This is a genomic window from Stenotrophomonas sp. PS02301, assembly GCF_029959485.1.
In the GTDB taxonomy this organism is placed as follows: domain Bacteria; phylum Pseudomonadota; class Gammaproteobacteria; order Xanthomonadales; family Xanthomonadaceae; genus Stenotrophomonas; species Stenotrophomonas maltophilia_Z.
The window spans coordinates 1-45833 of sequence record NZ_JASCOO010000026.1 but is presented as its reverse complement, the minus strand read 5'-3'; the positions used below and the strand labels follow the sequence as shown (position 1 = coordinate 45833).

General features: G+C 66.7%; 37 protein-coding genes, 1 pseudogene and 1 riboswitch. Of the genes and pseudogenes, 16 read left to right on the top strand and 22 right to left on the bottom strand.

Translation table 11 applies throughout. The features are described 5' to 3' along the window. Positions 1-90: 90 nt before the first annotated feature. Complete coding sequence (locus tag QMX81_RS09050; protein WP_121041188.1) at positions 91-309, bottom strand: glutaredoxin family protein; 219 nt, start codon at positions 307-309, stop codon at positions 91-93. A 97-nt stretch (positions 310-406) separates the two neighbouring features. On the opposite strand from QMX81_RS09050, the gene QMX81_RS09045 reads away from it, so the two are divergent. Next, positions 407-1789: an L-serine ammonia-lyase gene (locus tag QMX81_RS09045; protein WP_121038948.1), complete on the top strand. Its 1383-nt coding sequence runs from the start codon at positions 407-409 to the stop codon at positions 1787-1789. A 119-nt stretch (positions 1790-1908) separates the two neighbouring features. After that, a complete protein-coding gene (locus tag QMX81_RS09040) occupies positions 1909-2910 on the top strand; it encodes an alpha/beta hydrolase (protein ID WP_282260759.1) in 1002 nt (333 codons plus the stop codon). Between the two features lie 116 nt (positions 2911-3026). On the opposite strand, the gene QMX81_RS09035 is transcribed toward QMX81_RS09040, so the two are convergent. From QMX81_RS09035 to QMX81_RS09025, 3 genes are read right to left on the bottom strand one after another with little or no spacing between them, the layout of a single operon-like run. Further along, entirely contained in the window at positions 3027-4094 is a 1068-nt protein-coding gene (locus tag QMX81_RS09035; RefSeq protein WP_152151959.1) for a homoserine dehydrogenase, read from the bottom strand. Further along, positions 4091-5335: an O-succinylhomoserine (thiol)-lyase gene (locus QMX81_RS09030; protein ID WP_282260755.1), complete on the bottom strand. Its 1245-nt coding sequence runs from the start codon at positions 5333-5335 to the stop codon at positions 4091-4093. Before QMX81_RS09030 ends, QMX81_RS09035 begins: the two co-directional genes overlap by 4 nt. Beyond that, complete coding sequence (locus tag QMX81_RS09025; protein ID WP_282260753.1) at positions 5332-6363, bottom strand: homoserine O-succinyltransferase; 1032 nt, start codon at positions 6361-6363, stop codon at positions 5332-5334. The genes QMX81_RS09030 and QMX81_RS09025 overlap by 4 nt, the downstream gene beginning before the upstream one ends. A 78-nt stretch (positions 6364-6441) precedes the next feature. After that, positions 6442-6562, bottom strand: a riboswitch (SAM riboswitch). A gap of 150 nt (positions 6563-6712) precedes the next feature. On the opposite strand from QMX81_RS09025, the gene QMX81_RS09020 reads away from it, so the two are divergent. From QMX81_RS09020 to QMX81_RS09005, 4 genes are all read left to right on the top strand, one after another. Beyond that, positions 6713-7582 (top strand): M23 family metallopeptidase, encoded by an 870-nt coding sequence (locus tag QMX81_RS09020; RefSeq protein WP_282260768.1) that lies wholly within the window; start codon positions 6713-6715, stop codon positions 7580-7582. A 75-nt stretch (positions 7583-7657) separates the two neighbouring features. Further along, positions 7658-9262 (top strand): peptide chain release factor 3, encoded by a 1605-nt coding sequence (locus tag QMX81_RS09015; RefSeq protein ID WP_121038966.1) that lies wholly within the window; start codon positions 7658-7660, stop codon positions 9260-9262. Between the two features lie 100 nt (positions 9263-9362). After that, a complete protein-coding gene (locus tag QMX81_RS09010; RefSeq protein WP_172407499.1) occupies positions 9363-10004 on the top strand; it encodes a hemolysin III family protein in 642 nt (213 codons plus the stop codon). 400 nt (positions 10005-10404) lie between these two features. Then, a complete protein-coding gene (locus QMX81_RS09005; RefSeq protein ID WP_282260752.1) occupies positions 10405-12387 on the top strand; it encodes an AsmA family protein in 1983 nt (660 codons plus the stop codon). 78 nt (positions 12388-12465) lie between these two features. Here the strand turns inward: QMX81_RS09005 and QMX81_RS09000 are convergent, their stop codons facing one another. Genes QMX81_RS09000 through mtgA form a run of 3 tightly spaced genes read right to left on the bottom strand, consistent with a single transcriptional unit; the run spans position 12466 to position 14665 of the window. Further along, positions 12466-12897, bottom strand: coding sequence for a CBS domain-containing protein (locus QMX81_RS09000; protein WP_088432945.1), 432 nt, complete (start codon positions 12895-12897; stop codon positions 12466-12468). Next, the gene (locus tag QMX81_RS08995) at positions 12857-13876 is read right to left on the bottom strand and encodes a glycosyltransferase family 2 protein (protein WP_282260751.1); all 1020 of its coding nucleotides are present in this window, start codon (positions 13874-13876) and stop codon (positions 12857-12859) included. The genes QMX81_RS09000 and QMX81_RS08995 overlap by 41 nt, the downstream gene beginning before the upstream one ends. Before the next feature lie 39 nt (positions 13877-13915). After that, a complete protein-coding gene (gene mtgA / locus QMX81_RS08990; protein WP_282260749.1) occupies positions 13916-14665 on the bottom strand; it encodes a monofunctional biosynthetic peptidoglycan transglycosylase in 750 nt (249 codons plus the stop codon). Positions 14666-14744: 79 nt separating this feature from the next. Between mtgA and QMX81_RS08985 the strand changes: the two genes are divergently transcribed. From QMX81_RS08985 to QMX81_RS08975, 3 genes are all read left to right on the top strand, one after another. Further along, positions 14745-15641: an Hsp33 family molecular chaperone HslO gene (locus QMX81_RS08985; RefSeq protein WP_121038977.1), complete on the top strand. Its 897-nt coding sequence runs from the start codon at positions 14745-14747 to the stop codon at positions 15639-15641. Between the two features lie 152 nt (positions 15642-15793). Continuing rightward, positions 15794-16618, top strand: a complete 825-nt coding sequence (locus QMX81_RS08980) for a hypothetical protein (protein WP_183073752.1) — start codon at positions 15794-15796, stop codon at positions 16616-16618. 351 nt (positions 16619-16969) lie between these two features. Then, on the top strand, positions 16970-19819 hold the full coding sequence (locus tag QMX81_RS08975; RefSeq protein WP_121038983.1) for a TonB-dependent receptor: 2850 nt from the start codon (positions 16970-16972) through the stop codon (positions 19817-19819). Positions 19820-19959: 140 nt separating this feature from the next. Here QMX81_RS08975 and QMX81_RS08970 read toward each other — a convergent pair whose 3' ends face one another. Then, positions 19960-20562, bottom strand: a complete 603-nt coding sequence (locus QMX81_RS08970; protein WP_019185113.1) for a TetR/AcrR family transcriptional regulator — start codon at positions 20560-20562, stop codon at positions 19960-19962. Positions 20563-20701: 139 nt separating this feature from the next. Here QMX81_RS08970 and QMX81_RS08965 point away from each other — a divergent pair, with 139 nt between their 5' ends. The 3 genes from QMX81_RS08965 (at position 20702) to QMX81_RS08955 (ending at position 24631) form a co-directional block, all read left to right on the top strand. Beyond that, positions 20702-21622, top strand: a complete 921-nt coding sequence (locus QMX81_RS08965; RefSeq protein WP_121038986.1) for an alpha/beta hydrolase — start codon at positions 20702-20704, stop codon at positions 21620-21622. Beyond that, the gene (locus QMX81_RS08960; RefSeq protein ID WP_121038989.1) at positions 21619-24096 is read left to right on the top strand and encodes an acyl-CoA dehydrogenase; all 2478 of its coding nucleotides are present in this window, start codon (positions 21619-21621) and stop codon (positions 24094-24096) included. Before QMX81_RS08965 ends, QMX81_RS08960 begins: the two co-directional genes overlap by 4 nt. A 64-nt stretch (positions 24097-24160) precedes the next feature. Then, a complete protein-coding gene (locus tag QMX81_RS08955; RefSeq protein ID WP_121038992.1) occupies positions 24161-24631 on the top strand; it encodes a hotdog fold domain-containing protein in 471 nt (156 codons plus the stop codon). An 84-nt stretch (positions 24632-24715) separates the two neighbouring features. Here QMX81_RS08955 and QMX81_RS08950 read toward each other — a convergent pair whose 3' ends face one another. Together QMX81_RS08950 and QMX81_RS08945 are read right to left on the bottom strand one after the other, a co-directional pair. Further along, entirely contained in the window at positions 24716-25072 is a 357-nt protein-coding gene (locus QMX81_RS08950; protein WP_121038995.1) for a DUF1304 domain-containing protein, read from the bottom strand. A gap of 31 nt (positions 25073-25103) precedes the next feature. After that, the gene (locus QMX81_RS08945) at positions 25104-26441 is read right to left on the bottom strand and encodes an MFS transporter (protein ID WP_121038998.1); all 1338 of its coding nucleotides are present in this window, start codon (positions 26439-26441) and stop codon (positions 25104-25106) included. 199 nt (positions 26442-26640) lie between these two features. On the opposite strand from QMX81_RS08945, the gene QMX81_RS08940 reads away from it, so the two are divergent. Continuing rightward, positions 26641-28233: a choline dehydrogenase gene (locus QMX81_RS08940; RefSeq protein ID WP_121039001.1), complete on the top strand. Its 1593-nt coding sequence runs from the start codon at positions 26641-26643 to the stop codon at positions 28231-28233. A 166-nt stretch (positions 28234-28399) separates the two neighbouring features. Then, positions 28400-29794, top strand: coding sequence for a serine hydrolase domain-containing protein (locus tag QMX81_RS08935; RefSeq protein ID WP_121039003.1), 1395 nt, complete (start codon positions 28400-28402; stop codon positions 29792-29794). 135 nt (positions 29795-29929) lie between these two features. Here the strand turns inward: QMX81_RS08935 and QMX81_RS08930 are convergent, their stop codons facing one another. From QMX81_RS08930 to nudE, 9 genes are all read right to left on the bottom strand, one after another. Beyond that, positions 29930-30520 carry a histone gene (locus QMX81_RS08930; protein ID WP_121039006.1) on the bottom strand — a complete coding sequence of 197 codons (591 nt, stop codon included), beginning with the start codon at positions 30518-30520 and terminating at the stop codon, positions 29930-29932. Positions 30521-31445: 925 nt separating this feature from the next. Further along, positions 31446-31841: a glycine cleavage system protein GcvH gene (gcvH, locus tag QMX81_RS08925; protein ID WP_121039009.1), complete on the bottom strand. Its 396-nt coding sequence runs from the start codon at positions 31839-31841 to the stop codon at positions 31446-31448. A gap of 97 nt (positions 31842-31938) precedes the next feature. Beyond that, positions 31939-33051, bottom strand: a complete 1113-nt coding sequence (gcvT, locus tag QMX81_RS08920; protein WP_121039012.1) for a glycine cleavage system aminomethyltransferase GcvT — start codon at positions 33049-33051, stop codon at positions 31939-31941. 86 nt (positions 33052-33137) lie between these two features. Next, positions 33138-33569: an NfeD family protein gene (locus QMX81_RS08915; protein WP_121039015.1), complete on the bottom strand. Its 432-nt coding sequence runs from the start codon at positions 33567-33569 to the stop codon at positions 33138-33140. A 1-nt stretch (position 33570) separates the two neighbouring features. After that, the gene (locus tag QMX81_RS08910) at positions 33571-34533 is read right to left on the bottom strand and encodes an SPFH domain-containing protein (RefSeq protein ID WP_046272684.1); all 963 of its coding nucleotides are present in this window, start codon (positions 34531-34533) and stop codon (positions 33571-33573) included. 96 nt (positions 34534-34629) lie between these two features. Further along, positions 34630-34953 (bottom strand): YnfA family protein, encoded by a 324-nt coding sequence (locus QMX81_RS08905; protein ID WP_121039018.1) that lies wholly within the window; start codon positions 34951-34953, stop codon positions 34630-34632. Further along, positions 34950-35762, bottom strand: a complete 813-nt coding sequence (mazG, locus tag QMX81_RS08900) for a nucleoside triphosphate pyrophosphohydrolase (protein ID WP_121039021.1) — start codon at positions 35760-35762, stop codon at positions 34950-34952. Before mazG ends, QMX81_RS08905 begins: the two co-directional genes overlap by 4 nt. A gap of 16 nt (positions 35763-35778) precedes the next feature. Further along, complete coding sequence (cysQ, locus tag QMX81_RS08895; protein WP_121039024.1) at positions 35779-36582, bottom strand: 3'(2'),5'-bisphosphate nucleotidase CysQ; 804 nt, start codon at positions 36580-36582, stop codon at positions 35779-35781. After that, positions 36579-37127, bottom strand: coding sequence for an ADP compounds hydrolase NudE (gene nudE, locus QMX81_RS08890; protein ID WP_282260714.1), 549 nt, complete (start codon positions 37125-37127; stop codon positions 36579-36581). The genes cysQ and nudE overlap by 4 nt, the downstream gene beginning before the upstream one ends. A gap of 50 nt (positions 37128-37177) precedes the next feature. On the opposite strand from nudE, the gene bioA reads away from it, so the two are divergent. Continuing rightward, complete coding sequence (bioA, locus tag QMX81_RS08885; RefSeq protein WP_121039030.1) at positions 37178-38569, top strand: adenosylmethionine--8-amino-7-oxononanoate transaminase; 1392 nt, start codon at positions 37178-37180, stop codon at positions 38567-38569. Then, a complete protein-coding gene (locus QMX81_RS08880) occupies positions 38560-39294 on the top strand; it encodes a 16S rRNA (uracil(1498)-N(3))-methyltransferase (RefSeq protein ID WP_121039033.1) in 735 nt (244 codons plus the stop codon). The genes bioA and QMX81_RS08880 overlap by 10 nt, the downstream gene beginning before the upstream one ends. Positions 39295-39373: 79 nt before the next feature. Here the strand turns inward: QMX81_RS08880 and QMX81_RS08875 are convergent, their stop codons facing one another. The 3 genes and pseudogenes from QMX81_RS08875 to QMX81_RS08865 form a co-directional block, all read right to left on the bottom strand. After that, positions 39374-39847, bottom strand: coding sequence for a chemotaxis protein CheW (locus QMX81_RS08875; RefSeq protein WP_121039036.1), 474 nt, complete (start codon positions 39845-39847; stop codon positions 39374-39376). Positions 39848-39878: 31 nt separating this feature from the next. Continuing rightward, complete coding sequence (locus tag QMX81_RS08870) at positions 39879-41216, bottom strand: chemotaxis protein CheB (RefSeq protein ID WP_121039039.1); 1338 nt, start codon at positions 41214-41216, stop codon at positions 39879-39881. Further along, positions 41182-45744, bottom strand: a pseudogene (locus QMX81_RS08865) (Hpt domain-containing protein); the annotation flags it as partial. The gene QMX81_RS08870 and the pseudogene QMX81_RS08865, both read right to left, overlap by 35 nt. Between the last annotated feature and the right edge of the window lie 89 nt (positions 45745-45833).

Genomic DNA, 45833 nt, shown 5'->3' with positions numbered 1-45833 from the left:
CTGGCCGGCTCCTCGCGCGATGATCGACTCCCGGGAGCCGGCCAGCGGCCGGCACTACCGCATACAGCACCGCCAAGCGACGCTTGCGTGTCAGCCGATCCAGGCCTCTACCGCTGCCACATCGAACGGCCAGTCCAGCTCGCGGCCCTGCGCATCGCGCAACACCGGCACCCGCAGCCCGTAGCGGGCCTCCAGCGCGGTGTCGTCATCGATGAACACACTGTCCAGATCGGCCACCCGGGCCTGCGCCAGCACCGTCAAGGCCTGGTCGCACAAATGGCAGTCATCACGCTGGTACAAGGTAAACACCGGCCCACCCACCTTGGAAAATGTTGCGCCGCACTCAAGGCTGGCGCCTGCGACAGCATAGAATAGTGCTCCATCCGATACCCGCAGTTTGGCAATCATGGCTGTCAGCACGTTCGACGTTTTCAAGATCGGCATTGGCCCGAGTTCTTCGCACACCGTGGGACCGATGAAGGCTGCCGAACGTTTCGTGCACCGCTGGCTGCTCGATCCGGGCCATCTGCAGGACGTGGTGCGCATCCGCGCCGATGTCTACGGCTCGCTGGCCCTGACCGGCCGTGGCCATGGCACCGACAAGGCCGTGCTGCTCGGACTGGAGGGCCAGCGCCCGAACCTGATCGATCCGGACATCATCCCCGAGACGCTCGAGCGCATCCGCAGCAGCAAGCGCATCCGCCTGATGGGGCAGCATGAGATCGCCTTCGACGAGAAGCGCGACCTGGGCCTGAACAAACGCCAGAAGCTGCCGTACCACACCAACGGCATGCGCTTCACCGCGTACGGCGCGGATGAGCAGGTGATCGCCACGCGCGATTACTACTCCGTCGGCGGCGGCTTCGTGGTCAACCAGGACGACGCGGCCGATGACCGCATCGTGCCCGATGAAACTCCGCTCCCCTACCCGTTCAAGAGCGGCGATGAGCTGCTCGCGCAGACCGCACGCAGTGGCCTGAGCATCGCCCAGATGATGTTCGAGAACGAGAAGTGCTGGCGCACCGAAGAGGAGATCCGCGACAGCCTGCGCGAGATCTGGAGTGCCATGCAGGCCTGCGTGGAGCGCGGCATCCGCCAGGAAGGTACCCTGCCCGGCGGCCTGCATGTCTCCCGCCGCGCGCCGGCGTTGTACCGCGAACTGTCCTCCAAACCGGAAGCGGCGATGCGCGACCCGTTGACCACGCTGGACTGGGTCAACCTGTACGCGCTGGCGGTGAACGAAGAAAACGCCGCCGGTGGCCGCGTGGTCACCGCCCCGACCAACGGCGCTGCCGGCGTACTGCCGGCCGTGCTGCATTATTTCGATCGCTTCTGCCCCGGCGCCAACGAACAGCGCGTGTTCGATTTCCTGCTGACCTCGGCGGCGATCGGCATTCTGTACAAGGAAAACGCCTCGATCTCCGGCGCCGAAGTCGGCTGCCAGGGCGAAGTGGGCGTGGCCTGCTCGATGGCGGCCGGCGGGCTGGTCGCTGCACTCGGCGGCAACCCGAGCCAGATCGAGAACGCCGCTGAAATCGGCATGGAACACAACCTCGGCCTGACCTGTGACCCGATCGGCGGGCTGGTGCAGATCCCCTGCATCGAGCGCAATGCAATGGGCGCGGTCAAGGCGATCAACGCCTCGCGCATGGCGATGCGTGGCGATGGCAAGCACAAGGTCTCGCTGGACAAGGTCATCAAGACCATGCGCGATACCGGCCGCGACATGCAGGACAAGTACAAGGAAACCAGCCGCGGCGGGCTGGCGGTCAACGTCATCGAGTGCTGATCGACCGTCCCCGGGGGTAGCGCCGGCCGTCGGTCGGCTGCCCCCCCCCCGGTCGCATCATCGGCACGCCTCCACGGCCGCTCCGGTACAGTCAGGGCTCCCCCGTTCCGGAGACCGCCATGCGCATCCTGGCTGCCGCCCTGCTTGCCTGCCTGCCGCTGACCACTTTGGCCGCCGACACCTACGGCCCGCGGCTGGAAGGCTTCGACTATCCGTATCCCGTGAAGATCTTCCGGTTCGCGTCCCAGCGCCAGCCGCTGGAGATGGCCTACATCGACGTCCCCGCCGGTGGCAAAGGCTTTGCCGGGACGGTCGTGCTGCTGCACGGCAAGAATTTCTGCGCAGCCACCTGGAAGTACACCATCGCGGCACTGAGCGCGGCCAGCTACCGGGTGATCGCGCCGGACCAGATCGGTTTCTGCAAATCGAGCAAGCCCGAGCGCTATCAATACTCGTTCGGTCAGTTGGCTGCCAATACCGAAGCGCTGCTGGAGCATCTGGGCTATGGCGAGGGCAAGCTGCACATCGTCGGCCATTCGATGGGCGGCATGCTGGCGGCACGTTTCGCACTGATGTATCCGCAGCGCACGATCAGCCTGTCGCTGGTCAACCCGATCGGACTGGAAGACTGGAAGGCCAAAGGCGTGCCATGGCGCAGCGTCGATGCCTGGTATGCAGGTGAGCTGAAAACTACCTTCGAGAGCATCAAGAAGTACCAGCTCGATGTGTACTACAACGGCCAGTGGAAGCCCGAGTACGAGCAGTGGGTGCGCATGCAGTCGCGCATGTACGACGGCCCTGGCAAACAGGCGGTGGCGTGGAGCCAGGCATTGACCTCGGACATGGTGTTCAACCAGCCGGTCGTCCATGAGCTGCCCAAGCTGACGGTGCCGACCACGTTGTTCATCGGCCAGACCGACCGCACTGCGATCGGTCGTGATCTGGCACCGCCGGCGCTGAAAGCGACGCTGGGCAACTACCCCGCCTTGGGCAAGGCAGCCGCCGCGGCGATCCCGGGCGCCACCCTGGTGAGTTTCGAAGACCTGGGCCACTCGCCGCAGGTGCAGGACCCCACCCGGTTCAACGCGGCACTGCTGAAGGCAATCTCACAACACGACTGACCTGCCCACCCGGTAGTGCCACGCCATGGCTGGCAGCGGCCGTCCTCAGCGTTCTCCGCCGACGCAGCCAGCCCACTCCTGGCGCTAGCGTGTGTCTTGATGGGATCGCGCGGCAATCAGCGCCGCACGATCGCCAGCACGTCGTCCAGCAACGCGGCGGCAGTGACCTCCGCCCCGGCACCCGGCCCCTGGATCAGCAGCGGCTGGGCGTGATACCGGTCGCTGTGGATCGCGACCCGATTGTCGGTCTGTGCCCCACCGGCCAGCGGATGGTCGCGCGGCAGGACGCGCAGGCCCACCGAAGCACCGTCGTGATCGAAGCCACCGACGAAGCGCAGGCAATCGCCTTGTTCGTTGGCCTGCTGCCAATACTGCTGCAGCGGTGCATCCAGCAGTGACAGTTGCGCCAACGCATCGGCCGGCGGCAACGCGGCGAGTACCTCCGGCACCAGCGAGGCGACCTGTACCTGCTCGGCACGCAACGCGATGCCGCTGGCCCGCGCCAGGATCAGCAGTTTGCGCCGGACATCTTCGCCGGACAGATCCACCCGCGGGTCCGGCTCGGTGTAGCCGGCCTCGGCCGCCTCCCGCACCCACGCAGAGAACGGACGCTGGCCATCGTAGTGATGGAACAACCACGCCAGCGAACCGGACAGCACGCCCTCCACGCGATGGATGCGGTCGCCGCCAGCGACCAGCGCGCGCAGGCTGCTCAGCAGCGGCAGGCCTGCGCCCACGGTGGCACTGTCGCCATAGCGCGCGTCACCCTGCTGGCCGCTGTCGGCGATGGCCTGCGCACGGGCCAACTGTGCGCCTTGGCCGAGCTTGTTGGCGGTCACCACGTGCACGCCCCGCGCCAGCCACTGTTCGTGCCAATTGGCGACCGCGTCACTGGCGGTTGCATCGACCACCACATCACCGCGCCGCAGGCCCTCGGCTTCCGCCCACGGCTGCAATGCGACCGCACCGCGCGCGGCCAGGTTGGCCTGCACGAGCTCATCGGCGGGGGTCTGTTCGCAGGCGCGCGCCGTGCGCGAGTTGGCCAGCCACGAGAACGAGGGCAGCGTGACGCCGCGATCCTGCAGGGCGGCGTACCGCTGCACGAAGGCGGTGCCGACCGTGCCGGTGCCGAGCAGGGCCAGCTTGCGGTGGGCCGCCAGCGGCAGGTTCAGCACGGCGCTCATGCATCCACCTGTTTACGGCGCTGCACGTCCCGGTGCTGGTCGATCACGACCTGCGCGCGCTCCAGCCCGGCCTGCAGATCGGCCACCAGGTCTTCCGGTGACTCGATACCGATCGACAGGCGCAGCAGCCCTTCGCTGATCCCGGCGTGCGCACGCGCTTCCGGGGTCATGGCCGCGTGGGTCATGGTCGCCGGATGCGCGACCAGGCTTTCCACGCCGCCCAGCGATTCGGCCAGGGTGAAGCAGCGCAGGCCATCCACGAAGGCGCGCACCGCCGCATGCGGATCCTCGCCCGGGCACGAGGCCAGTTCGAAGGACAGCATCGCGCCAAAGCCGCTCTGCTGACGGGCTGCGATGGCGTGGCCGGGGTGATCGGCCAGGCCCGGGTAGTACACGCTGGCGACTGCATCGCTGGCGGCCAGCAGCTCGACCACGGCCGCCGTGTTTTCCTGGTGTGCGCGCAAGCGTGCACCCAGCGTACGCAGGCCACGCAGGGTCAGGAAGGCATCGAACGGCGAACCGGTCAGGCCCAGCGCGTTGGCCCACCACACCAGCTGCTCGTGCACCGCCGGATCCCGCGCGATCACCGCCCCGCCGACCACATCGCTGTGACCGTTGATGTACTTGGTGGTGGAGTGCAGCACCACATCGGCACCGAAGCTGATCGGCTGCTGCAGCGCCGGGGACAGGAAGGTGTTGTCGACGACGACCTTGGCACCGGCCTTGTGCGCGGCATCGATGACGAAGCGCAGGTCGGTGATGCGCAGCAGCGGGTTGGACGGGGTTTCGATCAGCACCAGCGTCGGCGACTGCGCCAGCGCGTCGGCCAACGAGCGCGGGTCGGTCAGGTCGGCGGTGATCAGGCCGAAGTGGCCCTTCTTCGCCAATGCGTTGAACAGGCGCCAGCTGCCGCCGTACGCATCGTGCGGCACAACCAGCGTATCGCCGGGCTGCAGCAGCGCATTGAGCACCAGATTGATCGCGCCCATGCCGGTGGAGGTGATCACCCCGCCCGCGCCGCCTTCCAGTTCGGCCAGCGCTTCACCGAGCAGATCGCGGGTCGGGTTGCCGCTGCGCGTGTAGTCGTACTGGCGCTTGTTGCCGAAGCCATCGAAGCTGAAGTTGGAGGACAGCACGATCGGCGGGGTCACCGCGCCGTGGGCGGTGTCACGGTCGATGCCGGCACGCACGGCGGCGGTGACGCGGCTACAGGACGGCTCGGTACCAGCGGAACGGCTCATGCGGTTTCTCCGGGGGATCGAAAAGCGGTGGCGAGGATCGCGTCGATGCGATCGGTTTCTTTCAGGAAGGCGTCATGGCCATACGGCGAGCGCAGCACGCGCAGGCTGCCGCGCGGGCCCAGCCCCTCGACCAGGCCGACGCAGTCGGCCAGCGGGACCAGGCGATCGCCTTCCACAGCGACCACGACGGTCGGCACCTGGATGGCGGCCGGGTCGATGCGGTGCAGGTCGATCGATTCGGACAGGCGCAGATAAGCATCGACCGGGGTGCGGGCTACGTACTGCGCACCGGCCGCGTCCAGATAGTCCTCGGCGGCAACGCGCACGCGGCCATTGACCACTTCCGGCGCGGCATCGAAGCGCTCGCCGAATTCTTCCGGCGTGCGGTAGCTGAGCATGGCGAACTGGCGTGCCAGCGACAGCCCGTGGCTCTCGGCGCACTGCAGTTGACCCAGCGCGACCGCACGGCGCTGCAGCGCGCGCCAGGCTGCGGCATACGGGTGCGGGCGATGCGCACCGCTCACCGCGATCAGCTTCTGCACGCGCTGGCGGTGACGGATCGCGAACTGCTGGCCGACCAGCGCGCCGTAGGAGTAGCCAACGAAGCACTGCAGGCGGGCGATGCCGAGATGGTCGAGCAGCAACGCCAGCGCATCGGCCTGGTCGGCGGTATCGATCGGCAGATCGAGCGCGCCGTCGGCGCCGATGAAATCGAACGCCAGGATGCGCAGCGAGGCCGGATCCAGCGCGCGACCCGCGGCCACCAGGCCCTCGGCCCAGCCCTTTTCCGGGAACTCGGCATTGGCCGCCACATGGCGGTGCGCGGAGATACCGCCGGCCAGCACCACCACCGGCGCATCGGCACGGCCGACGCATTCGTAGCGCAGGCGTACCGGCCGCGGCCCGCCGTGACGCATCGACAGCACCGCCGCGATATCGCCGCGCACGGCGTTCAGCCCGGCGTCGACGGGGACGCTGAGCGGGGCGAGGGAGTCGGTGGCGGCAGGGGCGGCGGTGGCGAAGCTCATGGCGGTATCCAAAGTAGGAAAACGGCCATCGAGCTTTCGCGGAGCTCGCGTTCGAAGCGCACGCACGGTGCACGGTTCGAACCATCTTTCGGAAGACACCAACGGTCTCCGCAGGATTTGGCACCTACGCAGGTCGCTTTCGCGTCTGCGGGCTGCCCCGGCTTCAAAGGGCCTGTCCCTCTGCCGGTCTCGATGGTGGAGCCACGATGCCAGCGCTTCCGGCCCATGTCAATCCCTTCATCGGCATGAAGCGATATATATTCCAGATGATCATCAGTCGCGCATACTCCGGGATCCTCCCTGCCCGGCCGACGCCTTGCGCTGCCTACGTTTCACTGCCCTGACGCTGATGATGATCCCGGTGCTGAGCGCCTCGGCCGGCCCGGGTGCGAACTGGCGGGAGGGCTGGCAGGTCGATCGACCTGCCGCGTCCACCCCAGCGCAGCGGGCCGCTGGCGTGGACGCGCCCGCCCTGGCCGTGGTGGCCCTGGAAGGGGCTGGCGACCGCTGGCAGGCCCGGGTCGACAACCGCGTGGCCGGGCCGGTCCAGGTCGAACTGCGCCCCGCCGCCGGCGCCCCCGCGCTACCGGGGCTCCCCCTTCAGACGGTGGTCGCCGCAGGCGCCAGCATCGTGGTGACCCGCCTGCAGCCGCCGGCCGGCAGTACCACGATCCGCCTGGATCTGACGGCCGTTCCGGGCGACCCGGGCGCGCGCCCGCAGGACGTGACCTACCAGCTGCCGTTCGATGCCGCGCGCATCCAGGTCAGCCAGGCACCGTGGGGGCAGTTCAGTCACAGCGATACAGAGAACCGCGAGGCCATCGACTTCGCCCTGCCCGAGGGCACGCCGGTACTCGCCGCGCGCGCAGGAACCGTCATGCAGATCCAGGCCGGGTATGAGGGCCATGGGCAGGACCGGGACCACGATCTGGGCCGGGCCAACCTGGTGCGGGTGCTGCATGAGGACGGCAGCATGGCCCTGTATGCCCACCTGCAGCACCACGGCGTGCTGGTCCGCCCGGGCGAGCAGGTCCAGGCGGGGCAGCGCATCGGCCTATCGGGCAACACCGGCTACAGCGCCGCGCCCCATCTGCACTTCGCGGTCCAGGTCAATGCCGGGATGCGGCTGCGCTCGATCCCGGCACGGATCATGAGCCCGCAGGGCGAGCTGCGCTTCGCCCGCACCACGGGCGCGACCGGGGCCACCGCCCTGCCCTGACCCCGGCCACGCCCGCCCCCGCTATACTGGGCGGCTTATCTCCATGAAAAGCGCCCCGGGCGGGCGCGTCACGCCATGTCCGAAGTCGCTACCGAAGCTGCGCGCCGCCGCACCTTCGCCATCATTTCCCATCCTGACGCCGGCAAGACCACGTTGACCGAAAAGCTGCTGCTGTTCGGCGGTGCGATCCAGATGGCCGGTTCGGTCAAGGGCCGCAAGGCCGCGCGCCATGCGACCTCCGACTGGATGGCGCTGGAAAAGGAGCGCGGGATCTCGGTCACCTCCTCGGTGATGCAGTTCCCCTACGAAGGCAAGATCGTCAACCTGCTCGATACCCCCGGCCATGCCGACTTCGGCGAGGACACCTACCGCGTGCTTACCGCGGTGGACTCGGCGCTGATGGTGATCGACGTGGCCAAGGGCGTGGAAGAGCGCACCATCAAGCTGATGGAAGTCTGCCGGCTGCGCGACACGCCGATCATGACCTTCATCAACAAGCTCGACCGCGAGGGCAAGGAGCCGATCGATCTGCTGGATGAAGTGGAAAGCGTGCTCGGCATCCAGTGCGCGCCCGTCACCTGGCCAATCGGCATGGGCCAGCGCCTGAAGGGCGTGGTCCACCTGATCAGCGGTGAGGTGCACCTGTACGAACAGGGCCGCAACTTCACCCGCCAGGATTCGACCATCTTCCCCTCGATCGATTCGCCGGGGCTGGCCGAGAAGATCGGCGAGCGCATGCTGGCCGACCTGCGCGACGAACTGGAACTGGTGCAGGGCGCCAGCCATCCGTTCGACGTGGAGGCCTACCTGGCCGGCAAGCAGACGCCGGTGTTCTTCGGCTCGGGTGTGAACAACTTCGGCGTGCAGCCGCTGCTGGACTTCTTCGTCGAGCACGCGCCCTCGCCGCAGCCGCGCGCCACCACCGGCCGCGTCATCGCGCCGCAGGAAAACAAGCTGACCGGCTTCGTGTTCAAGATCCAGGCGAACATGGACCCGCAGCACCGCGACCGCGTGGCGTTCATGCGCGTGTGCTCGGGCCGTTTCGTGGCCGGCATGAAGACCTTCCATGTGCGCACCGGCAAGGAAATGAAGCTGGCCAATGCACTGACCTTCATGGCCAGCGACCGCGAGATCGCCGCCGAAGCGTGGCCGGGCGACGTGATCGGCATCCACAACCACGGCACGATCTCCATCGGTGACACCTTCACCGAAGGCGAAGCGGTCAGCTTCACCGGCATCCCGAACTTCGCCCCGGAACTGTTCCGTCGCGCACGCCTGCGCGATCCGCTCAAGCTCAAGCAGTTGCAGAAGGGATTGGCGCAGCTCTCCGAAGAGGGCGCGACGCAGTTCTTCCGCCCCCTGATGAGCAACGACCTGATCCTGGGCGCGGTGGGTGTGCTGCAGTTCGATGTGGCGGCGTATCGCCTGAAGGACGAGTACGGCGTGGAAGCGACCTTCGAGCCGGTCAGCGTGACCACGGCGCGCTGGGTCACCTGCAGCAACGAGAAGAAGCTGGAAGAGTTCCGCGAGAAGAACGCGGGCAACCTGAGCATCGATGCGGCCGGCCAGCTGGTGTACCTGGCACCGACGCGGGTCAACCTGCAGCTGGCGCAGGAGCGCGCGCCGGAGGTTCGCTTCGCGGCCACGCGCGAAGCCGCGCACAGCATCTCGGTCAGCTGATCGCTCGGCCGGTCTACCGGCTGAACAGGCGCGCGTGCATGCGCGCGCCATCGCGGCGATGATAGGGGGGAGCGGGCTCCCCCTCCCCGCACATCCGATCATCGCCATGACCTCTGTCGTTTCCGTTCGAGAAGAAATCGCCAGCGCCCTGACCCACGGGCTTGGCGCCGTCGCTGCACTGGCTGGCAGTGCGGTACTGATCACCTTGGCCGCCATCTATGGCGACGGCTGGCAGCTGGCCAGCGCGATCGTGTTCGGGGTGGCATTGCTGCTGTTGTATACGGCGTCCACGCTCTATCACGCGATCCAGCACCCGGTCGCCAAGGGCCGGTTGAAGGTGTTCGATCACTGTGCGATCTATCTGTTGATCGCCGGTACGTACACGCCGTTCACGCTGATCGGTCTGCGCGGGGGGCCGTGGGGCTGGGGCATGTTCACCGCGATCTGGGCGCTGGCGCTGTTCGGGGTGGTGTTCAAGCTGTTCTATACCGGCCGGTTCAAGCTGCTGTCGACGATCATCTATATCGCGATGGGCTGGATGGTGATGGTGGCGATCAAGCCGATGTGGCATTCGCTGGATGCGTGGACGCTGGGGTGGCTGTTGGCGGGCGGTGTGTTCTATACGTTGGGGACGGTGTTCTATCACCGGGAGTCGGTGCCGTATTCGCATGCGATCTGGCATCTGTTCGTGATCGGCGGGAGTGTGTGCCACTTCGTTGCGGTGACTGCGCAGATTCTCTGACTGCCCTGTTCCTGCCAGGTAAGAGCAACGGCAACGGCACCCGCAGTAGCAAGAACAACTGCAAGAGCGACTCGGGCGTCAGGAATGCGCCAGGCGGGGTCGGCACGGGTGGGTTGGCGGGACACGCCGTGAATCCATCCATGGAGGCTCATGTCGCGCCATCCATGGCGCTCATGGTCCCGCCAACCCACCCGCACCGCCCTGCTCACGGCTGGCTGGTGGCCTGGGAAGGTCAAGATCCTGGCTGGATCGGATGCCGAGACTTGCCTCACACGGGGACCGCGCCGCGCCTCCCGAAGGCGTCTACAACGGCGACCCCGATGGTCGACACGCCTCACCCTGACACTACCCTTACCAATGCTTCGCGTTGCCTGCACGATGCAAGGGCAACCATGGGGATGTGAATACTGTGCCCTCCCCTGTTCCGTCCGAGGCTCCTTCCCGTTCCCGCTGGCGCTGGCGTCGTCCTGGCAAGCGGGGGCAGCGGTGGTTGGCGATCCTGGTGTTTCTGTTCGCTGCGCTGCTGATCCTGATCGCGTTGTGGGATTGGAATTGGTTCAAGGGGCCGGTGGAACGGGCGGTGCAGGCCAAGACGGGGCGGGAGTTCCATATCAACGGGGATCTGGATGTCGATCTGGGCCGGGTGACGACGGTGCGGGGCGATGGGCTGACCTTTGCGAATGCGACGTGGGCCAAGCAGCCGCAGATGGCGACGGCGGATCGGGTGGAGATCGATGTGCGGGTGTGGCCGCTGCTGCGTGGGCAGGTACGGATTCCGGAGATCCGGTTGACGCGGCCGGATCTGTTGCTGGAAACGGCCCCGGAGAAGAATCAGCCGGGCAATTGGGATTTCCTGGGGCCGAGCGACGGTGATCCGCCGGTGCTGCAGCGGTTGTTGGTCGATGATGGGCGGCTGCAGTTCCGGGATGCGGCGGGCCGGACCGATGTGCTGGTGTCGCTCGACAGTGGCAAGCCACGCGACAAGGACAGTGGTCCGCCGCTGCTGGTGAAGGGCAAAGGGCGCTGGCAGGGTAATCCGTTCTCGCTGGCGGGCAATACCGAGTCGCCGCTGGAGCTGACCAATACCGGGCATCCGTTCCGCATCCATCTGGATGGGCGCGCCGGCAATACGCACGCGATCGCCAGTGGGACGTTGACCAATCCGTTCCAGTTGCGCGTGTTCGATCTGGAGTTGATGCTGAGCGGGCAGGACATGGAGGATCTGTTCCCGCTGATCGGCGTGGCGATTCCCTCCACCCCGCCCTACCGGCTCAAGGGTCGGTTGAAGCGCGACAATGCGATCTGGCGCTATGAGAATTTCACCGGTACCGCCGGTGACAGCGATCTGGGCGGGACCGCGCAGATCGATGTGAGCGGTGACCGGCCGTTCCTGACGGCCGATCTGGTCTCCAAACGGTTGGACTTCGACGATCTGGCCGGCTTCATCGGGGCACCGCCGAAGACCGGCGCGGGGGAGTCTGCCAACGCCGAGCAGAAGGCGAAGGCGGCCGCGCTGGCATCCAGTGCCAAGGTGCTGCCGGATACGCCGTACAACCTGTCCAAGCTGCGCGCGATGGATGCCGATGTGCGCTGGAAAGCGCAGCGGATCAATTCACCGGCACTGCCGCTGGATGACATGGATGCGCACCTCAAACTCAATGACGGGCTGCTGCGCCTGGAACCGCTGAACTTCGGTGTGGCCGGCGGTGATATCCGCAGCACGATCCGGATGGATGCCCGCAAGCAGGCTATTTCCACGCAGTTGCAGGCCACCATCCGCAACGTGCAGCTGGGCAAGCTGTTCCCCGATGCGACACTGGCCGAGCAGGCCTCCGGCGGCATCAGTGGTGAGGTCAAGCTGACCGGCCAGGGCAATTCCATCGCCGCCATGCTGGGCAGTTCCGATGGCACGGTGGCGGTCGGGATCGGCCGCGGCCATGTCGGGAACCTGATCATGGAACTGGCCGGGCTGGATGTGGCCGAATCGCTGAAATTTCTGTTCACCGGCGACAAGCAGATTCCGTTGCGCTGCGCATGGGGCGACTTCGGGGTCGACAACGGCGTGATGCAGTCGCGCTCGCTGGCCTTCGATACCACCGATACGCTCATCCTCGGCGAAGGCAAGGTGGACCTGAAGCAGGAGCAGCTGGACCTGCTGCTGCGCCCGCGCCCGAAGGACATGAGCATCCTGGCGCTGCGATCGCCGCTGCGCATCGGCGGTACCTTCAAGGATCCCTCGTTCCGGCCGGACTTCAAGGCGCTGGGCATCCGCGGGGCGATTGCGCTGGCATTGGGCAGCATCGCACCGCCTGCCGCCCTGTTGGCAACGATCGAAACCGGCCCGGGCGAAGACAGCAACTGCGGTGGCCGCTATGCCAAATAAGCGCAGGGCCTCGTCAGCGCGACGCCTCGCGCGCCGGGCCGACGCAGCGTCGGCCCGCCCGCCGGGACCCAGCGCTGCTCAGCCGGCGACGATGTACTGCTGCAGCTGATCCAGTTTCTGCGCCTGTTCGTCGATCACCGACTTGACCAGGTCGCCGATGGAAATGACGCCGAGGACCCCGTTCGCATCGACCACCGGAAGATGGCGGATGCGGTAATCGGTGACCAGCTGCAGGCAGTGCTCCACCTGCTCGCCAGGCGCGACGGTCACCACCTTCGGGGTCATGATCTCGCGGACTTCGGTCGTTCGCGAGGAGCGCTCGTGCAGCACGATCTTCCGCGCGTAATCGCGCTCGGAAAGGATGCCGACCAGTTGCCGGCCTTCCATCACCAACACCGCGCCGATGCCTTTTTCGGCCATCAACCGGATCGCATCGATCACCGCCGAGGACGGGGTGACGGCGAATACCTCAGGGGACTTGCCTTCCAACAGCTGTCGTACCGTGGTCATCTCGCTGCTCTCCACCGATGGGATGCACGGCCGAGTCTGCCACGAACGGGACCTGCCAGGTGTCAATCAGGTACAGCGGGCGCTGTTTGGATTCCTCGTACAGCCGCCCCAGGTATTCACCGATCAGGCCCAGCGCGATCAGCTGTATGCCGCCCAGGAACAGGATCACGGCCATCATCGTCGGCCAGCCGGCGACGCGGTCACCGTACAGCGCCGCCTTGAGCACCACCACCATCGCGAACAGGAACGCGAAGCTCGCCGCGGCCAGGCCCAGGTAGGTGGTCACCCGCAGCGGTGCGGTCGAGAATCCGGTGATGCCTTCGAGGGCGAAATTCCATAGCCGCCAGAAGCCGAATTTGCTCTCGCCGATCAGCCGTGCATGGCGGTGGTAAGGCAGCGCTTTGCGGCGGAAGCCCACCCAGCCGAACAGCCCCTTCATGAACCGGTGGCGCTCACGCAACTGGCCCAGCGCCTGCAGCGCGCGGGGCGACAGCAACCGGAAATCGCCGGTATCGGCCGGGATCGGGGTCTTGGACAGGCGTCCGATCACCCGGTAGAACGCCTTGGCGGTGGAGCGCTTGAGCCAGCTTTCCCCATCGCGCACCAGGCGCGTGCCGTACACGTTGTCATAGCCCTGCTGCCACAACGCGACGAACTCGGGAATCAGCTCCGGCGGATCCTGGCCATCGGCATCGAGGATCATCACCGCGCCGTCGTCGACGACATCGAGTCCAGCCGTAAGCGCGGCTTCCTTGCCGAAATTCCGCGACAGGCGCAGCGCGCCGACGCAGGGATCGGCCTCGGCCAATCCCTGCATGACGGCCCAGGTGGTGTCGGTACTGCCGTCGTCCACATACACCACGCGGCCATCGATGCCCTCCAGCGTATCGAGCACCGCCCGCAACCGCGGGTGCAGCATCGGGAGCGCGAGCGCTTCATTGTGGGCGGCGACGACGACCGTCAGGCGTGGGCTGTTCATGCGGCGATTGTAGCGTCAGCCAATCACGTACATGAACGCTCACTCGTCGCTGAGGTACGCCCCACCGCCGAGCTGCCGCGCCTGCCGCTGGATCCACGCCGCGCGGCGCTGCACATACGGGCCAGGCTTGGCGGCACTGTAACGGCGGGGCGATGGCAGCACCGCAGCAAGCCGTGCGCTTTCAGCCGGGCTCAGGCGTGAGGCGTCCTTGTTCCAATACTGCCGCGACGCCGCCTGCGCGCCATAGATGCCGTCGCCGAACTCGGCGATGTTGGCGTACATCTCCAGGATCCGCGACTTCGGCCACAGCGCTTCGATCAGGACCGTGTACCAGACCTCCAGCCCCTTCCGGATCCAGCTGCGGCCCTGCCACAGGAACAGGTTCTTGGCGACCTGCTGGCTGATTGTGCTGGCCCCGCGCAGGCGGCCCCCGCGCGCATTGTGATCCCGGGCCTTCTCGATCGCCTGCAGGTCGAAGCCGTTGTGTTCCGGGAAGCGCTGGTCCTCGGCGGCCACCAGCGAGATCGGCAGGCTCGGCGCCATCTGGTCCAGGTCGCGCCACTGGTAGTGCAGCCGGTAGCTCCAATCGCCCTCCCCCAACGCTTCGCCGTAGCGCCACAGCATCACGCTGGATACGGGGGGGTCGATGAAACGCAGGGCCAGCACCTGCAGCACGCTGAAGCCGACAAACAGTACCGGCAGCCACAGCAGCCGCTTCCAGTGCCGGCGGCGGGGACGTGACGGTTCCAGGTCCGGCTCGACCTTGAGGTTGCTGCGCTCTGCCCCCATTACTGGTGCATCCTTTACTTGCACGGTTGTCGGCGCATTATCCGGCAACCGGCACTCCTTTCGCGCAGCCACCGAACCGATGACCGCCCAATCCGACTCCCTTGTCCGTTTCCTGCTCCCCGATGCCGGCGTCCGCGGCGTGCACGTGCACCTTGATGACACCTGGCGGGAGATCCTGTCGCACGCGGTCTATCCGCCCGGCGCCGCTGAACTGCTCGGCGAGGCCAGCGTGGCCTCGGCGCTGTTCACCGGCCACACCAAGGTCGATGGCCGCCTGTCGATCCAGCTGCGCAGCAACACCGCGATGCGCACCCTGTTCGCCGAGTGCACCGCGGCCGGCACGCTGCGCGGCATCGTCCAGCTGGCCGACGGCGGCGGCGACGCGCCGCGCGACCTGACCGCGCTGGGCGAGGATGCGCTGCTGGCGATCACCATCGAAAACCCGGGCCTGGACCCGCGCGAACCGCAGCGCTACCAGAGCCTGGTCGGTCTGACCGCAGCCGGTCTGGACGAAGCCTTCGAAGATTATTTCCGCCAGTCCGAACAGCTGCCCACCCGCCTGCTGCTGGCCGCCGACGGCACCCGCGCCGCAGGCCTGCTGCTGCAGAAGCTGCCGGGCGATGAAGGCGATCAGGACGGCTGGTCGCGTGCCAGCGCGCTGTTCGAGACCCTGGGCAAGCAGGAACTGCTGGAGGTGCCGGGCCATGACCTGCTGCACCGCCTGTTCCATGAAGAGACGCCGGAACTGCTCGGCGACAAGGCCCTGCGCTTTGCCTGTTCGTGCTCGCGCGAGCGGGTCGAAGGCATGCTGCAGTCCATTGGCGAAGAGGAGGCCCGGGCCGCCGCCGAGCCTACGGGCGCGGTCGAAGTGCGTTGCGAATTCTGCGGGCAGGAGTATCACTTTCCCTTGACGGAATTCGACATACTGTTCCGCGAGATGGACGTATCTTCGCCGGCACCTGAACGGCTTCAGTAATTTTGCTACGAGTTTTGTTCTGGGGAGAACCAAGACTTGTTAAGAAATCATAAACGCCCTAGGATCAATCTCCCGCTTCGGCGGGAACTTGTGTTCACCGCGCTTGTCTGAGAGTTCCCATGCATTCCCTTCTGCGTCTACCGCTGGCCCTGATGATCGCCCTAGGCGCGATCTCGGGCGCGCATGCGCAGGCCAAGGGCAAGCAGGACGGCACCGTGCTGCCGGTCTGGAACAAGGGCAGCGGCAAGGTCGAGGCGCTGCTCTACCTGGAGCCGACCGGCGAACAGGCCGTTGGTGCCCGTTGGCACTTCGGGCGCAGCTCGCTGGATGCGGCCTTCGGCCTGTCCTCGGGTGACTCTCTGGGGCTGCTGTGCAACAGCAGCCGCGGCACCAGCATCAGCGGATTGGCCAGTCACTGCATGCTGGCGACGCTGGGCGATGAGGAGGACAACACGCTCAGCCGCCGCGTCAGTGGCACCGCCGCGTTCAACCGCCCCGGTGGCCGCGTGGGCATCACCGCCGGCAGCGGCCGCGACACTTTACCCGCCTGGCTGGCTGGCCCCAACAAATCCCCATCGCTGCGCGCCGAACAGAACGATCTGACTGTTTTCGGGCAGAAGAACATCGGCCGTGAGGGCTTCGTCTCGATCGGTGGCACCTACGCCAAAGCGCGACTGGTCCCCATCGCGGATGCCTCACCGGCGATCGTCGACCGCTGGGACAGCAAAAGCCTCACCATCGGCGCCGGCTATGGCAACTTCAGCGGCAACATCATTGGCCGTGTGGTCGATGTACCCGGCCAGCCCGGGAAGTGGGAAGGCCTGGGCGTCGGCCTGACCTGGCGCACCCCGTGGAGCGGCCAGCTCACCGTCGGTGCCGAAAACGTGGTCACCCGTGGCAAGAATCCGTTCGCCCCGCGCAACGAGAGCACCGACGAAGGCACCGTGCCCTACGTGCGGTACGAGCAGGATCTCTGACCTGTCTTTGCGACGACCCGTCAATACACGTGATCCAAAGGGCGCCTCCATGAGGCGCCCTTTTTCATTTGGGCTGCCTGTCAAGGGCGCGCACGGCCCATTCAGGGTGAATTTTTTTTAACAAAAATCTTAACAAATGAGACTGTTTAGGCTGTAGATATCGCTTAAAGCCTTACACCGCAAAGGCTTTGCCGAATTTCACCTAAATCACATGGAACATTAACGGCTCTTTAATTTTTAGTTGCACGTGGTTACTATCGAGTCAGCTTCACGGATTGGGAACGCCTTTCGTCCCCGCGCTGAAGCCCATCCCAACACGTTGCACCCAAGTCAACTTGGAGAGAGAGCCCAATGAACCGCAACAGCAACAAACTGCGCGACGCCGTCGTCCTCGCGCTGATCGCCAGCGCTGCCGGCACCGGCAGCGCCGTCGCTCAGGAAACCACTGGCACCACCAACCTGGACCGTATCTCGGTCACCGGTTCGCGCATCCGCCAGGTTGACGTGGAAACCGCCCAGCCGGTCCTGACCATCACCCGCGCAGACATCCAGAACCAGGGCTTCAGCTCGGTCGCGGACATCCTGCAGAACATCTCTGCCGCGGGCAGCCCGTCGTTCAGCCGCGCCTCGCCGCTGACCTCCAACCAGGAAGCCGGTGGTTCGTACATCGATCTGCGCAACCTGGGCCCGCAGCGTACGCTGGTGCTGGTCAACGGCAAGCGTCTGGGCATTTCGCCGGACGGCTTCCAGGACGTCTCGACCATCCCGACCGTCATCGTTGAGCGCATCGACGTCCTGAAGGACGGCGCCTCGTCGATCTACGGCTCCGATGCCATGGCCGGCGTGATCAACATCATCACCCGCAAGAACTTCGACGGTGCTGAAGCCAACTTCTACACCGGCCAGTACAGCCAGGGCGACGGCAAGAAGGAAACCGCTGATTTCATGGTCGGCTTCTCCGGCGATCGCGGTTCGGTCACCGTCGGTGCCGAGTACCACAAGGAAGAGGGCGTCTGGGCGAAGGATCGTCCGTTCAGCCTGGACACCTACCCGGGCGTCGGTGACGGTGGCGCTTACTCCGTCGTCGGCCAGTGGGGTAACTGGCGTCGCGGCACCACCGGCGCTTGGCAGGCACCGAACCGTGGCGGCACCGCCCTGGGCGCGAGCCAGTTCCATGACCAGAACGCCGATGACCGCAGCCGTTCGACGGAGCAGATGCACCTGCTGACGCCGCTGGAGCGCCGTTCGCTGTACGTCAACACCAACTACGACATCACCGACAACGTCCGCTTCACCAGCGACCTGTCCTACACCAAGCGTGAGTCGAACCGTCAGATCGCAGGCTACCCGCTGCAGTCGCAGGCCGCCGGCGTGAACACCCCGATGTCGGCGCTGAGCGCCTTCAACCCGACCGGTGGCGCTTCGGCCGTCAACTGGCGCCGTCGTGGTTGGGAAGTGCCGCGTACCACCGATACCGACATGACGACCTGGCGCTTCACCGCGTCGCTGGAAGGCGCGTTCGAGATTGGTGACCGGTACTTCAACTGGGATGCCGGCTACCTGTACAACGAAAACAACGTCAACATCACCAACAACGGCAACTTCTACATCCCGGCCGTGCGCAATGCGGTGGGCCCGTCGCGCGTCAATGCGCAGGGGCAGCTGGAGTGCTACACGCCCGCAACGGGCACCTCGCCCGCCGCGGCGATCCCGGGCTGCGTGCCGTGGAATCCCTTCGCGGGCTTCGGCACCGGCGCGGTTGCCAATTCGCTGGCTGATCCGAACGTTCAAAAGTACCTCTACCGTGAGGAACATGCGACCGGCAAGACCACCACGAACAACTACTTCGCCAACCTGTCGGGTACCATCGTCCCGCTGCCGGCCGGCGACCTGGGCTTCGCGGTCGGCTACGAGTACCGCAAGGAGGATGGCAACTTCCGTCCGGATGCCATCGCCCAGTCGGGCGACTCGACCAACCTGGCCTCGGGCCCGACCCAAGGCTCCTACGCGGTCGACGAGTTCTACCTGGAACTGAACATCCCGATCCTGGCCGACCTTGCCTTCGCCAAGGAACTGACGCTGGACGTGGCTACCCGCTACTCCGACTTCAACACCTTCGGTGACACGGTCAACAACAAGTTCGGCCTGAAGTGGCGTCCGATCGACGACCTGCTGGTCCGGGCCACCTATGCCGAGGGCTTCCGCGCCCCGACCATCGGTGACCTCTACGGCGGCGGTTCGCAGACCTTCGTGACCAGCTTCGTCGATCCGTGCGACAGCGTCTATGGCAGCGTCGGCGGCAGCCCGCAGTGCTTGGCCGCCGTCGGCCCGGGTTACCGTCAGCTGCAGCAGGGCTTCATCCCGACCGTCGGCTCGGCAGCACAGAGCCCGGTGCCGTTCGTTTCGGGCTCCAACCCGCTGCTGACCCCGGAAAGTTCGGAGTCCAAGACCGTCGGTTTCGTATACAGCCCGAGCTACGTCAGTGGCCTGAGCGTGGGCGTCGACTGGTGGAACATCCGCATCGACAACACCATCGTCTCGGACAGCGCCAACACGATCCTGCGCGACTGCTATGTCAACCAGGTCACCTCGCGTTGCGCACTGTTCCAGCGTGATCCGTCGCTGGGCAACATCGTCGGCACCCTGGTCTACGGCAACCGCAATGCCGGCTATACCGAAACCGAAGGTTTCGATATCGACGTCAACTATGCTCTGGACACCGACTACGGTCGCGTCAGCGCCAAGTGGGCCACCACCTACGTCAGCAAGTACGAGACGAAGACCACCAACGAAGCTGACACCGTGCCGAATCAGGCCAACGGCTACGGCAGCACCTTCCGGATCCGCTCCAACTTCAACCTGGGCTGGAGCCTGAATGACTGGTCGGTGAACTGGGGCCTGCGCTACTTCTCCGGCACCAAGGAACCGTGCTACTTCGATGATCGCTGCAACCTGCCGGACTTCTCGGCACCGGAAACGCAGGGCAACATCGATCCGCAGAACCGTACCGGCGCAGTGACCTTCCACGACCTGCAGGTGTCCTACGCAGCTCCGTGGAACGCCAGCATCTCCGTCGGCGCCAACAACGTGTTCAACAAGGTCGGCCCGGCAATGTATGCGCAGCCGAATTCCAGCTTCTCCTACTACGGCGGCTTCGACATCGGTCGCTTCGTCTACCTGAAGTACAACCAGAAGTTCTGATCGATCCACTGATCAACAACGTCTGATGCAACGGCCCCGAAAGGGGCCGTTGTTTTTTGTGCTGGTGCGCGTGGCCAGCAAACGGCACGCATGGAAAAGGCCGCGTTTCCGCGGCCTTCTGCATGCCTGTCACGGGCCGGTCAACCGAGCGGAATCAACGTCTCGATCACGTGCTCCACATAGGCCTCGAAATCTTCGCGGGCCTGCTTGGGCTGCTGCAGCTGCAGCGACAGCTGGAGGAAGCCGACATAGGCCGCGTAGGCCAGTCGCGCGCGGTGTTGCGCATCCGTCCGGCTCAGCCCCGCCTGGCGGAACGAGGCGACCAGATACTCCAGGCGACGATGCGAGACCCGGTCGATGACCGGACGCACCATCGGGTGGTCCAGCGCCTTGAGCAGTTCGCTGTAGATGATGTGCGGCTGCACCTCATGCGCCACCACCTGGAACAGCTGGCGCAGGCGCACGCGCGGATCGGTCACGTCGGCCAGGCTGCCGAACACCTGCTCCTGTTCGAACAGCTCCCAGCGCTCCAGCGCGGCCTGCAGCAACGCATCGCGCGAGGGGAAGTGCCAGTAGAAGCTGCCTTTGGTGACACCCAGGCGCCGCGCCAGCGGTTCCACCGCGACCGCGCCCACGCCTTGTTCGGCAATCAGATCCAGTGCGGCCTGGGCCCAGTCTTCAGCACTGAGGCGGCTGTTGCGGCCGGCACGTGGCTCGCCGGCGGAAGCTTCGGGTTCATTCATAGGTGGATTTAACCATACGCCGGGGTTGGTTGCAGTACGTCAATGTGCTCATGGGGGCCTGGAGCCTCGCCGCACAAGGGATGTGCCCACCATACCCCCAAGTATTGACATCGCACAGGGCAGGTCCATACTAGCGAGTATGGTCACTCCTTCTTCTACTCTGCCCCGTTTTGACGATGAGCGACTGACCGGCGCGCACAACGCCGTGCTGGCCGCCACCCGGTCGGGTCCGGGGCGTCGCGGCACCGTGCTGTTCGCCCACGGCTTCGGCCAGACCCGGCATGCCTGGCAGGCCACCGCCTCCGCGCTGGTCGGCGCCGGTTACCAGACCCTGTCCTACGACGCACGCGGCCATGGCGATTCAGACTGGAATCCGGCCGAACGCCCTTACCACGGCGAACAGTTCGCCGATGATCTGATCGTGCTGGCCGGCGAGCAGGCGCAGCCGCCGATCCTGATCGCCGCCTCGATGGGCGGCCTGTTCGGCCTGCTCGCCGAGTCGCGCTGGCCGGGCCTGTTCTCGGCGATGGTGCTGGTGGACATCACCCCGCGCTGGGATACCGCCGGCGTCGAAAAGATCCTGATGTTCATGACCGCGCACCCGGACGGCTTCGCCTCGCTGTCGCAGGCGGCCGATGTGATCTCCGCCTACGTGCCGCACCGCCCGCGCAAGTCGGACGATTCCCTGCGCGCGTTGCTGCGCGAGGACGGTCACGGCCGCTGGCGCTGGCATTGGGACCCGCGTCTGGTCGCCGAGCTGGCCCGTGACAGTGAACACCACCAGGACGCGCTCGCCGAGGCGGCGCGCCAGGTGAAATGTCCCTTGCTGCTGGTGAGCGGCGGCCGCAGCACCCTGGTCACCCCGCAGACGGTGGCCGAGTTCCTTGCGTTGGTGCCACATGCACGCCACGTGCAGCTGCCGGAGGCCACGCATATGGTCGCCGGTGATGACAACAACGCCTTTACCGCTACTGTGTTGGACTATCTGGACGTATTGCCCTCGGCCTCCGCCGTCGCATCGTCCGCCATTACCGAGCACGTCACCGGAGCACGCTCATGAGCATTGTCGTTCCCTTCCTCGTCGTCCTGTTGGCAGGTGCGTTCGTCGCCTACCACCGGATGCGCCTGATCACCTGGACGATCATCAGCCTCGTGCTGCTGGCCGCCTGCTGGTTCATCCCGTACGTCAACCAGACCGCCACGATCGTGGCTGCGGCCATCGTCGCCGTCATCGCCGTGCCGCTGCTGCTGCCCTTCATCCGCAAGCCGCTGCTGACCGCGCCGATGATGAAGGTGTTCCGCAAGGTGCTGCCGCCGCTGTCGCAGACCGAGCGCATCGCGCTGGAAACCGGCTCGGTCGGTTTCGAAGGCGAGCTGTTCACCGGCGATCCGGACTGGAACATCCTGCTGAACTACCCCAAGCCGCAGCTCACTGCGGAGGAACAGGCGTTCCTGGACGGCCCGGTCGAAGAGCTCTGCAAAATGGTCAACGACTGGGAAATCACCCACGTCTACGCCGACCTGCCGCCAGAGCTGTGGAGCTTCATCAAGAAGAACAAGTTCTTCGGCATGATCATTCCGAAGGAATACGGCGGCCTGGGCTTCAGCGCGCTGGCCCACCACAAGGTGATCCAGAAGCTGGCCTCGGTGTCGAGCGTGGTCAGCTCCACCGTCGGCGTGCCCAACTCGCTGGGCCCGGGTGAACTGCTCAACCATTACGGCACCCAGGAACAGAAAGACCAGTACCTGCCGCGCCTGGCCGATGGCCGTGAAGTGCCCTGCTTCGGCCTGACCGGTCCGTTCGCCGGCTCGGACGCCACCTCGATTCCCGATTACGGCATCGTCTGCAAGGGCGAGTGGAACGGCGAGCAGGTGCTCGGCGTCAAGCTCACCTTCGACAAGCGTTACATCACCCTGGCGCCGGTAGCCACGCTGATCGGCCTGGCCTTCCGCATGTACGACCCGGATGGCCTGATCGGCACCACCCGCGACATCGGCATCACCCTGGCGCTGCTGCCGCGTGACACCGCCGGCGTGGAAATCGGCCGCCGCCACTTCCCGCTCAACTCGACCTTCCAGAACGGCCCGATCCGCGGCAAGGATGTGTTCATCCCGCTGACCCAGCTGATCGGCGGCGCCGAGAAGGCCGGCAAGGGCTGGAACATGCTCAACGAGTGTCTGGCCGTGGGCCGCTCGATCACCCTGCCCTCCACCGCCAGTGGCGGTGCCAAGGCCGGCGCCGTGGTGACCGGTGCCTACGCGCGCATCCGCAAGCAGTTCGGCCTGTCGGTCGGCCGCTTCGAGGGCGTGGAAGAAGCGCTGGCCCGCATCGGTGGCAAGGCCTACGCGATCAGCGCGCTGTGCCAGGCAACGGCCGCTGCGGTGGACCGCGGCGACGTGCCGTCGGTGCCGTCGGCCATCGCCAAGTACCACTGCACCACCATGAGCCGTGAAGTGATCTCGGACGTGATGGATGTGATCGGCGGCAAGGGCATCATCCTGGGGCCGCGCAACTTCGCCGGCCGCAGTTGGCAGGCCGCGCCGATCGCGATCACGGTCGAGGGTGCCAACATCATGACCCGCAGCCTGCTGATCTTCGGCCAGGGTGCGATCCTGTGCCACCCGTGGGTGTTGAAGGAAATGAAGGCCGCGCAGGATCCGGACACCCGTGCCGGGCTGCAGGAATTCGACCGCAGCCTGTTCGGCCACATCCGCTACGGCATCTCCAACGCCGTGCGTTCGTTCTGGTTCGGCCTGACCGGTGCCCGTTTCGGTGCCGCCCCGGGCGATGCCTACACCCGCCGCTACTTCCGGAAGCTGGACCGTTACTCGGCCAACCTGGCGCTGATGGCCGACATCTCGATGATGACGCTGGGCGGCAAGCTGAAGTTCAAGGAATCGCTGTCCGGCCGCCTGGGCGATGTGCTGAGCCACATCTACATGACCAGCGCCATGCTCAAGCGTTACCACGACGAAGGCGCCCCGGCCGCCGACCAGCCGTTGCTGGCCTGGGCCTTCCATGACAGCGTGCACAAGATCGAAGAGTCGCTGTCGGCCGCGCTGCGCAACTTCCCGGTGCGTCCGATCGGCTGGCTGATGTGGGCGCTGATCTTCCCGTTCGGCCGCCGTGCCGAGGCCCCGGGCGACCGCCTGGGCCACCGCGTGGCCGCACTGCTGATGGCACCCAACGAAGCCCGCGACCGTCTGGCCAATGGCGTGTTCCTGACCCCGTGCGAGAACAACCCGGGTGGCCGCATCAACAGCTACCTGTCCAAGGCGATCATGGCCGAGCCGGTGGAGCGCAAGTTCATCAAGGCACTCAAGACCAAGGGCATCGAAGCGCTGGACTTCGTTACCCAGCTGGACGAAGCCGTGGCCGAAGGCGTGATCACCCAGGACGAGCGCACCCTGCTCGAAGAGCTGCGCACGCTCACCCTGGAAACGATCACCGTGGACGACTTCGATCCGGAGGAACTGCGCTCGGCGGGCTACTACAAGCGCCAGCAGAAGGACGCGCAGTCGCAGGCCGCGTGATCACGGCCACCATGTAAACGACAACGGCGGACTTCGGTCCGCCGTTTCTTTAGGGAGACCCCCGATGTCCGCTCCACTGCTCACGCTCTACCGCCGCATACAGCGCTGGCCTGCCGGCACCTGGCTGTTCTCGCGCGCGGTGTGCGTCAAGGCGCCCTACTTCGCCAGCATCGCCCCGCGCATCACCCTGCTCGAGCCGGGCCGCTGCGAAGGCCGCATCGCGCACCGGCGCAAGGTCACCAACCACATCGGCACGGTGCACGCGATCGCGCTGTGCAACCTGGCCGAACTCACCGCCGGGCTGATGGTGGATGCCTCGCTGCCCAAGGGCATGCGCTGGATCCCGAAGGGCATGGAGGTGCAGTACCTGGCCAAGGCGACCGGCACGCAGCATGCCGTGGCCACGCCGGAGCAGCCGATCGTGGCGGCCGAGACCGGCTACGCGCTGCCGGTGAAGGTGCAGGTGCGCGATGACGCCGGCACGGCCGTGTTCGAGGCGCGGATCGCCATGTGGGTGTCGCCGGTCAAACGTTGATCGTTGGCGCAGCCACCCATGGGTGGCTCTACATCCAATCCGTCTGTCGCAGGGTAGCGCCACGCCATGCGTGGCTGGCGCCTGTCAGGCCGGCACCATCCACCACGCGGCCACAGCCAGGATCGCCGGCACAGCCTGGATGAAGAAGATCCGCTTGTTCACGCTGTACGCGCCATAGCAGCCGGCCACGATCACGCAGCCCAGCATGAAGTTGACCAGCATCGGCAGGTGATCGAACAGGCCCCAGAACAGGCCGGCGGCAAGGAAGCCGTTGTACAGCCCTTGATTGGCCGCCAGCACCCGCGTGGCCTGCGCCTTTTCCGGCGTATTGCGGAAGGTCTTCAGGCCCAGCGGCTTGGTCCACAGGAACATTTCCAGGACCAGGAAATACACGTGCAGCAGGGCGACCAGCAGGGTCAACGACAGCGCGATCCAATACATGGGCTCAGGTTCCTGGAAGACTGCAGAGAGCTTACTCCGGGCGCTCGCCCGGCAGCTTCTTTTCCTCGCGCAGAAGGCCCAATGCTGCGACGGTCATCGCCCCGGCCACGACCAGCCCACCGACGAACACAATGTGCGAACCGAACAGGGACAGCCCCTTGTGCACCCAGGCGAAGGTCAGGTCCGCACCGCGGTAGACCACGGTGTCGATCGCCGCGCCGGCCTTGTAGCGCCACTGGCGGTCCACACGGGTATAGATGGTCTCGCGCGCCGGCTTGGCCAGTGAGAACTCGCTGGCGCGGGTCATCACCTGCACCATCGCCACCATCAGCGGCAGCGGCGATGCCGCCAGGATCGAGAAGCCGATGATGATCGCCACGCCGGGAATCAACAGCGCCGGGGCGATCCCATACCGCGACAGCAGCCAGCGCGTGAATCCGAGCTGCACGATCAGGGTCAGGGTGTTCACCGCCAGGTCCACGCGCGAGAAAAACGCCGTGCTGGCCGCGGCATCGGGGTACAGCCGTCGCACGATCGAGGCCTGCTCGTTGTAGAGCATCGTGCCCACGCCCACGCCGAACAGCACCATCAGTGCCAGCCAGCGCAGCATCGGCTCACGCACGATCAGCTTCAGGCCATCGAACACACTGCCGCCCATCGGCGTTTCGCCGGAGACCAGCTGCCGCTCCTGTTCGCGTTCCACCGCCCACAGGCGCAGCCGCCAGATGCAGCCCAGGCAGATCAGCAGGAAGCCGGCCGAGACCAGCATCAGGTTGGCGATGCCGACCCGCTGCACCAGCGTCGAGGTGATGATCGGCCCCAGGAAGGCGCCGATGGTGCCAGCCGCGCCGAGGTAGCCGTAATAGGCGCGCGCCTCCACGTTGGAGAACACGTCGGCCATGAAGCTCCAGAACACCGCCACCGCGAACAGGTTGAAGACGGTGATCCAGAAGAAGAACGCCATGCCCCGCCCCGGCGCGCCGGTCTCGAACATCACGTAGAAGCCGAGCAGGGTGACGATGAAAAAGCCGTACACCGCCGGCAGGAACACCCGGCGCGGGAAGCGGCTCACCAGCACGCCGTATAGCGGCTGCAGCACCAGCATGATGAAGAACACGCAGGTGAACAGGAACTGCAGCACGAAGTCCTGCAGGGCGATCCCGTGCCCGGCGAACCACTGGATCAGCGGCAGCGGAAACACGGTCTGCAGATCCGACGAGGCCGCCATCGCTTCGCGCACCGGGCGCAGCACGTAGTAGCCGCTGAGCAGGCAGAAAAAGTAGATCGAGGCCCAGATCAGCGGCGGCGAACGCCGCCAGGCGCTCAACATGCCAGTGGCCGCCGCGCCGGTTCCGGCCGCCGCAGTCATTGCACGCTCTGCGCGGACAAAGGGCGTTGCAACGGCAACATGTGGGGAACTCCGGGCATCGAAGCGCGCAAGGTAAACGATGCACCGCAACATCGCCAGCCTCCGGCACGCCCATCGGTGCAACGCTGCGTGGCTCACCACTCAGCCCCTGCCTGCCCCAACCTGTCTTATGCTCGGTGCGCACCCGGCAAGGAGCGGCATGTACGACTACATCGTCATTGGTGCCGGCTCTGCCGGCTGCGTGCTGGCCCACCGGCTCAGCGAAGACCCGGCCTGCCGGGTGCTGCTGCTGGAAGCCGGCCCGCGCGATAGCAACCCCTTCATCCACATGCCGGCCGGGTTGGCGCGGCTGGTCAACAATCGTCGCATCAACTGGAACCTGGAGACCGAGCCGGAGCCTGCCCTGGATGGCCGTCGTCTGTGGTGGCCGCGCGGCAAGGTGCTGGGCGGCTCCAGCTCGATCAATGCGATGTGCTACATCCGCGGCGTCCCCGCCGACTACGACGGCTGGGAAGCGGGTGGCGCCATCGGCTGGGGCTGGGACCAGGTGCTGCCCTGGTTCCTGCACAGCGAGCGCAACAGCCGCGGCGCCAGCGCGCTGCACGGCGCCGCAGGACCGCTGTCGGTGTCCGACCTGCGCCACCACAACCCCCTCTCGGCCGCGTTCATCGCCGCCGCGCAGGAAGCCGGCCATCCCCACAATGCAGACTTCAACGGTGACCAGCAGCTCGGCGTAGGGCTGTACCAGGTCACCCAGCGCGACGGCGCACGGTGTTCAAGTGCGGACGCCTACCTGCGCCCGGCACGCCACCGGCGCAACCTGACGGTGCTCACCGGCGCGCAGGCGACCGCGCTGAGCTTCGAGGGCACGACGGCGACCGGCGTGCACTATCGGCGTGGCGCGCACCACCTCCACGCACGCGCGGGCGCGGAGGTGATCCTCAGCGCCGGCGCGCTCCATTCCCCCCACCTGCTGATGCTCTCCGGCATCGGCGAGGCGGACACGTTGCGCTGCCACGGCATCACCCCGCGCGTGGATCTGCCCGGTGTCGGCCGCAACCTGCAGGACCACCTGGACATCTGCACCGTCGTGCACACCACACCGGGCGTCAGCTACGACCGCAGCAACGAGCTGCGCATCGCCTTCGACTACTTCCTGCGCGGCCACCGTGGTGCCGGCACCAGCAACCTGGCCGAGGCCGGCGGCTTCGCCCGCTCGTCGCTGGCCACCGATGCGCGCGCCGACATCCAGTTCCATTTCGTCCCGGCAATGCTGGACAACCACGGCCGCCACCGGCTGCCGGGCGATGGCTATACCCTGCATGCCTGCCCGCTGCACCCACGCAGCCGCGGGCAATTGCGCCTGCGTGATGCCGATGCGCGCTCGCCGCCGCGCATCCACGCCAACTACCTGGGTGACCCCGCGGGCCACGATCTGAAGAGCATGCTTGAATGCGCCCGGCTGTCGCGCGAGATCCTGCAGCAGCCTGCGTTTGACCGCTGGCGCGGCGCGCCGGTGTTCCCCCCGCACAACGCGCTGGACGAGGCGGCACTGGAAGCCTTCATCCGGGCCAAGGCCGAGACCATCTACCACCCGGTCGGGACCTGCGCGATGGGGCAGCATGCCGAGGCGGTGGTCGATCCGGGCACCCTGCGCGTGCACGGCACCGAACGGCTGCGGGTGGTGGATGCCTCGGTGATGCCGCGCCTGGTCAGCGGGAACACCAACGCCCCGACCCTGATGATCGCTGAGCGTGCCGCTCATTGGATCCGGACCGCTGCAACTGCCTGAACAGGGGTGCGCTGGACCGCCCTTACCGCCCGGGTGACGGATCCTTTGGAGATTGGCAAAACCCGCGTATTTTCAATGCGATACGCATTCATCTTCGATTCGTTTGTGCAATCACGAAAAGCGGCGCTAGAATCGGTCACAGCAGTCGCGCACGGGCACCCATACGATGAACCAGAGCAACAGGCGCCGACCGATCCGTTCGGCGGCAACCGGGTTGTTGGGCATGTTGATGCCCATCGCCATGTCTTCCACTGCACAGACACCTGCCGCTGCGCCAGCCGGGTTCCCGGTCAACATCGAGGAATCGGCGCCGAGCGCCGCCCCGCATACCCAACCTGCCGCGTACCGCACCACGCCGGCCGGCCTGAAAGTGCAGCCGCCCGCGCAGGGCTTCAACGTGGCCTCGATCGAATCGATGGCGCAGCAGCTCACCTACGGCGAGCGCGTACCCGGCATGGCCGTTGCGATCGTCCAGGGGGGCCGCGTGCTCAGCGCGCGCGGCTACGGCGTCACCGACGTCAACAACCCGCAGCAGGTCGACGCGCACACCGTGTTCCGGCTGGCCTCGTTGTCCAAGGCTTTCGCCGGCACCATGGCCGGCCTGCTGGTCAACGACGGCACGCTGCGCTGGGACAGCAAGGTCACCGACTACGTGCCCGGCTTCCAGTTGAGCACGCCCGAAGCGACCGAGCGCCTGACCGTGGCCGATCTGCTCAGCCACCGCGTCGGCCTGCCCTACAACGCCTATGACCGCGACGTCGAAGCCAACGCCGAGTACTACACGCTCACCCACAAACTGGCGGCCACCTCGCTCAAGTGCCTGCCCGGCGACTGCTACGCCTACCAGAACGTGGCCTTCAGCCTGATTGGTGATGTGGTCTACGCCGCCTCCGGCAGCTTCTACGAACAGTCCGTCGAGCGCCGTCTGTTCAAGCCGCTGGGCATGGATGACGCCAGCCTCGGCCTGGCCGGCATCCAGGCCAGCTCGCGCTGGGCACGCCCGCATGTGCGCAGCCGCAATGGCTGGGTTGCGCTCACGCCCAAGCCCACCTACTACCGCCTCGCCCCGGCCGCCGGCGTCAACGCCAGTGCCAGCGACATGGCGCAATGGCTGCTGGCACACACCGGCCATCGCCCCGACGTCCTGCCCGCCCCGTTGCTGGCCACGCTGCATGCGAGTCTGATCAGCACCCCCGGTGAAATGCGGTCCGGCTGGCGCCGCGAGCGCCTGAACTCGGCCGGCTACGCGCTTGGCTGGCGCACCTTCGATTACGCCGGCCATGAAGTGATCTTCCACGCCGGTGCCGTCCAGGGCTATCGCGGCCTGGTCGCCCTGGTGCCCGAGCGCGACCTCGGCATTGCCATCATGTGGAACGGCGAAAGCAGCCTGCCCAGCGGCCTGCTGCCCACCGTACTGGACCAGGCGATGGGCCTGCCGACCCAGCGCTGGCTGGACGTGGACACCGACTTCGGCAGCGACAACCTGATGGCCGAGGACGCCGCCCCGCAAGGCAAGCGCAAGGGCGTCTCGTCGAACCGCGCGGTCGCATCACCGCGCTGATCCCGCCCGCACGTGGCATCGCAAAAGGCGGCCGGATGGCCGCCTTTTTTGTGGTTTTTGGTATCGCACATAAAAAAACTCCTTCCCCGCTGGGCTGCCAGGGAAGGAGTCTCAGGTACGGCTATCGGGAAAAACTCAGATCAGCGGTGCCGGGGTTGCCGGCAGTGCGACCGGCGCGGCCTTCTTCTTGCGAACGGCCGGCTTGCGCTTTGCGACCTTCTTCACTGCCTTCTTCGCGGATGCCTTCTTGGCCGGAGCCTTGCGGGCAGTCGCCTTCTTGGCGGTGGCCTTCTTGGCTACCTTGCGGGTGGCCTTTTTGGCGGTCTTTTTGGCGGTCTTCTTGGCAGCCTTCTTCGGAGCGGCCTTCTTGGCTACCTTGCGGGTCGCCTTCTTGGCCGTCTTCTTTACCGCCTTTTTCGCGGTCTTCTTGGCGGCTGCCTTCTTTGCAGTCTTCTTGACGGCCTTCTTCGCCGTCTTCTTCACTGCCTTCTTCGCGGTCTTCTTGGTGGCGGCCTTCTTTGCAGTCTTCTTCACTGCCTTCTTTGCCGTCTTTTTCACTGCTGCCTTGCGAACGGTCGCCTTCTTGGCCGCCTTCTTCACCGTCTTCTTGGCAGCCGCCTTCTTGGCTACCTTCTTCACGGCCTTCTTGGCAGTCGCCTTTTTAGCGACCTTCTTGGCTGCCTTTTTGGCGGCCGGCTTTTTCTTCGCAGCTTTCTTGGTTGCCATGGGATGGCTCCTCGTCAGTGATCTATGGAGTGGAAACGCCCAGGTAAAGCAAACCCGCCGTTGCTGCGTCGCGGGGACCGCCGTCGCGTCATGCGCGTCGTGACGGATACGGAGACACCTGCCACATGCGGCCAGGCAGATATCGGATCAGGAAGGGTCTTGCGGTTCGCTGAAGGAAGCGAAGCCATCTCCACCGTCATCGGACGCGAGGTGGATGTCCAGGTTGTGCTTCGCGACTTGATGTCGATTCTGCTCACTCTGTTCGCAGGCAAGGTCTGCTGAGGCGAAACCTAATCACGCTTTTTTTCACTGTCAACAACCCCGGCGAAAAATTTTCACACCGGCGCCCTGCGGCGCCCCCCTCTCCGAACCCGTCATCGAGCCGACGAGAGCGCCATGCCAACGCCACCGCGAACACCCCACGCAATCAAACGCTGACAACGCAGAAAAGAAAAACACTTAAAAGAAGCACTTTCGTGCAGCGACATCGCAACATCGCCGTGTACCACCCTGCAACGCCACGCGCGCATCGCATGCGATCACCCCCGCCACGGGACTCCCCGTGCGCACCTTAAACAGACCGCAAAACTTTTCACATCTGCCCGCGTTTTTTTCGACCCGATTCGCGTAACTGCGCAAACTTTTGACCGCTCGGCACCGACGCGTTCGTACCTGGCATTCGCCGTTGAGCATCGTCGCAGGTCCACCGGGAAGCCTGTTCGGCATGCCATCGGCGCGTCGGCGAAGACCAGATCACCGGCGCGCATCGGCACCGAACCGATCGTCATGAGCCGGCCGTCGCGACCACCGCCCATCGCCCGTGCACTGCAATCCTCACGCACTACTAACGCGATCGGCGCGTTCTCGACGCGCGGGCAAAAAAAAACGGCCGCACCGGGCGGCCGTTCTTCAGCGGAAACGACGATCAGTGATCTTCGTTTTCCAGCAGCTCGGCGTAGTCGTCCGGACCCAACAGGTCGTTGACTTCGTCCAGGCCAGCCACTTCGACGACATAGATCCAGCCGTCGCCGTAGGCGTCTTCGTTGATGGTTTCCGGCTTGTCGCTCAGGGCCGCATTGACCTCGACCACCGTGCCGGTGATCGGGCTGTACACGTCCGAAGCGGCCTTGACCGACTCGACCACGGCCGCCTGTTCGCCGGCCTTGACCTCCTGGCCAACCTCCGGCAGTTCAACATAGACCAGGTCGCCAAGCAGGCCTTGGGCGTGGTCGGAAATACCGACGGTGACGCGGCCGCTGCCTTCAACGCGTGCCCACTCGTGGGACTTGAGGAATTTGAGGTCGCCGGGGATCTCGCTCATGGGACTGCTCCGAGGAATATCAGGGGGGTCAAGAAACGGGGGTAGTGTAACCAACCGGCGCGGACACGAACGCGTCCGCACCGGATACATCACGGCATCAGCCGTCGATCAACACGCCAGGCTGGGCCTGGCCTTCGCGCACGAACGGGAACTTCACCACGCGCACCGGAATCTGCTTGCCGCGGATATCCACGCGAACGTCCCCCAGTTCGCCGCCAGGCACGCGGGCGAACGCGATGCCCTTGCCCAGGGTCGGCGAGAAGGTGCCGGACAGGATCTCGCCCTCGCCGCTGGCGGTGAGCACGACCTGCCCGTGACGCAGCACGCCCTTCTCATCCATGACCAGGCCGATCAGCTGGCGGGCGTTGCCGGCCGCCTTCTGCGCCTCGAGCACATCGCGCCCGATGAAGTCGCGGCCTTCGTCCAGTGCCACGGTCCACGCCAGGCCGGCTTCATAAGGCGTGATCTCCTCGTCCATGTCCTGGCCGTAGAGATTCATGCCGGCTTCCAGGCGCAGCGTATCGCGCGCACCCAGGCCGGCCGGGCGCACACCCGCAGCGCTCAGGGCATTCCAGAAGGCGACCACGGCGGTCTGCGGCAGCAGGATCTCGAAACCGTCTTCACCGGTGTAGCCGGTACGCGCCACGAACAGCGCGGTGCCGTCGGCGGTGGCGGTCTCCAGGGCGGCGAAGCGGCCCAGCTTTTCCAGCGCGGCGCGGTCGCTCTCGCCCAGCAGGCCGATCACGCGCTCGCGTGCGGTGGGGCCCTGCACGGCGATGATGGCCAGCTCTTCGCGCTCGAGGACCTCCACGTTGAAGGCGGCCGCCTGCTCGCGGATCCAGGCCAGGTCCTTTTCGCGGGTGGAGGCATTGACCACCATGCGGAAGAAATCGTCAGCCATGTAATAGACGATCAGGTCGTCGATCACGCCGCCGCGGGCATTGAGCATGCACGAGTAGAGGGCCTTGCCGGTGGCCTTGAGCTTGTCCACCGAGTTGGCCAGCAGCGTGCGCAGAAACGGCTTGACCTGCTCCCCGCGCAGATCCACCACGGTCATGTGGCTGACGTCGAACATGCCGGCATCGCTGCGCACCAGGTGGTGCTCGTCCAGCTGCGAACCGTAATGAATGGGCATGTCCCAGCCACCGAAGTCGACCATCTTGGCGCCGAGTGCGCGGTGGGTATCGTTGAGAAGCGTCTTCTGGGTCATGACCGGTTCCGGGGGAAATGAAGGCAAGCCATCATTATCCCAGAACCGTCTTCACAACGCCTGCGGCGGTGCGGGAAAACCGCGGATCAGGCCTGCTGCACCTTCAGCGTCATCCCTTCCACCGCCACCACGCGCACCGGGCTGCCGGCCGGCAGATCCGGCCCGGCGACCACCCAGAACGCATCGTCGATCTTGGCCCGGCCCTTGCCGGCCACGATGCCCTGGTCGAGCAGGACCACCCGCCCGATCAACTGCTCGGCGCGCCGGTTCAACAGCGGCTGATCACTCTGGCGATCGTGCGATCGCCCCCAGCGCCGGTAGCACTGGATGGAGACCACGCTGAGCACCACGAAGGCAACCACCTGCCACAGCAGCGGAATGTCGGCGAACACCGCGACCAGCACGAACACCGCCGCGGCGCCAATCCCGATCCACAACATGAAAGCGCCGGGCGCGAGCGCCTCGGCGGCGAACAGCACCAGTGCCAGCGCGCCCCAGGCCACCACTTCCCAGCGCATGTCAGCCCCCGATCCGCGGCGGGACGCCGCGCGTGGCTTTCTTCTCTTCCTGCTTGGCGAACGCCTCGCGCGCCAGTTCGGCCACGCCGGCGATCGAGCCGATCACGCCGCTGGCCTCCATCGGCATCAGCACCAGCTTCTGGTTCGGCGAGGTCGCCAGTTCCTTGAATGCTTCCACATACTTCTGCGCGATGAAGTAGTTGATCGCCTGCACGTCGCCCTGGGCGATCGCCTCGGAGACCATCGTGGTCGCCTTGGCCTCCGCCTCGGCCAGGCGCTCGCGCGCTTCGGCATCGCGGAAGGCGGCCTCCTTGCGGCCCTCGGCCTCCAGCACGGTGGCCTGCTTCTCGCCTTCGGCGCGCAGGATCTCGGACTGACGCGAGCCTTCGGCCTCCAGGATCTGCGCGCGCTTTTCGCGCTCGGCCTTCATCTGCCGCGCCATCGCATCGAGCAGATCGCGCGGTGGCTGGATGTCGCGGATCTCGATGCGGTTCACCTTCACGCCCCACGGGTTGGTGGCATGGTCGACCACGCTCAGCAGCTGGGCATTGATCACCTCACGCTGGCTGAGCGATTCATCCAGATCCATCGAGCCGATCACGGTGCGGATGTTGGTCTGCACCAGCGCGATCATCGCCACCTCCAGGTTGGCGACCTCGTAGGCCGCCTTGGCCGCATCGAGCACCTGGAAGAACACCACGCCATCCACGCGCACGGCGGCGTTGTCCTTGGTGATCACTTCCTGGCTCGGCACGTCCAGCACCTGCTCCATCATGTTCACCTTGCGGCCGACCCCGTACACGATCGGGATCAGGAAGTGCAGGCCGGGCGACATGGTGTGGGTGTAGCGGCCGAAGCGCTCCACGGTCCATTCGTAACCCTGCGGCACCATCCGCACCGCCTTGAAGAGGATGACAACGGCCACGAAGGCCAGCACCAGCGAGAACAGCATGGTCGGAAACATCAGGTCACTCCCTTTCCCCGGAATCGTAGGCCCGAGTATAGCCACGCCGTCTTCACGCCGGCGTCGGGGAGTGTCCTGGGTGCCCGTCAGGCAGGATCAGGCGGTGCGCGGGGCGAACATGATCACCATCATCCCGGCCAGGCACAGGCCGACGCCGAGCAGGTCCCAGCGGCTGGGACGGATGCCATCCACCAGCCACAGCCACATCAGTGCAGTGCCGATATAGACCCCGCCATAGGCGGCATAGACGCGGCCGCTGGCCGCCGGGTGCAGGGTCAGCAGCCAGGCGAACAAGGCCAGGCTGGCGGCCGCCGGCAACAGCAACCAGGCGCTGCCGTCCCTGCGCAGCCACAGCCAGGGCAGGTAGCACCCGACGATCTCGGCCACGGCGGTCAGCGCGAACAGCAGCAGCGTTTTCACGCTGCGGGTTCGCCGGCCTTGGCCTGCTGCCAGAGCGCTTCCTGTGCCTCCAGATCGAGCACGGCCATGGACTGTCCGGCCGCCTCGGCCTGGGCTTCCATCGCGCGGAAGCGCCGTTCGAATTTGTGGTTGGCCAGGCGCAGCGCGGCGCCCACATCCACCTTGGCGTGGCGGGCCAGATTGGCGCAGACGAACAGCAGATCGCCCAGCTCTTCCTGCAGGCGTGCGTGATTCTCCTCGACCGGGCCGCGCGCGAATTCCGCGGCGACTTCGTCCAGTTCCTCGCGTACCTTGTCCATCACCGGTGCAGGGCCCGGCCAGTCGAACCCTACCCGCGCCGCGCGTGCCTGCAGCTTCACCGCCCGCTGCCACTCCGGCAGGCCACGCGAGATCCCGGCCAGTGCCGAGGTATCGGTGTGGCCCTTTGCAGCACGCTCTGCGCGCTTGATCGCCTCCCAGTTGCTGTTGACGTCCTCGGCCCCGTCCACCTGGACCTGGGCGAACACGTGCGGATGGCGGCGCTCCATCTTGTCGCTGATCGCGCGGGCCACATCGGCAAACCCGAACGCCCCCTGCTCCTGCGCCATCTGCGCGTGGAAGACCACCTGCAGCAGCAGATCGCCGAGCTCATCCTTGAGGTCATCCAGATCGCCGCGGTCGATCGCATCGGCGACCTCGTAGGCTTCCTCGATGGTGTACGGCGCGATGCTGGCGAAGTCCTGCTGCAGGTCCCAGGGGCAGCCCTGCAGCGGGTCGCGCAGGCGCGCCATGATGCCCAGCAGGCGGTCCAGTTCGGGGGTGGCAGGCATCGTTGCTCCAGTCAGGTCAGGCGGGCAGCCACGCGCGCCACGGCAGGCGGGTATCGCCCAGCGCGATGAAGTCGCCGTTCAACAGGCTCTCGCGGCGGTTGTAGCGGAACGGCTTGCCGGTCTCGGCCGAGAGCACCGCGCCCCCGGCGGCGTGCAGTACGCACTGCCCGGCGGCGGTGTCCCATTCCGAGGTCGGGCCCAGCCGCGGGTAGACGTCCAACGTGCCTTCGGCCAGGCGGCAGAACTTCAGCGAGGAGCCCTGGGCGAGCACCTCGATATCGCCCATGCGGTCCAGCAGGGCCTGCGTCTGCTCGCTGCGATGCGAGCGGCTGGCGGCCACCCGCAGCGGCGCCGAGGCGGGCGTGCGGGTCCGCAGCACCGAATCGCGCATGCCGTCGCGGCGGTAGGCGAGTTCGCCGCGCATCGCATGCCAGATCTGGCCGGTGGCCGGGGCGAGCACCACGCCGAACGCCGGCGCGCCCTGGTAGATCAGCGCGATGTTGACGCTGAACTCGTCGTTGCGTTTGACGAATTCGCGGGTGCCATCCAGCGGGTCGACCAGCCAGTAAGCACCCCAGTGCTGGCGGATCTCCCATGGCACCTGCGCCGATTCCTCGGAGAGGATCGGCAGCTCCGGGGTCAGCTGCGCCAGCCCGCGCTCGATCACCTGGTTGGCGCCGAGATCGGCCGCCGTGACCGGGCTGTGGTCGGATTTGATCTCAACATCGAACGGCGTGGCATACACCGCCATGATGGCGGCGGCCGCGTCCTGGGCGATGGCGATGACGGTTTCGCGCAGATCCGTCGTGAGTTTGATCATTCCTTCCGTCCCAGCCACTCGCGGGCGATGAACAGTGCCGCCAGCGAGCGGCCTTCGGAGAAGTCCTCGCGCAGCATCAACTGGTCCAGATCGGCCAGCTTCCACGGCACGACCTCCAGTTCCTCCGGCTCATCACCGACCAGGCGCTCGGGGTACAGATCACGCGCCACCACCAGCCAGGACTGATGACTCATATAGGTGGGGGCCAGGGTCATCGCGCGCAGCACGTCGACCCGGCGGGCACCGTAACCGGCCTCTTCCTTCAACTCGCGGTCGGGGGCCTGTTCGGGGGTTTCCCCGGCATCGATGCGGCCTTTCACCAGCCCCAACTCATAACGGTGCATGCCGGCGGCGTATTCACGCACCAGCAGCACGGTCTCGTCATCGAGCATCGGCACCACCACCACCGCACCGTGGCCGCGGGTTACCAGCCGCTCGAAGCGGCGGCGTTCGCCATTGGAAAACTCCAGATCCAGATGCTGGCGCTGGAACGGCCCGCTTTCCTCGTCCGTGATCTGGTGGATGATGGGCAGGCGACGGCTCATGCGAGCATCTCTAGAATGGGTACTGGTGAAAACGTGTTCATGAGCCCGAAATGCTAGCAGACCCAGCCCCCCTCACGCTGGCCGATCAGTGGCGGCAACGCGATCTGGCCGTGCTGTGGCACCCGTGCACGCAGATGCGCGAGCATCCCGACACCCTGCCCCTGCTGCCGATCGCCCGCGGCGAAGGCCCCTGGTTGATCGACCATGACGGCCACCGCTACCTGGATGCGGTGAGCAGTTGGTGGACCAATCTGTTCGGCCATGCGCAACCGCGCATCGGCGCGGCCATCGCCCAGCAGGCCACCCAGCTGGAACAGGTGATGCTGGCCGGCTTCAGTCACGCGCCGGCGGTACAGCTGGCCGAGCGCCTGCTGGCGATCGCGCCACGCCAGGCCGGGCGTGATCCGCTGGCCAAGGTGTTCTATGCCGACAACGGCTCGGCCGGGGTCGAGGTGGCGCTGAAGATGGCCTTCCACTACTTCCGCAACCGGGGCGAGAACCACCGCACCCGGTTCGTCGCGCTGGAGAACGGTTATCACGGCGAAACCCTGGGCGCGCTGTCCGTCGGCGATATTCCCCTGTATCGGCGTGTGTATGCCCCGCTGCTGACCGAGGCGCTGTTCGCGCCCTCGCCCGATGCCTACCTGGCCGAGCCGGGCCAGAGTGCCGCCCAGCGCGCGCACCAGGCGGCCGATGCGCTGGCCACGCTGTTCGACCAGCACCCGGGCGAGATCTGCGCGGTGATCCTGGAACCGCGCCTGCAGTGTGCGGGCGGCATGCGCATGTACGACCCGGTCTATCTGCAGCGTGCGCGCGCGCTGTGCGATGCCAATGGTGCCTTCCTGATCGCCGATGAGATCGCCACCGGCTTCGGCCGCACCGGCACGATGTTCGCCTGCGAGCAGGCCGGGGTAATGCCGGACCTGCTGTGTTTGTCCAAGGGCCTGACCGGTGGTTTCCTGCCGCTGTCGGCGGTGCTGGCGACGCAGGCGCTGTACGACGCCTTCCTGGATGATTCACGCGAGCGCGCCTTCCTGCATTCGCACAGCTACACCGGCAATCCGCTGGCCTGCGCCGCCGCGCTGGCGACCCTGGACATCTTCGCCGGCGAAGACGTTATCGCACGCAACCGCAGCACCGCCGAAGTGATGCGCACGCTCGCCGCGCCATTCGCCGACCACGCGCATGTCGCCGATGTGCGGCAGGCGGGGATGGTGGTGGCCTTCGAACTGACCCGCAACGGCGACAAGCGCACACCGTTCCCGGCCGAAGCCCGGATCGGGTTGCACGCTTATAAAGCCGCGCTCAAACGCGGGGTGGTGCTGCGCCCATTGGGCAATGTGCTGTATTGGATGCCGCCGTACTGTGTAGAGGATGAACACTTGGATCTGCTTGCCCTGACCACCCTCGCCGCCATCGACGAGGCCGTCGCATGCGCGTGACCCGCAGCCATATCGACCATCCGCTGGCGGTCGGCCAGGTGCTGTCACTGCCCGAGGACGCCGCCAACCATCTGGTCCGCGTGATGCGCCTGCGCGAAGGCGACGGCTGCGTGCTGTTCAATGGCGATGGCCAGGATTACAGCGCCACGCTGGGGGCAGTGGGCAAGCGCGATGCGCAGGTGCGTATCGAGAGTGCCATCGCGCTGGACAACGAGTCGCCCTTGCACATCACCCTGCTGCAGGGCATCGCCCGCGGGGAAAAGATGGACCTGATTCTGCAGAAGGCCACCGAACTCGGTGTACAGGCCTTCATGCCGGTCAACGCCGAACGCACCGAAGTAAAGCTGGATGCGGCGCGTGCCGGGAAGCGGCTGGCGCACTGGCACAGCGTAGTGGTCTCGGCCTGTGGCCAATCCGGCCGCGCCCGCGTGCCGAGCGTGGCCGCGCCGCGATCACTGCAGGACGCCGCCAACGCGGTTCCAGCCGGGGCACTGAAGTTGACTCTGGATCCACAGGGCGAGCATCGCTTGTCGACGCTCTCGGCCGCTCCGGGCGGCGTGGTGATCGCGATCGGCCCGGAAGGCGGCTGGTCGCCGCGCGACCGCCAGGCGCTGACGGCGGCAGGCTTCCAAGGCTTGCAGCTGGGCCCGCGGGTGCTGCGCACCGAGACCGCGGGCTTAGCCGCCATCGCCGCCGTGCAGGCGCGGCTGGGCGATCTGGGCTGAAAAATAACGGGGACGGAAAAATAACGGGGACGGGGGTAGTTAATCGTGCCGATTAACTACCCCCGTCCCCGTTATTGATTTACCCCGCGACCGGGAAGGATTCGTCCAGCGCCGCTTCCAGCGCGTCCAGGTCCGGCAGCAGCGCGCTCTGCTCGCCCAGCAGCACGCGCATGTGCACGCCCTGTGGCAGGGTTTCCTCGGAGGCATCGGCCAGCAGACCGTCGCGCGGCACCGCGATCAGCTGCGGGAAGGTCTGGGTCAGCAGGGCGAAGTAGGGACGGCGCGGATTGCCGCCCAGCGCCTTGAGCACCACGACCTTGTTGTTGGCCACGACCGGCTCGTCACCCTGCCCGGACAGCCGGGCGAAGGACAGCAGCGGCACGTCCCAGCCGTGCCAGGCGATCTGCCCGACCAGCCAGGCCGGCGCATCGGGAACGGTTTCGACCGGCACCTTGGACATCATTTCGGCCACGGTGGCGTTGGGCAGCAGCACGCGTTCGTGCCCGGCCTGGATCAGGACACCGCGGATTTCGTCGTTGCTGGCGTAGCTCATGGGTTTTCCTTCAAAGGTGCGTCGGCGCCACTCAGGCGTCCACGCCCCAGCGTTCGGCGATGGTGGCGGCCAGCTGCGGCGGTTCCCCGGCGTCCTGCCCGGCCGCAACGACGGCACTGGCCGCGGTCGGGTCATAGCAGCCTTCGCCGATCTGACCGGCCACCCAGGCACCGGCGGCGGCCAGGGCGAGCACGGCGTCCACCTGGGCGGCATCCGCACCGCTGAGCAGGACCACGCCGCTGTGCGCGGCCGGCAATGCCTCGATCTGGATGCCGGCGGTATCGGCGATGAACTGCAGACCGCCCTGGCGCATGGCGATGCCGATGTCGTCCGGCAGGATGTAGGCCTGGCCGGCTTCAACCGGCTGGGCGTCCTCGGCCAGCAGCACCGGCAGTGCGGACACCCGTGCCATCTGCTTGACCAGATTGCCGTAGCGGCCGCCGTCCAGGCGCATATGCACCAGGACGGCGGTGCTCAGCGATTCGGGCAGCGCGGCCAGCAGGCGGCGCAGCGCATCCGGCCCGCCGATGCCGGCCAGGACCAGCACCGCGCCCGCGCAGCCACCGGCGGAACCGGCCTCGGGTTCGAGCTCGACCAGCGACAGACGTTCAATGCCGAAGCGCTCGGGTGCGGGCGCCGTGTCGTTGATCGACGGGGGCGCAGCGACAACACCGTCATCCTCCACCAGCGACCAACGGCTGTGATCGCCGATGGATACGGCCGCGGCGGGCGGTGCCGAGGCCGGAATGGGCGGAATCGCCGGGGCGACCGGATCGGGTTCCAGCGGCTGCAGCGCGGCCAGTGCCTCTTCCAGCGACACCGGCTCGTGCAACTCCGCCGGCGCCTGGTACAGGCCATCGGCCGGCACCTCGGCGGCCGCATCCTCGGCTTCGCGCAGATGGAACTCCAGCGGTGCGTCGGCATGCAGCTGCGCCGGGGTGACCGGCAGGCCCGGTTCGGGCTGCAGTTGCTGGTCCTGTTCCGAACCCGGCGGCAGCACGTCCTGATGGCCGTGCAGCTTGGCCACCAGATGCCGTGCCCAGCGCTGCGCTTCCCAGCCATCGCGGCGTGCAGCCAGCTCGGCTTCGTCGAAGATCACGGTCAGTGACGGCGAACCCAACACCGGATCCAACCGCTCCAGGGCGTCTTCGATCGCCGGTTCCAGCGCGATCAGGACCGCACCGGGATCGGCATCACGCAGCGCCTGCAGGTCGAGCGTGTTGGGGTCGTCCTCCAGCACGAGGCGGGCGCCGGCATGGCCGAGTGCTTCGCGCAGGCGGTCGCGTGCCGGCCCGGAACGGGCCAGCAGGGCCACCGACAACAGGGGATGGGCATCACTCGCGTGCACGGGCGATCCCCAGCAGGTCATACACGTTGCGCATCAGATCCAGTTCCTGGTACGGCTTGCCCAGGTAGCGCTGGACACCGAGTTCAAAGGCACGTTGACGGTGCTTGTCGCCGCTGCGCGACGTGATCATCACGATCGGCACACCCTGGTAGCGCGGGTCGGCGCGCATGACGCTGGCCAGCTCGTAACCGTCCATGCGCGGCATTTCGATATCCAGCAGCATCAGGTCGGGCACCCGCTCATCCAGGCGCTCCAGTGCTTCGATACCGTCACGGGCGACCGTGACCTCGAAGTTGTGGCGCTCCAGGATGCGGCCGGTGACCTTGCGCATGGTCAGCGAATCGTCGACCACCATCACCAGCGGCACATCGCGATCACTGACCTTGGCTGCAGCGGTGATCGGCTTGTGCGGGTTGGCCAGGTAGCGGCGCACCAGCGGCGCCACGTCCAGGATCACCACCACGCGGCCATCGCCGGTGATCGTCGCACCGTAGATGCCCGGCACCGAGGCGATCTGCAGGCCGACCGGCTTGACCACGATTTCGCGGTTGCCCAGCACCTGGTCGATCGCCACGGCCACGCGCAGGTCGCCGGCGCGGACCAGCAGCAGCGGTACCTGGGCCTGGCCTTCGGCGCGGGCCTGGGCCTGGCCGATCAGCGTACCCAGATCGTGCAGGGCGAATTCTTCGCCACCGTAGTGGTACCCGCCGTTGGCGGTTTCAAAGCGCTCGCGCGAGATCCGGCCGATACCACTGACCGAGGCCACCGGCACTGCAAAGGTGGTCTCGCCGATCTGCACGAACACCGCCTGGGTGACCGCCAGCGTCTGCGGCAGGCGCAGGGTGAAGGTAACGCCCTGGCCGCTGACCGAGTGGATGTCCACCGAACCACCCAGCTGGCGCACTTCGTTGTGCACCACGTCCATGCCCACGCCACGGCCGGCCAGCTGGCTGACCTGGTCGGCGGTGCTGAAGCCGGGCGAGAAGATCATCGCATCCAGTTCGGCATCGCCGAGCACGGCATCGGCGGCGATCAGGCCCCGCTGTTCGGCGCGGCGACGGATCGCCTCACGGTCCAGCCCGGCGCCATCGTCGGCCACTTCCAGCACGATTTCCGAGCCTTCGCGGCGCAGGCGGATGGCGATTTCGCCCTCGTCCGGCTTGCCCGCGGCACGGCGCTGTTCCGGGGTTTCCAGGCCATGCGCCACCGAGTTGCGCAGCATGTGTTCCAGCGGCGCGACCATGCGATCGAGCACGTTGCGATCCAGTTCGCCGTGGGTCCCTTCGAGGGTGACGTGAACCTGCTTGCCGGTGTCCTGGCCCGCCTGGCGCACGACCCGGCGCAGGCGCGGCACGAGACCATCGAACGGCACCATGCGCGCGCGCATCAGGCCGTCCTGCAGCTCCGAACTGACGCGCGACTGCTGTTGCAGCAGCACGTCGTACTGGCGCGAGAGATCATCGAGCACGCCTTGCAGACCGCCCAGATCGGCCGCCGATTCATTCAGCGCGCGGCTGAGCTGCTGCAGCGTGGAGAAGCGGTCCAGTTCCAGCGGGTCGAACGTGTGATCGGCCTGGTCCTGCTCACGCTGATAGCGCGCCACGATCTGTGCTTCGGTTTCCAGATCAAGGCGGCGCAGCTGATCGCGCAGACGGGCATTGGTGCGGTCCAGTTCGCCCATGGCGCCGCGGAAGGCACCGAGCTGCTGTTCCAGACGCGAACGGTAGATCGCCACTTCACCGGCGTGGTTGACCAGCCGGTCGAGCAGATCGGCGCGCACGCGCACCTGTTCCTGCTGCGGCCGCGGCAGACCATCTTCCTCGCTGACGGTTTCCAGCGGCACCGGTGCCGACAGCGGCGCCGCCACGAGCGCGGCGATGGCGGCCTCCACCTTGGCATCGCCGGACGGCAGCGTGTCATGGGCGGTCTCGAGCGGCTCGGGCTCGGCGCGGCCCTGGGTACGCTGCTCGAACGCGGCGATCAGGTCATCCGGCATCGCCACGGTGCGGTGCTGGCCGGTGCGGGTCAGCAACTGGTGCAGGCGATCGAACCCGCGCTCCAGCAGGTGCACGTCGCTGCGGTCGATATCGGTGCGGTTGGCCGCGACGGCCTCCAGCAGCGATTCAATGCCGTGGCCAAGATCGCCGATCGGGTTGATCCCGGCCATGCGCGCGCCACCCTTGAGGGTATGCAGGTCGCGCTGCAGGCCGGCGATCACGTCGCGGTCCTGGGGCGCGGCGCGCAGCTCGCTGATCAGGCCATCGCAGTGGTCGAGCAGGTCCTTGCCCTCTTCCACGAAGATATCGACCAGCTCCTGGTCGAGCTGGGTGAAATCGAGCGCATCGCCCGGCGCGAGGTCGTCACTGTCGGTGGACTCCACCTGGCGGGCGTCGTCGGCTTCCGGGGCGTTCGTGAAGGTTGCAGCGGGTGCGTCCTCCAGTTCGAAGAAGCGCGCCGGGGAGGCAGCGTCGGCGGAGGCATCGGGCGCCGTGGTCTCGATCGCCTCGGCGAACGCATCGGCTTCGCCGGCGTTCTCAGCCGTGGCGTCCAGACCGAGCACGCCGGTATCGGAGGCATCCGGCGCATCGACGACGGTCAAACCGTCATCCACCGCCTGCTGGGCGTCCACCACCTCGCCGAAGGCCGGCGGCGGCGGCAGGACCTCATCCAGCGCATGGGCGTCTTCGTCGCTGTCCGGATCGGTATCGCTCCAGCTGTCGTTGGCCGCGTCATCGACCGCGACCGCGTAGGCGCTGCCCTGCTCATCGTCATGGGCATGGGCATCGACATCAGCGGCGGCCGGACCGTCGGTGGTCGCCTCTGCCGAGTCGGAGCGGCTGTCGGTCGCCGTGTCTGCCACGCCTTCGGCCTCGGCCCTGGTGCTGGTGCTGGTGTCGGTGTCCGAGTTGGCGTCGGTTTCAGCGCCGACGTCGACCGGACGTTCCGGCGTGACCGGCTCGGCGAGATGATCGAAGTAGCGCGAGAGATCCTCGGCCGAGGTCAGCTCGACCGCTTCCAGGCCCGCATGCACAGACGCCAGATCCGCGTCCTCGGCTGCGACATCCGGCGAAGGCGGCGCATCTGCTGCGCGCGCGGTGTCCGGCAGCGCGGCATCGAAGTAGGCGGACAGGTCGTCCGTGCCGGTCAGCTCCATGGCGATGAGGGCATCGTCGTCGGCCTCAGCGGCCGCGCGACCGGGCTCGATCACGCTCAGGCCATCGGCATCGATCTCGGCCTGCTGCTCGCCGGTAGCCGTGGTGTCGTCGGCGGTCGCGAGCAGCGGCACGGCGTCGTCCTGCACGTCATCACCGGTCGCGGCGAACGCATCACCCTGCGCATCGGAGACCGGGGCGAACGGCCCTGCCTCGGCATGCGCATCTGCTGCTTCGACGACTTCGTATGCCTCAACGGGTTCAACGGCTTCAACGGCTTCAACGGCTTCAACGGTATCCGCGCCTGCAGCCAGGACCTCGACCGCAGCCACGTCGATGGCAGCCACGTCCACGGCATCTGCGGCCGTCGCTTCGGTTACCGCTTCCGCTTCCGCTTCCGCATCCGCTTCAGTCGCCTCGACGGACGCTTCGTCGTCCACCAGGTCAAGATCGTCCTCGACCAGTGCCGGCCAGCGCGCCTCGGGCAACGTATCGGCCAGGGCGACCAGGCGGGCCGCCAACGCGTTCTGCACGGGCACCCGCGGCGCCTCGTCCTGCAGTGCCGCCATGGTGGTGGTGATCGCGACGCTGGTCTCGGCGAGCGCGTCGATGCCCGCCGCGCTGGGCAGTGCATCGGCAGCCAGGGAGCGCTTGATATAGCTTTCCGCCGCACCGGTGACCGCCGTGATCTCCGGCACGTCGGTCATGGCGAAGGCGCCGTTCATGGTGTGCACGGCGCGCAGCAGCCCGTCGGTCACTGGCTGGGGTGCATCGGCGGCGACATCCAGCCACGCCTGCAGCGTCGCCTGATGGATCTCAACCTCGGCTTCCAGGATCTCGCGCAGCACGCTGTCGATGTTGGCCGGCGTGCTCTCGATCACCGGCGCAGCGTCAGGCGTCCCACTGTCCACGGCCGTTGCCACGGCGGCTGCAGCGGCACGCTGCAGGGGCACATGGAAGGTCTCCTCACCGGCGGCCACGCGATCGGCGATGGCCTGCATGGCCTGCAGATCGGCGGTGACACGGCTGCCATCGCGCAGCGCGGCATTGAGCTGCGGCAGCACCTCGTAGGCCTGGCCGACCAGGGCGACCACCGCCGGCGAGGCCGGGCGGCTGCCATCGAGCACGCGGTTGAGCATGCCCTCGATCTTCCAGCTGAACTCGCCCAGGGTGCGCGCACCGACCAGCCGGCCACTGCCTTTGAGCGTATGGAACACGCGGCGGATCGGGCGCAGGCGGTCCAGGTTGTCCGGCGCGATGCGCCAGGCCGGGAGCAGGTTGCCCAGGTTCACCAGTTCTTCGTCGAACTCTTCGATGAAGACCTCGCGGATGTCCTGGTCGATGTTCTCGCCATCGTCCTCGAAGCCGGCCTCGATGCTGGTGTCGTCGGCGGGCACGGCCACTGCCGGGCTCGCCGCTGCAGAGGTGGGCCGCCCCCGCCCCCGGGCCGCGCCCGGCGCGGGGGGCGGCGCCGGGGGCGTTTATA

Bases quoted from the DNA above. Each gene is read 5' to 3' on its own strand.
- QMX81_RS09045 (WP_121038948.1), top strand. From the start codon at position 407: ATGGCTGTCAGCACGTTCGACGTTTTCAAGATCGGCATTGGCCCGAGT.
- QMX81_RS09040 (WP_282260759.1), top strand. From the start codon at position 1,909: ATGCGCATCCTGGCTGCCGCCCTGCTTGCCTGCCTGCCGCTGACCACT.
- QMX81_RS09035 (WP_152151959.1), bottom strand. From the start codon at position 4,094: ATGAGCGCCGTGCTGAACCTGCCGCTGGCGGCCCACCGCAAGCTGGCC.
- QMX81_RS09030 (WP_282260755.1), bottom strand. From the start codon at position 5,335: ATGAGCCGTTCCGCTGGTACCGAGCCGTCCTGTAGCCGCGTCACCGCC.
- QMX81_RS09025 (WP_282260753.1), bottom strand. From the start codon at position 6,363: ATGAGCTTCGCCACCGCCGCCCCTGCCGCCACCGACTCCCTCGCCCCG.
- QMX81_RS09020 (WP_282260768.1), top strand. From the start codon at position 6,713: ATGATGATCCCGGTGCTGAGCGCCTCGGCCGGCCCGGGTGCGAACTGG.
- QMX81_RS09015 (WP_121038966.1), top strand. From the start codon at position 7,658: ATGTCCGAAGTCGCTACCGAAGCTGCGCGCCGCCGCACCTTCGCCATC.
- QMX81_RS09000 (WP_088432945.1), bottom strand. From the start codon at position 12,897: ATGACCACGGTACGACAGCTGTTGGAAGGCAAGTCCCCTGAGGTATTC.
- QMX81_RS08995 (WP_282260751.1), bottom strand. From the start codon at position 13,876: ATGAACAGCCCACGCCTGACGGTCGTCGTCGCCGCCCACAATGAAGCG.
- mtgA (WP_282260749.1), bottom strand. From the start codon at position 14,665: ATGGGGGCAGAGCGCAGCAACCTCAAGGTCGAGCCGGACCTGGAACCG.
- QMX81_RS08985 (WP_121038977.1), top strand. From the start codon at position 14,745: ATGACCGCCCAATCCGACTCCCTTGTCCGTTTCCTGCTCCCCGATGCC.
- QMX81_RS08980 (WP_183073752.1), top strand. From the start codon at position 15,794: ATGATCGCCCTAGGCGCGATCTCGGGCGCGCATGCGCAGGCCAAGGGC.
- QMX81_RS08975 (WP_121038983.1), top strand. From the start codon at position 16,970: ATGAACCGCAACAGCAACAAACTGCGCGACGCCGTCGTCCTCGCGCTG.
- QMX81_RS08970 (WP_019185113.1), bottom strand. From the start codon at position 20,562: ATGAATGAACCCGAAGCTTCCGCCGGCGAGCCACGTGCCGGCCGCAAC.
- QMX81_RS08965 (WP_121038986.1), top strand. From the start codon at position 20,702: ATGGTCACTCCTTCTTCTACTCTGCCCCGTTTTGACGATGAGCGACTG.
- QMX81_RS08960 (WP_121038989.1), top strand. From the start codon at position 21,619: ATGAGCATTGTCGTTCCCTTCCTCGTCGTCCTGTTGGCAGGTGCGTTC.
- QMX81_RS08955 (WP_121038992.1), top strand. From the start codon at position 24,161: ATGTCCGCTCCACTGCTCACGCTCTACCGCCGCATACAGCGCTGGCCT.
- QMX81_RS08950 (WP_121038995.1), bottom strand. From the start codon at position 25,072: ATGTATTGGATCGCGCTGTCGTTGACCCTGCTGGTCGCCCTGCTGCAC.
- QMX81_RS08945 (WP_121038998.1), bottom strand. From the start codon at position 26,441: ATGACTGCGGCGGCCGGAACCGGCGCGGCGGCCACTGGCATGTTGAGC.
- QMX81_RS08940 (WP_121039001.1), top strand. From the start codon at position 26,641: ATGTACGACTACATCGTCATTGGTGCCGGCTCTGCCGGCTGCGTGCTG.
- QMX81_RS08935 (WP_121039003.1), top strand. From the start codon at position 28,400: ATGAACCAGAGCAACAGGCGCCGACCGATCCGTTCGGCGGCAACCGGG.
- QMX81_RS08930 (WP_121039006.1), bottom strand. From the start codon at position 30,520: ATGGCAACCAAGAAAGCTGCGAAGAAAAAGCCGGCCGCCAAAAAGGCA.
- gcvH (WP_121039009.1), bottom strand. From the start codon at position 31,841: ATGAGCGAGATCCCCGGCGACCTCAAATTCCTCAAGTCCCACGAGTGG.
- gcvT (WP_121039012.1), bottom strand. From the start codon at position 33,051: ATGACCCAGAAGACGCTTCTCAACGATACCCACCGCGCACTCGGCGCC.
- QMX81_RS08915 (WP_121039015.1), bottom strand. From the start codon at position 33,569: ATGCGCTGGGAAGTGGTGGCCTGGGGCGCGCTGGCACTGGTGCTGTTC.
- QMX81_RS08910 (WP_046272684.1), bottom strand. From the start codon at position 34,533: ATGTTTCCGACCATGCTGTTCTCGCTGGTGCTGGCCTTCGTGGCCGTT.
- mazG (WP_121039021.1), bottom strand. From the start codon at position 35,762: ATGCCTGCCACCCCCGAACTGGACCGCCTGCTGGGCATCATGGCGCGC.
- cysQ (WP_121039024.1), bottom strand. From the start codon at position 36,582: ATGATCAAACTCACGACGGATCTGCGCGAAACCGTCATCGCCATCGCC.
- nudE (WP_282260714.1), bottom strand. From the start codon at position 37,127: ATGAGCCGTCGCCTGCCCATCATCCACCAGATCACGGACGAGGAAAGC.
- bioA (WP_121039030.1), top strand. From the start codon at position 37,178: ATGCTAGCAGACCCAGCCCCCCTCACGCTGGCCGATCAGTGGCGGCAA.
- QMX81_RS08880 (WP_121039033.1), top strand. From the start codon at position 38,560: ATGCGCGTGACCCGCAGCCATATCGACCATCCGCTGGCGGTCGGCCAG.
- QMX81_RS08875 (WP_121039036.1), bottom strand. From the start codon at position 39,847: ATGAGCTACGCCAGCAACGACGAAATCCGCGGTGTCCTGATCCAGGCC.
- QMX81_RS08870 (WP_121039039.1), bottom strand. From the start codon at position 41,216: ATGACCTGCTGGGGATCGCCCGTGCACGCGAGTGATGCCCATCCCCTG.